General features: G+C 71.8%; 58 protein-coding genes (1 of these 58 cut by a window edge). 27 read left to right on the forward strand and 31 right to left on the reverse strand.

Features of this window, described 5'->3' with window-relative positions; translation table 11 throughout:
- The 3 genes in view from hemC to FBZ33_RS28125 are tightly spaced (each overlapping or abutting the next) and all read right to left on the reverse strand, a layout consistent with a single transcriptional unit that may run on beyond the window.
- A protein-coding gene (gene hemC / locus FBZ33_RS28115; protein WP_141911301.1) for a hydroxymethylbilane synthase crosses the window boundary here: on the reverse strand, window positions 1–846 show its 5' portion. 123 nt of this gene lie to the left of the window's left edge; only the first 846 of its 969 coding nucleotides appear in the window; the start codon lies at window positions 844–846; the stop codon falls past the left edge of the window.
- Window positions 843–2,240, reverse strand: coding sequence for a glutamyl-tRNA reductase (locus FBZ33_RS28120; RefSeq protein ID WP_141911302.1), 1,398 nt, complete (start codon window positions 2,238–2,240; stop codon window positions 843–845). The genes hemC and FBZ33_RS28120 overlap by 4 nt, the downstream gene beginning before the upstream one ends.
- Window positions 2,237–3,007: a redox-sensing transcriptional repressor Rex gene (locus tag FBZ33_RS28125; RefSeq protein ID WP_088950335.1), complete on the reverse strand. Its 771-nt coding sequence runs from the start codon at window positions 3,005–3,007 to the stop codon at window positions 2,237–2,239. The genes FBZ33_RS28120 and FBZ33_RS28125 overlap by 4 nt, the downstream gene beginning before the upstream one ends.
- Window positions 3,008–3,379: 372 nt before the next feature.
- Here FBZ33_RS28125 and FBZ33_RS28130 point away from each other — a divergent pair, with 372 nt between their 5' ends.
- Both FBZ33_RS28130 and FBZ33_RS28135 read left to right on the forward strand, forming a co-directional pair.
- Complete coding sequence (locus FBZ33_RS28130; RefSeq protein WP_141911304.1) at window positions 3,380–4,684, forward strand: sensor histidine kinase; 1,305 nt, start codon at window positions 3,380–3,382, stop codon at window positions 4,682–4,684.
- Window positions 4,685–4,737: 53 nt separating this feature from the next.
- Window positions 4,738–5,391 (forward strand): response regulator transcription factor, encoded by a 654-nt coding sequence (locus FBZ33_RS28135; RefSeq protein WP_088950337.1) that lies wholly within the window; start codon window positions 4,738–4,740, stop codon window positions 5,389–5,391.
- Here FBZ33_RS28135 and FBZ33_RS28140 read toward each other — a convergent pair.
- The 3 genes from FBZ33_RS28140 to FBZ33_RS28150 are packed head-to-tail and all read right to left on the reverse strand — an operon-like array spanning window position 5,372 to window position 6,502.
- The gene (locus tag FBZ33_RS28140) at window positions 5,372–6,034 is read right to left on the reverse strand and encodes an HAD family hydrolase (RefSeq protein WP_088950338.1); all 663 of its coding nucleotides are present in this window, start codon (window positions 6,032–6,034) and stop codon (window positions 5,372–5,374) included. The two genes, FBZ33_RS28135 and FBZ33_RS28140, sit on opposite strands and share 20 nt — an antisense overlap.
- Before the next feature lie 20 nt (window positions 6,035–6,054).
- Entirely contained in the window at window positions 6,055–6,309 is a 255-nt protein-coding gene (locus tag FBZ33_RS28145; RefSeq protein ID WP_030329740.1) for a glutaredoxin family protein, read from the reverse strand.
- Window positions 6,299–6,502, reverse strand: coding sequence for a hypothetical protein (locus tag FBZ33_RS28150; RefSeq protein WP_088950339.1), 204 nt, complete (start codon window positions 6,500–6,502; stop codon window positions 6,299–6,301). The genes FBZ33_RS28145 and FBZ33_RS28150 overlap by 11 nt, the downstream gene beginning before the upstream one ends.
- Window positions 6,503–7,073: 571 nt before the next feature.
- Here FBZ33_RS28150 and FBZ33_RS28155 point away from each other — a divergent pair.
- From FBZ33_RS28155 to FBZ33_RS28165, 3 genes are all read left to right on the forward strand, one after another.
- Entirely contained in the window at window positions 7,074–8,027 is a 954-nt protein-coding gene (locus FBZ33_RS28155) for an ECF subfamily RNA polymerase sigma factor, BldN family (RefSeq protein ID WP_141911305.1), read from the forward strand.
- A gap of 281 nt (window positions 8,028–8,308) precedes the next feature.
- Window positions 8,309–9,187, forward strand: coding sequence for a DUF5667 domain-containing protein (locus FBZ33_RS28160; RefSeq protein ID WP_370453109.1), 879 nt, complete (start codon window positions 8,309–8,311; stop codon window positions 9,185–9,187).
- A gap of 128 nt (window positions 9,188–9,315) precedes the next feature.
- Window positions 9,316–10,185: an HAD family phosphatase gene (locus FBZ33_RS28165; RefSeq protein ID WP_088950341.1), complete on the forward strand. Its 870-nt coding sequence runs from the start codon at window positions 9,316–9,318 to the stop codon at window positions 10,183–10,185.
- A gap of 1 nt (window position 10,186) precedes the next feature.
- Here FBZ33_RS28165 and FBZ33_RS28170 read toward each other — a convergent pair whose 3' ends face one another.
- The 10 genes from FBZ33_RS28170 to FBZ33_RS28215 all read right to left on the reverse strand — a co-directional run bounded on the left by FBZ33_RS28170 (window position 10,187) and on the right by FBZ33_RS28215 (window position 20,098).
- Entirely contained in the window at window positions 10,187–11,287 is a 1,101-nt protein-coding gene (locus tag FBZ33_RS28170) for a lysophospholipid acyltransferase family protein (protein ID WP_370453055.1), read from the reverse strand.
- Window positions 11,288–11,342: 55 nt separating this feature from the next.
- Complete coding sequence (locus FBZ33_RS28175) at window positions 11,343–12,416, reverse strand: NAD-dependent epimerase/dehydratase family protein (protein WP_088952039.1); 1,074 nt, start codon at window positions 12,414–12,416, stop codon at window positions 11,343–11,345.
- Between the two features lie 122 nt (window positions 12,417–12,538).
- The gene (locus FBZ33_RS28180) at window positions 12,539–12,640 is read right to left on the reverse strand and encodes a 30S ribosomal protein bS22 (RefSeq protein ID WP_007465623.1); all 102 of its coding nucleotides are present in this window, start codon (window positions 12,638–12,640) and stop codon (window positions 12,539–12,541) included.
- A 270-nt stretch (window positions 12,641–12,910) separates the two neighbouring features.
- The gene (locus tag FBZ33_RS28185; protein WP_007465625.1) at window positions 12,911–13,120 is read right to left on the reverse strand and encodes a helix-turn-helix domain-containing protein; all 210 of its coding nucleotides are present in this window, start codon (window positions 13,118–13,120) and stop codon (window positions 12,911–12,913) included.
- 212 nt (window positions 13,121–13,332) lie between these two features.
- Window positions 13,333–14,517, reverse strand: a complete 1,185-nt coding sequence (locus tag FBZ33_RS28190; RefSeq protein ID WP_088950342.1) for an ABC transporter permease — start codon at window positions 14,515–14,517, stop codon at window positions 13,333–13,335.
- Window positions 14,514–15,467, reverse strand: coding sequence for an ABC transporter ATP-binding protein (locus tag FBZ33_RS28195; protein WP_141911308.1), 954 nt, complete (start codon window positions 15,465–15,467; stop codon window positions 14,514–14,516). Before FBZ33_RS28195 ends, FBZ33_RS28190 begins: the two co-directional genes overlap by 4 nt.
- Window positions 15,464–16,855 (reverse strand): efflux RND transporter periplasmic adaptor subunit, encoded by a 1,392-nt coding sequence (locus FBZ33_RS28200; RefSeq protein ID WP_141911310.1) that lies wholly within the window; start codon window positions 16,853–16,855, stop codon window positions 15,464–15,466. Before FBZ33_RS28200 ends, FBZ33_RS28195 begins: the two co-directional genes overlap by 4 nt.
- Before the next feature lie 84 nt (window positions 16,856–16,939).
- Window positions 16,940–18,229 (reverse strand): hypothetical protein, encoded by a 1,290-nt coding sequence (locus FBZ33_RS28205; protein WP_141911311.1) that lies wholly within the window; start codon window positions 18,227–18,229, stop codon window positions 16,940–16,942.
- A gap of 44 nt (window positions 18,230–18,273) precedes the next feature.
- The gene (locus FBZ33_RS28210) at window positions 18,274–19,074 is read right to left on the reverse strand and encodes an alpha/beta fold hydrolase (protein WP_141911312.1); all 801 of its coding nucleotides are present in this window, start codon (window positions 19,072–19,074) and stop codon (window positions 18,274–18,276) included.
- 103 nt (window positions 19,075–19,177) lie between these two features.
- Complete coding sequence (locus tag FBZ33_RS28215; protein ID WP_088950347.1) at window positions 19,178–20,098, reverse strand: proline dehydrogenase family protein; 921 nt, start codon at window positions 20,096–20,098, stop codon at window positions 19,178–19,180.
- A 149-nt stretch (window positions 20,099–20,247) separates the two neighbouring features.
- On the opposite strand from FBZ33_RS28215, the gene FBZ33_RS28220 reads away from it, so the two are divergent.
- The 3 genes from FBZ33_RS28220 to FBZ33_RS28230 are packed head-to-tail and all read left to right on the forward strand — an operon-like array spanning window position 20,248 to window position 22,295.
- Complete coding sequence (locus FBZ33_RS28220; protein ID WP_231927149.1) at window positions 20,248–20,520, forward strand: hypothetical protein; 273 nt, start codon at window positions 20,248–20,250, stop codon at window positions 20,518–20,520.
- Window position 20,521: 1 nt separating this feature from the next.
- Complete coding sequence (locus FBZ33_RS28225; protein ID WP_141911314.1) at window positions 20,522–21,688, forward strand: glutathionylspermidine synthase family protein; 1,167 nt, start codon at window positions 20,522–20,524, stop codon at window positions 21,686–21,688.
- Window positions 21,689–21,707: 19 nt separating this feature from the next.
- Window positions 21,708–22,295: a CGNR zinc finger domain-containing protein gene (locus tag FBZ33_RS28230; protein ID WP_088950349.1), complete on the forward strand. Its 588-nt coding sequence runs from the start codon at window positions 21,708–21,710 to the stop codon at window positions 22,293–22,295.
- 30 nt (window positions 22,296–22,325) lie between these two features.
- Here FBZ33_RS28230 and FBZ33_RS28235 read toward each other — a convergent pair whose 3' ends face one another.
- Together FBZ33_RS28235 and FBZ33_RS28240 are read right to left on the reverse strand one after the other, a co-directional pair.
- Complete coding sequence (locus FBZ33_RS28235; RefSeq protein WP_088950350.1) at window positions 22,326–23,132, reverse strand: sugar phosphate isomerase/epimerase; 807 nt, start codon at window positions 23,130–23,132, stop codon at window positions 22,326–22,328.
- A gap of 75 nt (window positions 23,133–23,207) precedes the next feature.
- On the reverse strand, window positions 23,208–24,152 hold the full coding sequence (locus FBZ33_RS28240) for a Ppx/GppA phosphatase family protein (protein WP_141911316.1): 945 nt from the start codon (window positions 24,150–24,152) through the stop codon (window positions 23,208–23,210).
- An 80-nt stretch (window positions 24,153–24,232) separates the two neighbouring features.
- On the opposite strand from FBZ33_RS28240, the gene FBZ33_RS28245 reads away from it, so the two are divergent.
- Window positions 24,233–25,030 (forward strand): hypothetical protein, encoded by a 798-nt coding sequence (locus FBZ33_RS28245; protein WP_141912993.1) that lies wholly within the window; start codon window positions 24,233–24,235, stop codon window positions 25,028–25,030.
- 237 nt (window positions 25,031–25,267) lie between these two features.
- On the opposite strand, the gene FBZ33_RS28250 is transcribed toward FBZ33_RS28245, so the two are convergent.
- Both FBZ33_RS28250 and FBZ33_RS28255 read right to left on the reverse strand, forming a co-directional pair.
- Window positions 25,268–25,951 carry a response regulator transcription factor gene (locus FBZ33_RS28250; protein ID WP_030329696.1) on the reverse strand — a complete coding sequence of 228 codons (684 nt, stop codon included), beginning with the start codon at window positions 25,949–25,951 and terminating at the stop codon, window positions 25,268–25,270.
- Between the two features lie 23 nt (window positions 25,952–25,974).
- The gene (locus tag FBZ33_RS28255) at window positions 25,975–27,258 is read right to left on the reverse strand and encodes a cell wall metabolism sensor histidine kinase WalK (protein WP_141911318.1); all 1,284 of its coding nucleotides are present in this window, start codon (window positions 27,256–27,258) and stop codon (window positions 25,975–25,977) included.
- A gap of 204 nt (window positions 27,259–27,462) precedes the next feature.
- Between FBZ33_RS28255 and phoU the strand changes: the two genes are divergently transcribed.
- Window positions 27,463–28,116 (forward strand): phosphate signaling complex protein PhoU, encoded by a 654-nt coding sequence (gene phoU / locus FBZ33_RS28260; protein WP_088952041.1) that lies wholly within the window; start codon window positions 27,463–27,465, stop codon window positions 28,114–28,116.
- A 64-nt stretch (window positions 28,117–28,180) separates the two neighbouring features.
- Here phoU and FBZ33_RS28265 read toward each other — a convergent pair whose 3' ends face one another.
- Window positions 28,181–28,948, reverse strand: coding sequence for a phosphoglyceromutase (locus FBZ33_RS28265; RefSeq protein WP_141911319.1), 768 nt, complete (start codon window positions 28,946–28,948; stop codon window positions 28,181–28,183).
- 152 nt (window positions 28,949–29,100) lie between these two features.
- Between FBZ33_RS28265 and FBZ33_RS28270 the strand changes: the two genes are divergently transcribed.
- Together FBZ33_RS28270 and FBZ33_RS28275 are read left to right on the forward strand one after the other, a co-directional pair.
- Complete coding sequence (locus FBZ33_RS28270; protein ID WP_141911321.1) at window positions 29,101–30,387, forward strand: MFS transporter; 1,287 nt, start codon at window positions 29,101–29,103, stop codon at window positions 30,385–30,387.
- A gap of 98 nt (window positions 30,388–30,485) precedes the next feature.
- Complete coding sequence (locus FBZ33_RS28275; protein WP_141911322.1) at window positions 30,486–31,781, forward strand: MFS transporter; 1,296 nt, start codon at window positions 30,486–30,488, stop codon at window positions 31,779–31,781.
- Between the two features lie 372 nt (window positions 31,782–32,153).
- On the opposite strand, the gene FBZ33_RS33845 is transcribed toward FBZ33_RS28275, so the two are convergent.
- The 3 genes from FBZ33_RS33845 to mshA form a co-directional block, all read right to left on the reverse strand.
- Entirely contained in the window at window positions 32,154–33,020 is an 867-nt protein-coding gene (locus FBZ33_RS33845; RefSeq protein WP_370453110.1) for a hypothetical protein, read from the reverse strand.
- Between the two features lie 360 nt (window positions 33,021–33,380).
- Window positions 33,381–33,896: a YbjN domain-containing protein gene (locus tag FBZ33_RS28285; protein ID WP_141911326.1), complete on the reverse strand. Its 516-nt coding sequence runs from the start codon at window positions 33,894–33,896 to the stop codon at window positions 33,381–33,383.
- A gap of 57 nt (window positions 33,897–33,953) precedes the next feature.
- Complete coding sequence (gene mshA / locus FBZ33_RS28290; RefSeq protein ID WP_141911327.1) at window positions 33,954–35,318, reverse strand: D-inositol-3-phosphate glycosyltransferase; 1,365 nt, start codon at window positions 35,316–35,318, stop codon at window positions 33,954–33,956.
- A 203-nt stretch (window positions 35,319–35,521) separates the two neighbouring features.
- On the opposite strand from mshA, the gene FBZ33_RS28295 reads away from it, so the two are divergent.
- Together FBZ33_RS28295 and FBZ33_RS28300 are read left to right on the forward strand one after the other, a co-directional pair.
- The gene (locus tag FBZ33_RS28295) at window positions 35,522–36,289 is read left to right on the forward strand and encodes an SDR family oxidoreductase (RefSeq protein ID WP_141911329.1); all 768 of its coding nucleotides are present in this window, start codon (window positions 35,522–35,524) and stop codon (window positions 36,287–36,289) included.
- Window positions 36,290–36,370: 81 nt separating this feature from the next.
- The gene (locus tag FBZ33_RS28300; RefSeq protein WP_141911331.1) at window positions 36,371–37,171 is read left to right on the forward strand and encodes a class I SAM-dependent methyltransferase; all 801 of its coding nucleotides are present in this window, start codon (window positions 36,371–36,373) and stop codon (window positions 37,169–37,171) included.
- On the opposite strand, the gene FBZ33_RS28305 is transcribed toward FBZ33_RS28300, so the two are convergent.
- Entirely contained in the window at window positions 37,168–38,250 is a 1,083-nt protein-coding gene (locus FBZ33_RS28305) for a UDP-N-acetylmuramate dehydrogenase (protein ID WP_141911332.1), read from the reverse strand. The two genes, FBZ33_RS28300 and FBZ33_RS28305, sit on opposite strands and share 4 nt — an antisense overlap.
- A 69-nt stretch (window positions 38,251–38,319) precedes the next feature.
- On the opposite strand from FBZ33_RS28305, the gene FBZ33_RS28310 reads away from it, so the two are divergent.
- The 8 genes from FBZ33_RS28310 (at window position 38,320) to FBZ33_RS28345 (ending at window position 46,280) form a co-directional block, all read left to right on the forward strand.
- Window positions 38,320–39,078 carry a maleylpyruvate isomerase family mycothiol-dependent enzyme gene (locus FBZ33_RS28310; RefSeq protein ID WP_141911334.1) on the forward strand — a complete coding sequence of 253 codons (759 nt, stop codon included), beginning with the start codon at window positions 38,320–38,322 and terminating at the stop codon, window positions 39,076–39,078.
- A gap of 184 nt (window positions 39,079–39,262) precedes the next feature.
- Window positions 39,263–40,570, forward strand: coding sequence for an ABC transporter substrate-binding protein (locus FBZ33_RS28315; RefSeq protein ID WP_088950361.1), 1,308 nt, complete (start codon window positions 39,263–39,265; stop codon window positions 40,568–40,570).
- A 69-nt stretch (window positions 40,571–40,639) separates the two neighbouring features.
- Window positions 40,640–41,629: a carbohydrate ABC transporter permease gene (locus FBZ33_RS28320; protein WP_088950362.1), complete on the forward strand. Its 990-nt coding sequence runs from the start codon at window positions 40,640–40,642 to the stop codon at window positions 41,627–41,629.
- A complete protein-coding gene (locus FBZ33_RS28325; RefSeq protein ID WP_088950363.1) occupies window positions 41,626–42,459 on the forward strand; it encodes a carbohydrate ABC transporter permease in 834 nt (277 codons plus the stop codon). The genes FBZ33_RS28320 and FBZ33_RS28325 overlap by 4 nt, the downstream gene beginning before the upstream one ends.
- Entirely contained in the window at window positions 42,456–43,859 is a 1,404-nt protein-coding gene (locus FBZ33_RS28330; RefSeq protein WP_141911336.1) for a GH1 family beta-glucosidase, read from the forward strand. Before FBZ33_RS28325 ends, FBZ33_RS28330 begins: the two co-directional genes overlap by 4 nt.
- 20 nt (window positions 43,860–43,879) lie before the next feature.
- Window positions 43,880–44,887 (forward strand): LacI family DNA-binding transcriptional regulator, encoded by a 1,008-nt coding sequence (locus tag FBZ33_RS28335; protein ID WP_088950365.1) that lies wholly within the window; start codon window positions 43,880–43,882, stop codon window positions 44,885–44,887.
- 81 nt (window positions 44,888–44,968) lie between these two features.
- Window positions 44,969–45,382: a RidA family protein gene (locus FBZ33_RS28340; RefSeq protein ID WP_141911337.1), complete on the forward strand. Its 414-nt coding sequence runs from the start codon at window positions 44,969–44,971 to the stop codon at window positions 45,380–45,382.
- A gap of 1 nt (window position 45,383) precedes the next feature.
- Entirely contained in the window at window positions 45,384–46,280 is an 897-nt protein-coding gene (locus FBZ33_RS28345) for a GNAT family N-acetyltransferase (RefSeq protein ID WP_141911339.1), read from the forward strand.
- Window positions 46,281–46,303: 23 nt separating this feature from the next.
- On the opposite strand, the gene FBZ33_RS28350 is transcribed toward FBZ33_RS28345, so the two are convergent.
- Complete coding sequence (locus FBZ33_RS28350) at window positions 46,304–46,819, reverse strand: O-acetyl-ADP-ribose deacetylase (protein WP_141911340.1); 516 nt, start codon at window positions 46,817–46,819, stop codon at window positions 46,304–46,306.
- A gap of 1 nt (window position 46,820) precedes the next feature.
- Window positions 46,821–47,612 (reverse strand): EI24 domain-containing protein, encoded by a 792-nt coding sequence (locus tag FBZ33_RS28355; RefSeq protein WP_099848883.1) that lies wholly within the window; start codon window positions 47,610–47,612, stop codon window positions 46,821–46,823.
- 199 nt (window positions 47,613–47,811) lie between these two features.
- On the opposite strand from FBZ33_RS28355, the gene FBZ33_RS28360 reads away from it, so the two are divergent.
- From FBZ33_RS28360 to FBZ33_RS28380, 5 genes are read left to right on the forward strand one after another with little or no spacing between them, the layout of a single operon-like run.
- Window positions 47,812–48,720, forward strand: a complete 909-nt coding sequence (locus FBZ33_RS28360; protein WP_141911342.1) for an ABC transporter ATP-binding protein — start codon at window positions 47,812–47,814, stop codon at window positions 48,718–48,720.
- Between the two features lie 12 nt (window positions 48,721–48,732).
- On the forward strand, window positions 48,733–49,467 hold the full coding sequence (locus FBZ33_RS28365; RefSeq protein ID WP_141911344.1) for an ABC transporter permease: 735 nt from the start codon (window positions 48,733–48,735) through the stop codon (window positions 49,465–49,467).
- An 11-nt stretch (window positions 49,468–49,478) separates the two neighbouring features.
- Window positions 49,479–50,747 carry a sensor histidine kinase gene (locus tag FBZ33_RS28370; RefSeq protein ID WP_185755428.1) on the forward strand — a complete coding sequence of 423 codons (1,269 nt, stop codon included), beginning with the start codon at window positions 49,479–49,481 and terminating at the stop codon, window positions 50,745–50,747.
- Window positions 50,744–51,385 (forward strand): response regulator transcription factor, encoded by a 642-nt coding sequence (locus FBZ33_RS28375; RefSeq protein ID WP_141911347.1) that lies wholly within the window; start codon window positions 50,744–50,746, stop codon window positions 51,383–51,385. Before FBZ33_RS28370 ends, FBZ33_RS28375 begins: the two co-directional genes overlap by 4 nt.
- A gap of 24 nt (window positions 51,386–51,409) precedes the next feature.
- The gene (locus FBZ33_RS28380; protein WP_141911348.1) at window positions 51,410–52,378 is read left to right on the forward strand and encodes a YafY family protein; all 969 of its coding nucleotides are present in this window, start codon (window positions 51,410–51,412) and stop codon (window positions 52,376–52,378) included.
- Here FBZ33_RS28380 and FBZ33_RS28385 read toward each other — a convergent pair.
- Genes FBZ33_RS28385 through FBZ33_RS28400 form a run of 4 tightly spaced genes read right to left on the reverse strand, consistent with a single transcriptional unit; the run spans window position 52,369 to window position 55,287 of the window.
- The gene (locus FBZ33_RS28385; RefSeq protein ID WP_141911350.1) at window positions 52,369–53,283 is read right to left on the reverse strand and encodes an SDR family oxidoreductase; all 915 of its coding nucleotides are present in this window, start codon (window positions 53,281–53,283) and stop codon (window positions 52,369–52,371) included. The two genes, FBZ33_RS28380 and FBZ33_RS28385, sit on opposite strands and share 10 nt — an antisense overlap.
- A 56-nt stretch (window positions 53,284–53,339) precedes the next feature.
- Window positions 53,340–54,077: an alanyl-tRNA editing protein gene (locus FBZ33_RS28390; protein ID WP_141911352.1), complete on the reverse strand. Its 738-nt coding sequence runs from the start codon at window positions 54,075–54,077 to the stop codon at window positions 53,340–53,342.
- Between the two features lie 11 nt (window positions 54,078–54,088).
- Complete coding sequence (locus tag FBZ33_RS28395; RefSeq protein WP_141911354.1) at window positions 54,089–54,976, reverse strand: alpha/beta fold hydrolase; 888 nt, start codon at window positions 54,974–54,976, stop codon at window positions 54,089–54,091.
- The gene (locus FBZ33_RS28400; RefSeq protein ID WP_088950380.1) at window positions 54,973–55,287 is read right to left on the reverse strand and encodes a DUF2516 family protein; all 315 of its coding nucleotides are present in this window, start codon (window positions 55,285–55,287) and stop codon (window positions 54,973–54,975) included. The genes FBZ33_RS28395 and FBZ33_RS28400 overlap by 4 nt, the downstream gene beginning before the upstream one ends.
- Window positions 55,288–55,315 lie beyond the last annotated feature (28 nt).

Raw genomic sequence — 55,315 nt, forward strand, 5'->3', positions numbered from 1 at the left:
GGGCGTTCCGGTGCGGGACAGCCGGAGGTCACGAGTGCCGTCCGGGCTGATCACCGCCCCGCGCAGGTAGATCTCATCGCCGTCGTCACCTTCGGCGAGTTCGGCGTAGGCGGCGACGGGTGCACTGCACCCGGCCTCCAGTGTCGCCAGCAACGCGCGTTCCGCGGTGACCGCGGCGCGCGACGGTGCGTGGTCAAGCAGCGCGAGCAGCTCGACCAGGTCCTGGTCATCGACCCGGCACTCGACCGCCAGCGCACCCTGGGCGGGTGCGGGCAGCATGAGCATCGGGTCGAGGGTCTCGGTGATCGTGTCGGTCCGACCGATCCGGGCCAGCCCGGCCCGGGCCAGCACGACCGCGTCGAGGTCGGCCTCGGGGCCGAGCACCCGCGCCAGGCGGGTGTCGATGTTGCCGCGGATCGGGGTGACCTCCAGTTGCAGCCCGAGGGCGTGCAGCTGGGCGATGCGGCGCAGCGCGCCGGTGCCCACTGTGGCACCGGGCGGCAGCTCGGCGAGCGTCCGCCCGCCCTGGGCAATCAGCGCGTCGCGCGGGTCCTGTCGGGCCGGCACCGCCGCGATGTGCAGCCCGGCGGCGGCGGCCGTGGGCAGATCCTTGTAGGAGTGCACCGCGAAGTCGATCGTCCCGGCGGTCAGCGCGTCGCGCAGCGCGGAGACGAACACCCCGACGCCGAGCCGGTGCACCGGCGCGTTGGAGCGGTCGCCAGCGGTGATCACCTCGACCAGCTCGACCGGGCGGCCGGTGGCGGCGGTCAACGCCTCGGCGATCTGGCTGGACTGGGCCATCGCCAGGGCGCTGCCCCGGGTGCCGAGGCGCAGGGGGGCGGTCATCGCGCACCTCCGGTGGGCGGGGTCGGCTCGGTGGCGTCGGCTCCGGACACCGGGTCGGTGCCGAGCAGTGCCGCGCCGAGGTCGGGGGTCAGCACGTCCGGGACGGTGTCCACCGGAGAGGTCTGCGGGACCTCGAGGTCGAACAGCTCGCGCAGCAGGGCCGCGTACTGGTCGCCGCCGGGCTCCGCGGCCAACTGTCGCACCTTGACGGTGGGCTGGTGCAGCAGTCGCTGCACCACCCGGTGCACGGTGCGGGCCACCTCGGCCCGCAGGTCGTCGCCGAGGTCGGGGCGGCGCTGGGCGAGCCGGCGCAGCTCGGCGGTGACCACGTCGTCGGCCCGGCCGCGCAGCGCGGCGACGGTGGGTGCCACGTCGGCGCCGCGCAGCCAGGTGAGGAAGCCCTCCACCTCGGCCAGCACGATCCGTTCGACGGCGGCGGCGTCGGCAGCCGCCGGACCGTCGGCGAGCAGCGCTGCCATCCGGTCGATGTCGATCACCTCGACGCCGGGCAGCTCGGCGACACCATCCTCGACGTCGCGCGGGACGGCCAGGTCGAGCAGGACCAGCGGGCCCCGGGCCGGGTCCCGCTCGGCCAGCGCCGCGCTGACCACCGGACGGGTGAGGACCGGTTCAGTGGACGCGGTGGCGGCCACTACGATGTCCACTGTGGAAAGGGTGTCGGCCAGCTCGGTCATCGGCGCCGCACTCGCCCCGTACGACTCGGCGAGCCGGACGGCCCGGTCGGCGCCCCGGTTGCTGACGGTGAGGGGTCCGGCGCCCAGCCGGGACAGCGTGGCCACCCCGAGAGAGCCCATCGCGCCGGCACCGACCACCAGGGCCGGGTGGCCGGCGAGGTCGCCGTCGAGGTGCCCGGCGGCGAGCTCCAGCGCGGCGGTGACGACGCTCTGGCCGGCCCGGTCGATGCCGGTCTCGGCGTGGGCCCGCTTGCCGACCCGCAACGCCTGCTGCATCAGCTCGTGCAGCAGCCGGCCGGCCGAGTCGGCGCCGGTGGCCCAGTGGTACGCGTCGCGCAGCTGCCCGAGGATCTGCGCCTCACCGACGACCATCGAGTCCAGGCCGGTGGCGACCCGGAAGACATGGTCGACGGCGGCGGTGTCGTAGTGCACGTACAGGTGGCTGGCGAGCGCCGCCGGCGGGCTGCCGGCCTGCTCGGCCAGGACGGCGCAGACGTCGCCGAGCCCGCCGTGGAAACCGGACACGGCGGCGTAGACCTCCACCCGGTTGCAGGTGGAGACGATCACCGCCTCGGCCACGTACGGCTGGGCGATCAGGCGGTCCAGGGTGCGGGTCAGGTCGGCGGGGGGCACAGCCAGCTGCTCCAGCGTGGCGACCGGGGCGGTCCGATAGGACGCGCCGACGACGAGCAGTTTCACGTGCCGATCGCCTCCTGGGTGTCGGTGGCCGCGAACCCGCCCGGCAGGGCGGTGAGAGCGGACCCGCCGGTGGCGGGCAGCGCGGTCAGCGATGCCTTGCGGTGCTCGTGGAAGGACAGAATCTGCAGCTCGATGGCGAGGTCGACCTTGCGTAGGTCGACCCCCTCCGGAACCGAGAGTACGCACGGTGCGAAGTTGAGGATGCTCGTCACGCCGACGGCGACCAGTTGGTCGGCGACCTGCTGGGCGGCTGCGGCCGGGGTGGCGATCACGCCGATCGCCAGGGATTCCTCCGCGGCGACCGTCGGCAGGTCGTCGACATGCCGGACAACCAGGCCGTTGATCTCCTCACCGACCCGGGAGGGATCGGCGTCGAGCAGTGCGGCGATCCGGAAGCCCCGGCTCGCGAAGCCGTCGTAGCCGGCCAGGGCGTGACCGAGATTACCCACGCCGACCAGGGCGACCGCCCGGCGTTGAGTGAGCCCGAGCACAAACTCGATCTGCTCGATCAGCAGCGCGACGTCGTAGCCGACGCCCCGGGTGCCGTACGAGCCGAGGTGGGAGAGGTCCTTGCGGAGCTTGGCGGAGTTGACACCGGCGGCGGCGGAGAGGCCCTCGCTGGAGACAGTCTCGTGCCCGGTGTCGGCGAGGTTGTGCAGCGCGCGCAGGTACTCCGGGAGCCGAGCGACGGTCGCCTCGGGCAGATCCGGTAGCGCCGGTACGGCACCGGCGCGGCCGGGCGCGCCTGGGTGACGGTGCTGACTCATGAGACTCCGTGCGGTGCGATCCTCGGCCAACTCCGCTGGTCGGCCGCTTATGGACTCCCGCTGGCGACCGAGATTGCCGGCTGTGCTAGCAGGGCGCGTCGGAGTCACAGAGTAGGCGCTTGTGAAGACGTGCACAAATCGCGATCTTGCCGCTGCGCCACGCAACCTCACCAGCACCTCCATTCCGCAAGATCGATCCGACGGGCATCCGCTCACGCCACCCGGGCGATTATTGCTCAATCCCGACTTCTCTGACCAATCCCGCGCCGAGCCTCACAGGGACCGTCCCCCCAGGTGGTAGGGGCAGCACTACGGGGGAGAGGCAGGGCTTCGGGATGGGGACCCGAAGCCCGAATGCCTAGCCTTTTGGGCATGACCGCCGTTGCCGCCACCAGCGACCAACCGACGCTGGCACCGAGCATCCCCCGCCAACTCTTCGTCGACTCCGGGTACGTGCTGCTCGGCCTGCCCCTGGCGGTGGCCAGCTTCGTGGTCCTCATCGTCGGCACCGCGGTCGGCATCGGCCTGGTGGTGACGGTGGTCGGCCTGCCGATCCTCAGCGGCACCCTGTACGCCGCCCGTGGGCTCGCCGACATCGAGCGGCTGCGGCTGCCCGCGGTGCTCCGGCAGCCCCGGATCCGGCCGCACTACCGGCTGCCCGAGGCGGGCGCGAACGCCTGGCGACGGATCTTCGTGCCGATGCGGGACGCCCAGTCCTGGCTCGACCTGGCGCACGGCATCCTGCGGCTGATCGCGGCGGCCAGCACCTTCGTGGTGGCCCTGGTCTGGTGGGCCGGTGCGATCGCCGGCTCGCTGTACTGGGCCTACGACTGGGCCCTTCCCCGAGCCGACGGCGAGGGCGACAAGGACCTGGCCCAACTGCTCGGCCTGGGCGACTCGACCACCGCCCGGATCGGCCTGAACACCGCGATCGGGGTGTTCTTCCTGATCACCCTGCCGATCGTGATCCGGGGTTGCGCGCTTCTCCAGGCCAGCTTCGCCAAGGCCATGCTGACCGGGGTGGCCGAGATGCGCGACCGGATCACAGTGCTGGAGGAGCAGAAACGGGCCGCCGTGTCCGCCGAGGCGTCCGCGCTGCGCCGGTTGGAACGCGACATCCACGACGGCCCCCAGCAGCGCCTGGTACGCCTGGCGATGGACCTCAGCCGGGCCCGGATGCAGCTCGCGTCCGACCCGGAGGCGGCCGGCCGGACCATCGACGAGGCGGTCACCCAGACCCGGGACACGCTGGCCGAGCTGCGGGCGCTGTCCCGGGGCATCGCCCCGCCGATCCTGGTCGACCGGGGCCTGCCCAGCGCCCTGGCCGCGATCGCCGCGCGTGGGCTGATCCCGATCGAGCTCCAGGTGGATCCGCAGCTCGGCACACCGGGCGGGCGGCTCGACCCGGCGGTGGAGAACACCGCGTACTTCGTGGTGTCCGAGGCGCTGACCAACGTCGCCAAGCACGCCCGGGCCACCGAGGCCGTGGTGGCCGTCGCCCGGCAGGGCGCCCACCTCCAGGTGCGGGTGGGCGACGATGGTCAGGGCGGCGCACACCTGGCCAAGGGGCACGGGCTGGCTGGCATCGCCGACCGGGTCCGGGCCGCCGGCGGTGAACTGGTGGTGGTCAGCCCGGCCGGCGGCCCCACCGAGATCCGCGCTGAGCTCCCGCTGTGATCAGTCCCGCGCCGCGCCCCCACCACGGGCCGGACGTGGTAGACAACACAGCCATGCGCATCGTGATCGCGGACGACGCCGTCCTGCTCCGGGAGGGGCTGGTCCGGCTGCTCACCGAGAGCGGCCACCAGGTGGTGGCTGCCGTCGGCGACGGCGACGCGCTGGTCGAGGCGGTGGTGGAGCACCGCCCGGACGTGTCGATCGTTGACGTCCGGATGCCGCCGTCGCACACCGACGAGGGGCTGCGGGCAGCGGTGGAGGCACGCCGGTTGGTGCCGCGTACCCCGATCCTGGTGCTCTCCCAGTACGTCGAGGTCTCGTACGCCGATGATCTGCTCGCTACCACCGGCGGTGCCGGCGGCGGGATCGGCTACCTGCTCAAGGACCGGGTGGCCGCGATCGACGAGTTCCTGGACGCGCTGCGCAGGGTGGCGGCCGGCGGCACGGTGCTCGACCCGGAGGTGGTCGGTCAGCTCTTCGCCCGACGCCGCCGCGACGACCCGCTGAGCGAGCTGACCCCCCGCGAGCGCGAGGTGCTCGCCCTGATGGCCGAGGGCCGCTCGAACACCGCCATCGCCCGTTCCCTGGTGGTCAGCGACGGCGCGGTGGAGAAGCACGTGCGCAACATCTTCACCAAGCTCACCCTGCCGCCCGACACCGAGCAGCACCGGCGGGTGCTGGCCGTCCTCACCTACCTGCGGAACTGATCTCCCGGGCCAGGGTCACCGCGTCGGTGAGCGTGTCGGCCACCGGGTGACCGGAGTCACGCAGCCGTGCCGGGTCGGTGAACCCGCCGGTGTAGAGCACCGCACGGCCGCCCACCGCGAGGGCCGCGTCCGCGTCGTCGATGGAGTCACCGATCAGCACCACCGAGGCGCCGTCCACGCCCAGCTCGGTGAGGTGCAGCTGGAGCGACTCGGCCTTACGGCCGCCGCCGACCGTGGCCCGCAGCCCGTCGACCCGGGCGAAGTGGCCGGTCAGCCCGTACGTGTGCACGGTCGGCACCAGCTCCTCGTGGAACCACATGGAGAGCAGGCTCTGGCCGCCCGGCCAGGCGGCCATCGCGGTGCGCGCGTCGGCGGCCAGCTCACAGGTGGTCAACCCGGTGCGGTACGCGTCGTGGAAGATCCGGTCCAGTCGGCCGAACTCGTCGTCGTCGACGGCCTGGCCGAGCACCTCGGCGTAGTACTCGGCGATCGGTCGGCGGAACCGCACCCGGTGCTCGTCCAGGGTGACCGTCGGCCCGCCCAGGCTCGCGAACACGACGTTGGTGGCGGACACCACCAGGCTGAGGTCGTTGAGCAGGGTGCCGTTCCAGTCCCACACGAGGTGGGGGTGCGCAGGGGTCATCAGAGCACCTTAGGCACCGCTCAGAGCTGCGGGGTGGTCAGGTCCCGCAGCAGCCGGTCCTCCTCGACCCGCCAGTAGCCGTGCTCCTTGCCGTCGAGCATCACCACGGGCAGCCGGTCCCCGTACTCCCGCTCCAGCCCCTCGTCGCCGGTGACGTCCCACTCGACCCACTTGTCGCCGGTGACCGCCACCACCCGGTCGAGTGCGGCCTTGGCGTCGTCGCACAGGTGGCAGCCGGGTCGGGTGATCAGGGCGAGCCGGGCGTCAGTGGCCATCGGTTACCTCCGTGCGGGTGTCGGCGGGTGCGGGTGGGTCGGCTGGCGTCGCCGGCCGGAGCTGGACCTTTTTACCTTGCCGAGCACGGCGGCAGGGCGCCGGCACCACGTACGCCCGCACAGTCTCGCCGGTCCTCGGGTGCGGCACACCCCGTACCGCCGACTCGGCCACCCCGGGGTGCCCGGTGAGCACCTGATGACCGGTGACCTACGGCGAAGCGCGCCGCGGCGGCGAGCTCCACCGGCGCCGCACTTCGAAAGTCCCATGAACGGGACTCACCTGTGTGCCATCGGCGGGCCGGCCAGGTCCTGTCGATGGGACGGGCGGCACCGTCCACAGACGCCTCGGCCAAGCAGGCGCGCCACTCGACGCGGCGCCCAGCCGAACGGGCAATCAGCCCCCGACCAGGTGATCCATCCTGGAACACCGCGCCGATGCAAAGTCAAACGCACACGACGGACAACCGGTCCGCCATCGGTGCGGCGGAGGGGGAAATACTTCCGCCTTGTGTAACGGACTTGCCACGCGCGGGTGACGTTGGCCCTATCATCACTCGGGTCGGCTCACCCCATTTGCCGTGAGTCGACACCCCTCAGCCCGAGGAGGCCCCCGTGCCTGTGAGCGCATTGGACCAGCACCTCCAGGGGAATTGCCGCCCGCCGGCAACTCCCATGACCGTCCTGCCCGACCGGGATCCCGGTCGGCCCGTCCCGCTGACCTACAGACCGGCCCGTCCCGTGGCCAACGGGACGGGGGCAGCCCGGTGACCACCTTCGGTTACGCGGAACGCCCGCTCGGCCTGACAGGTCAGCCGGCCCGCTCCCACGTCAACGAGCGGCCGATGGCCCGTTCCCCGCTGGACGAATCAAACGGCACCGCCGTGCGGGGCGACGGCGCGGCGCATCGGACACGCAGCCGGCCACACCACAACGAACCGACGCCACGGCCCGCGGTGCCGGGCGGAAACGGTGGACCGCCCGGGAGTCGCGTCGCCGTACCGCCCCGGCCGCTGCCAGCGCAGGGTCGACGGGTCAGCGACACACCAGCGGTGACCACCGACCCGGCGGCGGGTGAGACAGCGGTGATCCCGGCGGTGCCGGCGACCACCGCCACCACCCCGACCGGCTTCCCGAGCCGCCCGGACCCGTCCGACCCGGCCACCGAGGTCTGGACGCTGATCGAGCGGGCCCAGGCCGGCGAGTCCGAGGCGTTCGGTCTGATCTACGACCGGTACGTGGACACCGTGTTCCGGTTCGTCTACTTCCGGGTCGGCAACCGGCAACTCGCCGAGGACCTCACCTCGGACACCTTCCTGCGCGCGCTCAAGCGGATCGGCAGCTTCACCTGGCAGGGCCGCGACCTCGGCGCCTGGCTGGTGACGATCGCCCGCAACCTGGTCGCGGACCACTTCAAGTCGGGCCGCTACCGGCTGGAGGTCACCACCGGCGACGTGCTCGACGCCGACCGGGAGGACCGGGGCCCGGAGGGCAGCCCGGAGGCCGCGGTGGTGGAGCACATCACCAACGTCGCGCTGCTCACCGCCGTGAAACAGCTCAACCCGGAGCAGCAGGAGTGCATCGTGCTCCGCTTCCTCCAGGGCTTCTCGGTCGCCGAGACGGCCCGTGCGATGGGCAAGAACGAGGGCGCCATCAAGGCCCTCCAGTACCGGGCGGTTCGCGCCCTGGCCCGCCTCCTTCCCGACGGCTTCCAGCCGTAGATTGTTTCGGCGGGGCCGATGGACGCCGATCAACGTCCTTGCAGGTCAGAGTCGGTCCCGCCCGGTGACGACGATCACTTTCTGTAATTTCCAGCCCGCCAGGCCCGTAACCCGTGCCCGGTCCGCCGCGTTTCTCCGGGTGCGACCGGTGGATGTCCTGGCAGGCCCGGGACACCGAGGTCCGACCGGCACGCCGGCGGAACCTCACCTCCGTGGTGTCACACTGCCGCCCGGTCGCTGGCAACGACCGCGGCCGACCGGCCGTGACCAGCGAGAGGGAGGTGCCTGCGGTGGACAACATCCTCTTCTCCCGCCGGCGCGCCGAGCGCTTCGCGCAGCTTCTCGACGAGGCCAACGGCGCTCGACGACACCACGTGCGATCCGGGGTGGACGGTCAACTCGCGCCGCTCGTCGCGGTGGGTCAGCAGCTCACCGTCGACCCTCCGGCTGTCGAGGTGAACCCGGACTTCCGTACCGGCCTGCGGGCAATGCTGCTCGCGACCGCCGAACGCGAAGGACTGGGCACCGCACCGGCGGCCAGCGAACCAACCACCACGACGACGACCCGGGGGCGGCTGCTGCCGGCGGTCACCGCTCGGCGGGCGCGAGCTCGGGGCGCGATCCTGATCGGCATCGCGGCCGGCGCCATCGCGGTCTCCGGCATCTCCGCCGCCAGCGAGAACGCCGTGCCCGGCGACGCGCTCTACGGCATGAAGCGCTCGACCGAACGCGCGCAACTCGCCCTGGCCAGCTCGGACATCAGCCGCGGCCAGCTCTTCCTGGACTTCGCCCGGACCCGGGTCGGTGAGGCAGCCAAGCTGCGCGGCGACCGGATCGGCTACAGCGCGGTCCTCGACGACATGGACGCCGACACCCGGCAGGGCGTACGCCTGCTGACCGCCGCCGCCGTGCAGCGGGCCGAGCCGGGCAGCCTGGACACACTCAACACCTTCGTCTCGGGGCAACGCCGGGCGGTGAGTGGCCTGCTCGACGGGGGCACCCGCGCCGACCGGGCCCGGACCCAGCGGTCGCTGGTCCTCCTGGACACCATCCGGGAACGTTCGGATGCACTGCGTGCGGCAATCGCCTGCGGCCTCCCGGCCCCGACCGCCAGCGACACCCTCGGCCCCAACCCGAGCGCCTGCCCCGGGGCGCGCTGACCCGCACCCCCTATACCGCAGGTCCGACCGGCCGCGCCACAGTTCGTTCTGTGCTCGGCCGGTCGGCCGTATCCGGCGGCTACCCTTCGCTGAAAGGCATCCGTCGTACCGGTGAGGAAGGGAGTCGCGTGGCGCGCAGCCGTAAGGTGACGGTCAGCACCGACGCCGAGGGGCACACCGCGGGCTGGGCGGAGACCGACCTGGCCCCGGCCACCGCGCCGGATTCGACGGCCGCGGCGTTCTTCGACGTGGACAACACCATGATGCAGGGCGCCTCGATCTACTGGTTCGCCCGTGGGCTCGCCTCCCGCAACTACGTCACCACCTCCGACCTGGCCCGGTTCGCCTGGCAGCAGCTCCGGTTCCGGCTGCTGGCCAGGGAGCACGCCGGTGACATGTCGCTGGCCAAGGAGGCCGCGCTGGCCTTCGTCCAGGGCTGGCGGGTCGACGAGGTGGAGCACCTCGCCGAGGAGATCTTCGACGAGATGATGGCTCCCCGGATCTGGGCGGGCACCCACCAGCTCGCCCGAGGTCACCTGGGCGCCGGCCAGCGGGTGTGGCTGGTCAGCGCGGCCCCGGTGGAGATCGGCCGGGTGATCGCCGCCCGGCTCGGCCTGACCGGTGCCATCGGCACGGTGGCCGAGATCGTCGACGGGGCGTACACCGGGAGGTTGGTGGGTGACCTGATGCACGGGCCGGCGAAGGCCGAGGCGGTCACCCAGCTCGCCGCTGTGGAAGGGCTCGACCTGACCCGCTGCGCGGCCTACAGCGACTCGGCCAACGACCTGCCGCTGCTCCGTGCGGTGGGCAGGGCGGTGGCCGTCAACCCGGACGGCAGCCTGCTGCGGCAGGCCCGCCAGCACGGCTGGGAGGTACGGGACTTCCGCACCGGCCGGCGCGCGGTCAAGATCGCCGTGCCGTCGACCGCGGCGGCCGGTCTGGTCGCCGGCGCGGTCACCGCCGGCCTGGCGTTGCAGCGCCGCCGCCGCGCCGACTGACTCAGGGACCGAACGGGTCGGGCCGTCGCTCCAGCAACGTGTGCAGGGTCTGCTGGATGGTCTCCCGCACCTGGTCGGCGAGGTTGAACACCACCAGCGGGTCGTCCGCCGAGTCGGTCAGGTGGGCCGTCGGGATGGGCGGGCAGAACTCGATCAGCCACTTGCTGGGCAGCGGCACCATGCCCAGCGGGCCGAGCCACGGGAAGGTCGGCGTGACCGGGAAGTAGGGCAGCTTGAGCAGTCGGGCCAGGGGCTTGATGTCGGCGAGCATCGGGTAGATCTCCTCGCCACCGACGATGGCGACCGGCACGATCGGGGTGCCCGTGCGCAGCGCCGCCGAGACGAAACCGCCCCGCCCGAACCGTTGCAGCTTGTACCGGTCGGCGTAGAGCTTGCCGATCCCCTTGAAGCCCTCGGGGAACACACCGACCAGGTCTCCCCCACCGAGCAGCCGCTCGGCGTCCGGGTTGCAGGCCACAGTGCCGCCGGTCTTGCGGGCGAGCTCGGACACCACCGGCATCCGGAAGACCAGGTCAGCGCCGAGCAGCCGTAGGTAGCGGTGGGCAGGGTGCTTGTCGTGCAGCGCAGCCGAGAGGATCAACGCGTCCAGCGCCACCGTCCCCGAGTGGTTGCCGACCACCAGTGCGGGCCCGTCGACCGGCACATGCTCCACCCCACTGACCTCGGTGCGGAACCAGTCCCGGTAGAGCAGCCTCAGCAGCGGGTGGAAGACCGCGTCGGTCAACTCCGGGTCGAAGCCGAACTCGTCGACCTCGTAGTCGCCGGCGAGCCGTCGGCGCAGGAACGCCAGGCCGTTGGCGACCTTGCGGTCCCAGTGGTCCCCCGGCCGGTCCGCCACGGCCGGCGGGGTGCCACCCGGCGTCGATGCGTCGACCGAGGCGTCCGCGTCCGCGCCGACGGGCTCGTCGGTGGCCGCGGTGTCGACCTCGTCGGCCGGCGTGGGCGTCGGCGTCGGGGCGACCTGCGCCGCCGGCCGATGACCGTTGCGCCGCGCCGGGTCCGCGTCCGCTGCGGGCGACTGCTGGGGTACGTCGAAGCGCCCGACCCCCTGCGGGTCACGCCCCTCTGTCGGCCCGGTCATGACGCCACCTCGGTTCGCGACTGCGCGGCTCGTACAACCGGCTGACTCCTCGCGCTCATGGCCGCTCCTGAACCGCGGAGCGGACCTGCCGGATGCCGTCCAGGACGAGTTGCTCGGCAACGGCCAGCTGACCCCGGGTGACCACCACCCCACCCTGGTGGGCGCGGATGAAGTCCTCGAACGCCTTGGCGGTGGAGCGGGGCGTGAAGCCGTACTCCTGCTCAAGCCGGCTGGTGTCGACAACCCGGCCGTGTACGAAGAGGTCGACCTGGTCCAGGCCGTAACGGCCGAAGCCCATGGAGCGGGCCAGCGCGGCGGCACCGGAGAGGCCCGGTTCCAACACCGGCACGGCCACCCGTCCGGCTCGCCGGATCGCCTGGGACAGCGACAACACCCCTGGGCCGGCGACGTTGTACGTGCCCGGGTGATCTTCCACGATCGACCGGTGCAGCACCTCCAACGCGTCGTCGAAGTGCAGGAACTGCAGACGGGGGTCACGGCCGAAGACGGTCGGCACGAAGGGCTGCGCGAAGTAGCGGGTCAACGTGGTGTCGGCGGTCGAGCCGATGAACGGCGCGAAGCGCAGCACCGTCGCGGTGACGTCGGACCGACGGCGCCGGAAACCGCGGACGTAGCCTTCAAGGTCGAGGATGTCGCGGCCGAAACCGCCGCGCGGGACCTCGCGTGGCTCGGTCTCCTCGGTGAAGACCGCCGGGTCCCGGAACGACACCCCGTACGCGGCGGTGGACGAGCGGACCACGATCTTGCGCAGCCGGGGTGCCCGTTGGCACGCGGCCAGCAGGTGCATGGTGCCGATGACGTTCTGGTCCTTCATGGCCGACCGGCCACCGTGCTGCGGGTCGGGAGAGCTGACCAGCGCGAGGTGCACCACCGCGTCGACGTCCAGGTCGGCGAGGAGCCCACCGAGCGCATCGTTGTCGACGCGGATCCGTTCGACCCGGTCGAGCAGGTCGGTGAACTCGGTGCCCGAGTCCGGTGCGTCCACGCCGATGACCCGCTCGATCCGCGGGTCGGCGGCGAGTCGGGCCGCCACGTGGGCACCCAGATAGCGGCCGACCCCGGTGACGACGACGACCCCCGGAGCACCAGAGGTGCCACCGGGGGTCATCTGACGCACCTACCCCGGCAGGATGGACCGAGCCGGGACGACCACGGCCTGATCACCTGAGCCTCCGGGGGTCGACAGTTTGGCAAGTGACGCCGAACGCCGGGCTCTGAGCCCGGCGGCGATCACTTGCCGAGACGGCGACGCTGGACGCGGGTCTTGCGCAGCAGCTTGCGGTGCTTCTTCTTAGCCATGCGCTTACGGCGCTTCTTGACCACCGAGCCCATACGACAGCCTTTCGATACAACGTTCGGGGCGGACCGGATGACACCACGCAGGTGGCGACGGCGACCGCTTGCGGACAACGGACCGGACCAGTCTGGGCGGCGGGACGCACCGGTGGGGTCTCGGTCGGGCTCCAGGGTAGCCGCAGAGCGTCAGCCGGACCAACGCGCCCCCGTCGGGGCCACCTTTCGCTCGCGACTGGGGGGCTCGCAAGCTCACTCCTCGCGCTCACCGATGCCGGTCACAAGGCACCTGGAGGGCGGAACGGTGGCTCAGGCGGTTTCCTGAAAGGCACCCCGAAGATATTCGTGCACCGCATGCTCGGGCACCCGGAATGAGCGGCCGACCCGGACGGCGGTGAGCTCACCACTGTGCACCAGTCGATAGACCGTCATCTTCGACACCCGCATGACCGTCGCCACCTCAGCGACGGTCAGGAACTTGACCTCCGACAGCCGTCCGTCGGACTGCGACCCGGCCATGGCTCACCGACCCATCCCATGCCCGGCGCGTGCCAACCCGACGGATGCTCCGGGCCGGGCCGGCGACGCGCGTGTTACCAGTACGGTAGCGGGGCGGTTGTGACCGGCGCGATCCCTTCGTACAACTGATCATGCTTCGATCGCTGGTTCACCCGATCCGTGCTCCCGGTATCTGCCCGCCTGCGACGGCCGTCCGGTTGCTCCGATCCTGCTCATTCGGCGCGCAGCGCGACCACCGGGTCGAGCCGGCCGGCGCGCTGCGCGGGTACGACCCCGAAGACGATGCCCACCACCGCCGAGACGCCGAAGGCGAGCGCCAACGACCACCAGGTGATCGCGGCGGGGATCGGCGACAGCGCGTTGACCAGCAGGGCGGTCCCCACGCCCAGCGCCATCCCGGTCAGCCCGCCGATCGTGGTGAGCAGCACCGCTTCGAGCAGGAACTGCACCCCGATGTCGCGCGGGCGCGCGCCGACGGCCTTGCGGAGCCCGATCTCCCGGGTCCGCTCCCGGACGCTGACCAGCATGATGTTGGAGACGCCGACGCCGCCGACGAGCAACGAGATGCCGGCGATGGCGGCCAGGACGCCGGTGAGGACGCCGAGGATGTCGCCGAGCACACCGAGGATCTGCTGTTGGGTGACCGCGCTGAACTCGGTGTCGGGGTGGCGGCGGTTGAGTTCGGCGACGATCCGTTCGCCCAGTTCGTCGATGCGCTCCCGGTCGGGTGCCTTCACCGCGATGCCGTCCACCCGCTGGGTGCCCCACAGTCGCTGTGCGGCGGTCACCGGTACGTGCACCTCGTCGTCCCGGTCGACACCGAGGCTCTGCCCCAGTGGCGCGAAGACGCCGATCACCCGGAACCGCACCCCGGCCAGCGCCACCTGCTGGCCGAGCGGGTCCCGGTCGGGGAAGAGCGCGCGGGCCACCGAGTCGCCGAGCACCGCCACCCGCCGACTGGTGTCCACGTCGGTGCCGGTGAGGTAGCGGCCCCGGGCCAGCGACCGGGTGAACACCGCCGGGGTGGTTTCCAGCACCCCCTGCACAGTCGTGAAGTCCGAGCGGGCGCCGGCTCGCGCTGTCGCACCGGAGGCGACGGTGACCGCCACCCGGTCCGGGTCGCCGACCACCCTGGTGACGGCGTCCACGTCCTTGAGGGTCAGCGGCGAGACCACCGGCGCGTTGCCCACCTCGATCCGGCCGGGGACGACCAGCAGCAGGTTGGAGCCGAGGCCCTCGACCTGTTGCTCGACCTTCTGCTTGGTGCCGGTGCCGATGGCCACCAGCAGGACCACCGAGGCCACCCCGATGATCACCCCGAGCATGGTCAGCGCGCTGCGCAGCCGGTTGGCCCGTAGGGCGTCCAGTGCCACCCGCCACGCCTCGGCGACCCTCACGTCGCACCTCCGGGCCGCTGGACACCGGGCTCGCCCGGGTCGGCCCCGCGCGGAAGGCGCCCGGTGGCTCCGGCGGCGCCACCGGAGCCACCGGACGGGTGCCCCGGACCGCTTCCGGACGCGGACCGGGGCTCCGCGCTGGGAGCGGGGACCAGTGTCGCAGGTCGACCGTGATCAACGGACGGCGGTCGATCATGGTCGGAGTGCGGGTCGTCGCCGTCCGCGTCTGCCGGGCGTGCGGCCGCGGCGCCGTCGGCTGCGGCGCTGTCCGCCACGACCGCGCCGTCGCGCATCGTGATCCGGCGACGCGCCCGCGCCGCCACCTCCTGATCGTGGGTGACCATCACCAGCGCCACCCCGGACTCCGCGTTCAGTCGCTCCAACAGCTCCAGCACCGCCGCGCCGGTGACGCTGTCCAGGTTGCCGGTGGGCTCGTCGGCCAACAGCACCGTCGGTTCGGTGACCAGCGCGCGGGCGATCGCGACCCGTTGCTGCTCACCGCCGGACATCTGGTTGGGCCGGTGGTCCAGCCGGTGCCCGAGGCCGACCCGGCCGAGCATCGCCGCCGCCCGCTCCCGGCGCTGGCGGGCCGACACACCCCGGTAGACCAGCGGCAGGGCCACGTTCTCCACCGCCGAGGTACGCGGCAGCAGGTGGAACGCCTGGAAGACGAACCCGATCGTCTCGTTGCGCAGGGTCGCCATCTCCGGCGGGGCCAGCGCGTTGACGTCCCGCCCGCCGATCACCAGACGGCCACCGGTCGGCCGGTCCAGCCCACCGAGGAGGTGCATGAGCGTGGACTTGCCCGAGCCGGACGGGCCGACCAGGGCCACGTAGTCCCCCGGTTGCACGACCAGCGACACCCCGCGCAACGCCTCCACGGACACCCCGTCGAGGTGGTACGTCCGGGACACGTCCACCGCCTCGATCGCCGGCGGGCCGCCGGTCACCGCACCTCCTGGCCGTCGCGCACCTGGTCGGTGCCGCGCACCACGATCCGGTCACCAGGGTGGACACCGTTGAGGATCTGCACCAGATCCGACCCCTGGACGCCCACTGTCACCGCCGCCCGGCCGGCCCTGCCGTCGCGGACCACCCAGACCGCGTCCCGGCCGTCGGCGGAGAACACCGCAGAGGCGGGAACGGTCACCGCGTCGGCTGCCTCGCGGACCCGCAGGTGGACGATCGCGTTCATGCCCGGGCGGGGCGTGGGGGCCGGCTCGTCCTCGGCGAGCTTCCCGGCGCCCAGTGCGAGGCGCACCCGGTAGCTGACCCCGCCCTGCGCGGAGCTGGTGGGCAGCACGTCGACCGAGCGGACGGTGGCGTCGTAGCTGGCGCCGGTGACGGCGTCCAGCTCGACAGTGGCCGTCACACCGGCCTTGACCAGCAGCACGTCGGTCTCGTCCACCTCGGCGAGCAGCCCCAACTGCCCGGTGTCGACCACGGTCAGCACCGGCGTGCCGGCGGTGACCCGGCCGCCGACCGCGACCGCGTCGTCCACCCCGGCCGGCGGTCCACCCTGGCTGGGAGCCAGCACCGACGGGTCGAGGCCGGCGGCCTGAGCGCCACCGGCCTGCTCCAACAGCCCGGCGAGGCCTCCGGTCGCGCCGCCGCCGGCCCGGGTGCCGCCGGGTTGCACCACACCGGCGATCGGAGTGCGCAGGGTCAGCGCGTCGACTGTCGCCTTCGCCAGGTCGTACCCCTGCTGTGCCTGGAGCCGCTGCGCCGCGGACAGCGCGCCGACGGCGGAGTTCAGCCCGCTGATCCCCCGCTGCACCGCGCGGACGGCCTGGTCGGCGCTCCGGGCGGCGGCAGCGTACTGCCGCTGGGCGGACGTCACCTGGGTCAGCAGCGCGTTCTTCAACTGCGGGTCGGCGATCTTCTCGGCGGCCTTCCGGGCGGCGTCGAACGCCTCGTTCGCGGCCTTGTCGGTGTCGCGCCGGCTGCCGGTCAGGTCACCCGTCGAGACACCCCGCCCGGCGCGCTTCGCCGCGTCCAACGCCTCCTTCGCCTGCCGCAGCCGCTGCTGGGCGGAGGGCGAGTCGACAACGGCGAGAACCTGGCCACGCTTCACCGACTGTCCCGGTTGGACACGCAGGTTGGACAGGGTGCCGTCGGCGGGAGCGGTCAGGGTGGCTGCGGCCCGGGCCGTCACCGTCGCCGGCGCGTCGATCACCTCGCTCACCGGGTTGCGGGCGGCCGAGGCGAGCGCGACAGGCGGCTGGTCGTCACCGCACGAGGCGGCGGTGGTGGCGGTGAGGACGGCGACGGCGGTCAGGGCGATGAGCAGGCGGGGCCGCGTGGTGCTGGCGGGCCGCGGCAACTGAGGGCGGCGCACCCATCGATGGTACGACCAGCCGTCCCGGCGACCGCGAGCCGCTCGGTTGCTCCCGCCCGAAGGCCCTGGACGGCGAGGTGTCGGTCAGCCGGCGGCGGCGCGGACGTACGCGACGCACTCGTCGTGCAACGTCGACCACTGCTCGCCGAACGCCTTCTCGGCGGCCACGTCGAGGGTCCTGCGATCGTGCACCACGGTCTTGAAGAAGGTGAGCAACCGCAGCGGCCCGTACCGGTCGACGAGGTGCCGGACGGCCAGGTAGCCGACGCCGTAACTGCCGCCGACGCGCTCGGCGGAGGCGTCGTCGGCGGGGTTGATGCCCTCCAACTGGCCATCCCAGCCGCCCCGGACCAGTTTCCGTACGTCGGCGATCCCCTCGTACCGGTCGACCGCCTGGCCGCCGGCGCCGGCGAACTCGGCCAGCCCTTCCACCAGCCACCAGGTGTCCTTGCCCGGGTAGCCGCGCTCCGGCAGTGTGGCCGCGTGGGTCAACTCGTGCCGGAGCAGGTCGTCGGTGCCGCTGCTGGAGAGCCCGTCGGCGTTGAGCACCACCTCGTGGTGCCCGCCGCCCACTGTCACGGCGTAACCGCCGGTCCATTCTGGCCGGTCGCCGCCGTACCAGCGTTTCCACTCGTTCCGGCCGGCGTAGAAGATCCGGTAGCGGTCCGGCGGCGAGCCGGTCACCGCGTATCCGTCGGCGACCCTGGCCGCCGCCTCGGCCTGGGCGAGCAGGCCGGGCAGCTTGCCGCGCAGCGCCGGGGTGGTGGCGACGATGGTCCGCGCGCCGATCGCCACGGCCAGGTCGCTGATCTCCCAGGGGCGGGTGCCGGTCTCCACCGACCTGGATTCCTCCATGGCGACCAACCGGGGCTGGTCGCCGTTCTCCCGCCAGCGGGTGCCGATCAGCACCGGGCTGGGCTGGCAGTTCGGTGCGACGAAGCAGTACTGGAAACGCACCAGGAGCCGCCACTCGCCCGGCTTGTCGGTGATCGGCGCGGGCAGACCGCTCGGCTCGGCCCGCCAGACGGTGACCTTCAGCCCGCGTAGGGCGGCGAAGCGGCGGCGCAGGTCACTGTGCGCGGCGGGGTCGGCGACGGCGAGGAAACCAGCGCGGTCGCCGCCGAGCAGGGCCGTGGACTGCCGTTGGAGCTGGGCGGTCATCCGGTCGGCCAGCCCTCGGGCCACCGTGGTGGCGGGATCGTCGGCCGTCGAGACGCCGGCCCGGCTGATCGTGGACCGGGTGCCGTTCTCCCGGATCACTCCGACGACGAGCAGCGCCGGCAGGCCACAGCCCAGCAGCAGGAAGACCACCACGAGCACCGTCCACAGCGGCCAGAGCCGCCGTGGTGCTGGCTGCTGCACCCCGTCAGTCACCCGCCGAAGGGTACGACCAATTGCTGAGAGGGGCGAGGCCGACCCTAGACACCGGTGCACACCGCCAGGAAGCCGAGCAGCTCCTCCGCGGTGCGCTGCGGCCGGTCGGCGTGCGGGTAGTGGCCGGACTCCTCGATCATCCGGGCCTCGGCGGTGCGGAAGAGCCGGCGGGCGGCCCGGGCCTCCGCGCCCGGGTCGGGGAAGTCCGGATCCTTGGAACCCATCAGCACCAGCACGGGTTGCCGGACCTGGGGGGCGCGGGCCGTCCAGCGCGGCTCGGCCGGCGCGATCACGCCGCGCGTCGCGGCCATCCGGCCAGGTTCACGCAGGTTGGCCACCATCGACCGGCGGTACGCGGCGTCGTCGGTGGGCCGGTGCACCGGGAAGAGCGTGTTGTGGAACCTCCCGAACAGTCGCGGGCTGCGCAGCACTGCGGCCTGCGTCAGCCGCAGCAGCGGGTTGAGCTTCGGCTGACCGACGAAAGCGCCGATCTGCACGATGCCGGAGACCAGCTCCGGGGCGTCGGTGGCGGCGAAGACCACCGCCGCTGCGCCGGACGAGCTGCCGACCAGCACGGCCGGCCCGGCATCGAGGTCGCGGACCACGGCCAACAGGTCGGCGCCGACCTCTGCCGGTGCGTACGTGGGCCAGCCGGCACTGGACTCCCCGTGCCCCCGGACGTCGACTTGGGCGACCCGGTAACCGGCTGCCACCAGCAGTGGCGTGAGGTGCCGGAAGCTCGCCCGGTTCTCCCCCATGCCGTGCACGAGGACGACCAGCGGGCCCTGCCCGCGCGCCTCGTACGCGATGTGTCCGCCGTCGCGCCGCACCTGGCCACTTGTCACAGCTCAGAAGCTAGGGCTCCTGGTCAAGGTCGTCACCCGGATCACGCGAAACGGGCCGGCGGCGACCCCGGGGGTCACCGCCGGCCCGTCGACCGATGTCGGGTTACTTCTTGGAGATCAGGGCGCGGCCGAAGAAGACCAGGTTGGCCGGGCGCTCGGCGAGCCGGCGCATCAGGTAGCCGTACCACTCGTCGCCGTACGGGACGTAGGTCCGCACTGTGTAGCCCTCGCCCGCGAGGCGCGCCTGCTCCTCGGGGCGGATGCCGTAGAGCATCTGGAACTCGAAGCGCTCCGGCCCCCGGTCGAACCACCGGGCCCGGTCCTCACCGATGGCGATCATCCGGGGGTCGTGGGTGGCCAGCATCGGGTAGCCGTCGCCGGACATCAGGATGTTCATGCAGCGCACGTACGACTTGTCCACCTCACGGGCCGACTGGTAGGCCACCGACTCCGGCTCCTTGTAGGCGCCCTTGCACAGCCGCACCCGCGACCCGGCCGAGGACAGCTCCCGGCAGTCCGACTCGGTCCGGCGCAGGTACGCCTGGAGCACCGCGCCGGTCGACGGGAAGTCCTTGCGCAGCCTGCCCAGCACCTCCAGCGTCGAGTCGGTGGTGGTGTGGTCCTCCATGTCCAGGGTGACAGTGGTGCCCGCCGCGTCGGCCGCCGCGCAGATCGCCCGCGCGTTGTCGTACGCCAACTGCTCGTCGAACATCTGGCCGAGCGCGGACAGCTTCACACTCACCTCGGCGGCCGGGGTCAGCCCCGCGGCGGCGAGCATCTTCAGCAGCTTCAGGTATTCGTCGCGGGTGGCGACGGCCTGCTCGGGGGTGACGGTGTCCTCACCGAGGTGGTCGAGGGTGACCGCGAGACCGTCGTCGACGAGCCCGCGGGTCGCGCGCAACGCGTCGTCGGTGGCAGCGCCGGCGACGAACCGGCGGACGACGTCCCGGGTGTACGGGGCAGTCGCGACGAGCCGCTCGACCTGGGATGACCGGGAGGCGGCGAGGATGACGGAACGGAGCATGAGCCGAGCGTATCGCCCCTGCCAGGGCCCCCGCCGAGGGGCGGCGGTACGGCCCGCCCGGATGCCGGGAAGGGTCCGTTCCACAACAAAATCCCTCCTGACCCAGGGGCGGGACGGCGGCGGTGGCGCCGATCGGCTACAACGATGCCGTGGACCAACGCCCCCGCCGCCGGCTCCGGTCGGCCTCCGTGCAGCTTGGCGCGCTCACCGCTCTCGCGCTCGCCCTTTCCGGCTGCAACATGACCTCGGACGACGACGATGACGACGACTGCGCCCTCGGGCCCGTCGGCGGCGGCGACACTGTCGCGCTGGCGATGCGGGTCCCCGACTCCGCCGCCGGTCGTGCCGCCCCGGAGCCGACCACCGCGGCTCTGCCCGATCGCGGCGGGTTCGGCACCCACCTCGCCTCCTGCGGCGGCTGACATGCGCCGTGTGACGGTCACACCCCGACCCGACTGGGACACCACCATCCGGGAGCAGGGGCTGGTCTACGTCGACACCGAGCTGCCGGACGGCGGGATCATGTCGTACTGGGACGAGACCGCCGCGTACGCCTTCGACCTGGACGAGGTGCTGCGCCTGGAGGAAGCCACCGAGGAGCTGCACCGGATGTCCGTGGCCGCCGCCGAGCACGTGGTGACCCACCGCCGGTACGCCGAGTTCGGCATCCCGGAGTGGGCGGCCGACGCGGTGGCCCGGTCACTGCGCGAGGCGCCACCCACCCTCTACGGGCGCTTCGACCTGGCGTACGACGGCACCTGGCCACCGAAGATGCTGGAATACAACGCGGACACCCCGACCGCGCTGGTCGAGGCGAGCATCATCCAGTGGTACTGGCTGGAGGAGACCCGGCCGGAGCTGGATCAGTGGAACAGCCTGCACGAACGGCTGGTCGGCGCCTGGGCCAAGATCGGGGCCGGGTTGCACGAGCGCCGGGTGCACGTGCTCTGGTCGAACGAGGAGGAGTCCGGCGAGGACCACATGACCGCCGGCTACCTCGCCGAGACCGCCCGACAGGCCGGCCTCGACGTCGAGCTGCTCCCCATTCAGAAGATCGGCTGGGACGGCCGGCGTTTCGTCGACGCCGACGACCTTCCGGTGACCACGTGCTTCAAGCTCTACCCGTGGGAGTGGATGCTGGCCGAGCCGTACGGGCCAGCGGCGCTGGCCCCGGGCACCCCGACCACCTGGATCGAGCCGGCCTGGAAGCTGCTGCTGTCCAACAAGGCGCTGCTCGCCGTCCTGTGGGAGCTGTACCCCGACCACGAGTACCTGCTCCCGGCGTACCTCGACTCGCCGCGCGGCATGTCCGAGTACGTGGCCAAGCCCCTGCTCGGCCGGGAGGGCGGCTCGGTGCGCATCGTCACCGCCGACGAGGAGATCACCAACCCGGGGATCTACGGCGACGAGGGCTGGTGCTACCAGGAGTTCCGGGCGCTGCCGCAGTTCGAGGGCAACCGGATGGTGCTGGGCAGTTGGATCGTCGACGGCGAATCGGCCGGGGTGGGGGTGCGGGAGAGCGCCAGCCTGATCACCGACGGCTACGCGCGGTTCCTGCCGCACTACATCGACGCGCCGCGCACCCCGTGAGTCGTCTACCGTTGGGGGCGTGAACTTCGACGCGTACGCCCGGACCGGTGTTGACCTGGTCAACGCCCGCCTGGACGACCTCGACGACCTGCGGGCCCTCTTCCCCGACGACAACGCCTGGATGCGCGACGAGGTCGCGGACCGGGACGTCGCGATCTTCCGACGGGCCCAGAAACGGTTGCGCGACGTCTTCGAGTACGGCACCTCCGGGCGTGACGGCCAGGCGGTCACCGAGCTGAACGCGCTGCTGGAGGCGTTTCCGGTGCAGCCGCGCATCTCCGGGCACGACTCCAGCGACTGGCACATGCACGTCACCAGCCGGGGCGCCTCGGTCAGTGCCGAATACCTGGCCGGCGCGGTCTGGGGGCTGTCGGTCTGGCTCTGCGAGTACGGCAGCGCCCGGTTCGGGGTCTGCGCCGACGAGCGGTGCGGCAACGTCTACCTGGACACGTCGTCCAACTGCTGCCGCCGGTTCTGCTCGGAGCGGTGCGCCACCCGCTCGCACGTGGCGGCGCACCGGGCCCGCAAGCGGGCGGCAATCGGCGAGCAGGTGACGGTCGCCGCGCAGCCGACCGCCGGCGTCGACTCGCTCTCGCCGGTCAGCTGACACCGCCACCGCCCGGTTCGGGCGGACGGGTCAGACGTCGACAGGTGACGGCGCGGTCAGGTGCTGGCGGGCGAACTCCAGCGCGGCGCGCAGGTCGGCCTCGCGCACCGCGCGGCTCTTCGCGCCCCGGGTGGCGACCTCCACCGCCACCGAGCCGGTGAAGCCACGCCCGGCCAGCGAGGAGAGCAGCTCACCGCACGGCTGGGTGCCACGACCGGGCACCAGGTGCTCGTCGCGGCCCTCACCGGTGCCGTCGCCGAGGTGCACGTGCGCCAGGCCGGCACCCATCCGGTCGGCCATCTCCAGCGGGTCGCTGTGCGAGGCCGCGCAGTGCGACAGATCCAGGGTGTACGACGGGTAGCCGGTGTCGGTGGGATCCCAACCCGGGACGTACGGGACGAACTGCCGGCCTGCCATCCGCACCGGATACATGTTCTCCACGGCGAAGCGCAGCCCGGGGAACCGGTCCCCGACGGTGGCCAAGCCCTCGGTGAAGTTGCGCGCGTAGTCCCGCTGCCAGGTGAACGGCGGGTGCACCACGACGGTCGGCGCCTCCAGCGTCTCGGCCAGCTCGGCGGCCTTGCGCAGCCGCTCCCACGGGTCCGGGCTCCACACCCGCTGGGTGACCAGCAGGCAGGGCGCGTGCACCGAGAGCACCGGCACGCCGTAGTGCTCCGAGAGGCCGCGCAGCGCGCCAACGTCCTGGCTGACCACGTCGGTCCAGACCATCACCTCGACGCCGTCGTAGCCGAGTGCAGCAGCCAGTTGGAACGCCGCCGCGGTCGGCTCGGGAAAGACCGACGAGCTGGACAGGAGCACGGGAACGCGGGAAGTCACATCAACCAGCGTAGCCCGGCAGCGCCCGGGACATCGTGACGAGCGCCGGCAAATCGACCGAAACCGGGAGCCCGCTCAGATCGGTTCGAGTTGATCCAGCCGACGGAGGATGACCCCCTCGCGCAGCGCCCACGGACAGATGTCCAGCGAGTCCAGATCCAGGCGGCGCATCACCGCCTCGGCGACCACCGCGCCGGCCAGCAACTGGTGGGCCCGACCCGCACTGACACCCTCCAGCTCCATGAGCTGCGCCGGTGGGATGTGCCGAATGAACCCGATGACCTGCCGCAACCCGGCGCGGGTCAGGCTGCGACGCATCCAGAGCCCCGAACCGGACGGTGCCGCCCCGGCCAGTCGGGCCAGGGTGCGGAACGTCTTCGAGGTGGCCACCGTCCGATCCCAGCCGACCTCGGTCATCTGGTCGACCACCTTGTCCAGCCGGCCGTCCACGTACTCGCGGAGCTTCTCGACGGCCTCCGCCGACGGCGGGGCCGCGCTGGCCGGGTCGACCCGCAGTCGCTCCCGGGTCAGCCGGCCGGCGCCGAGCGGCAGCGAGACCGCGGCGGCAGGGTCCTCGTCGATCCCGGCGGCGATCTCCAGGGAGCCACCGCCGATGTCCAGCACCAGTAGCCGACCAGCCGACCAGCCGAACCACCGCCGCACGGCCAGGAACGTCATCCGCGCCTCGTCCGCGCCGGAGAGCACCGCCAGCCGTACGCCGGTCTCGTCCCGGACCCGGGCCAGCACGTCAGCCGCGTTGGTGGCGTCGCGCACCGCGGACGTGGCGAACGCGATGAGGTCGTCGGCCTCCAGCCCGGCGGCCGCCGCCTTCGCCATGCCGACGGCCTTGACCAGCCCGTCGGCGCCCGCCTCGGTCAGCGCACCGTCGGGGCCGATCTGCTCGGCCAGCCGGAGCACCACCTTCTCGGAGTGCGCCGGCCACGGGTGCGCGCCGTGGTGCGCGTCAACCACGAGGAGGTGCACCGTGTTGGATCCAACGTCGAGGACACCCAGTCGCATGGTGAAGACCCTAGGCGCAACACGTTTGCGCGGCTCGCCGGCCTGCGGACGTCACCGCGCGTACGCTGGGCCGGGTGACGATGGAGCTCCGTGTGCTGGTGGACGACCCGGGCGATCCGCGCAGTCGCGAGGTGCCACTGGATTTTCCCCGGGAGTGGATCGAGTTCGCCGACCCGGCTGACGAGACGCACCTGATCCGGGCCGACCTGACCTGGCTGCTCTCCCGCTGGACCTGCATCTTCGGCAAGGGCTGCCACGGGATCATCGCCGGTCGGGCCTCCGACGGTTGCTGCTCGCACGGGGCGTTCTTCACCGACTCGGACGACGAGAAGCGGGTCCGCAACGCCGTCAAGCGGCTCACCCCGGAGACCTGGCAGCACTTCCGGCGCGGGTTCAAGAACTGGACCGACGAGGACACCATCGACGGCAAGAACGCGGCCCGCCGCACCGCCACCCAGGGCGCCGAGGGCCCGTGCGTGTTCCTCAACGACGCCGACTTCGCCGGCGGCGGTGGCTGCGCTCTGCACGGCCAGGCGTTGCGCGACGGCGTGCACCCGTTGGAATACAAGCCGGACGTCTGTTGGCAGTTGCCGATCCGCCGCGATCAGGACTGGGTCAAGCGCCCGGACAACTCCAAGGTGCTGGTCTCCACCCTGTCCGAGTTCGACCGGCGGGGCTGGGGAGCGGGCGGGCACGATCTGGACTGGTGGTGCACCTCCTCGACAGACGCGCACGTCGGCGCCGAGCCGATGTATTTGTCGTACGGGCCGGAGCTGACCGCGCTGATCGGCGCTGCCGCGTACGAGCGGCTGGCCGAGCTGTGCGCGGCCCGGACGAAGCAGGGCATGGTCGCCCCGCACCCCGCCGACCAACTGTGACGCGGCCACGCGACGACGACCCGGCACGGCGAGACGCCACCGACTTCGGCGGCCTCGCGGACGAGATCATCAACCGCCACGCCGCGCTGCTCGCTCGCTTGGAGAGCGACGCCACGACGGCTGCGGACGAGGAGCCCGGGGCATCGGGTGGGACGCCTTTGGAGCTGACTCGTCTACGACATCGGCGGACAGCCTGAAGGGGCCCGCGCCGAGCGCAGGCCCCTTCAGGTACGCCGATCACGGCTCGAACTTGTAGCCCAGACCCCGCACGGTGACGATGAAGCGCGGCGCGGACGGCTCCGGCTCGATCTTGGAGCGCAGCCGCTTGACGTGCACGTCCAACGTCTTGGTGTCACCGACGTAGTCGGCCCCCCAGACCCGGTCGATGAGCTGCCCACGGGTCAGCACCCGGCCCGCGTTGCGCAGCAGCAGCTCCAGCAGCTCGAACTCCTTCAACGGCAGCTGCACAGCGCCGCCGTCGACTGTCACCACGTGCCGCTCGATGTCCATCCGCACCGGCCCGGCGGCCAGCGTCGGGGCACCCGCCTCGGCCACCTCCGGGCTCTGCCGGCGCAGCACCGCCCGGATCCGGGCGACCAGTTCCCGCGGCGAGTACGGCTTGGTGACGTAGTCGTCGGCGCCGATCTCCAGCCCGACCACCTTGTCGATCTCGCTGTCCCGGGCGGTGACCATGATGATCGGCACGGCCGAGCGCTGCCGCAGTTGCCGGCAGACCTCGGTCCCCGACATCTCGGGCAACATCAGGTCGAGCAGCACGATGTCGGCGCCGGTCCGGTCGAACTCGGTGAGGGCGTCGGTTCCGGTCGCGGCGACCGAAACCTCGAAACCCTCCTTACGGAGCATGTACGACAAGGCGTCGGAGAACGACTCCTCGTCCTCGACCACGAGAACGCGGCTCAACGGGGGTTTCCTTTCCATTGCTGTCAGACCTGCCGTAGCCCAGCCGGACCGGACTCGATCCCAACCGGCGGCAGTGTCGCCAGGAGGTCGTCTGGTGGACTGGCAGGCAGCCGGAGGGTGAACGTCGATCCACCACCAAGAGTGCTCGACACCTCGACCCGTCCGCCATGGTTGCTCGCGATGTGTTTCACGATCGCCAGCCCGAGCCCGGTGCCACCGGTGGCACGCGAGCGGGCCTGGTCGGCCCGGTAGAACCGTTCGAAGATCCGGTCCACGTCGGTGGGCGCGATGCCGATGCCCTGGTCAGCGACGGCGATCTCGACGTGCTCGTCGTCGCCGCGCAGGGTGACCCGCACCGCGGTGTCCGCGCCGGAGTAGTTGATGGCGTTCTCCACAAGGTTCGCCACCGCCGTGGCGAGTTGCGAGTCGCTGCCGTACGCCGTGAGGCCCCGCTGACCGTCCACGGTCACCTCGACACCTCGGGCGGAGGCGGTGGTGCGGGTCCGATCGACCACCTCGGCGATCACCCAGTCCAGCGCGACCGGCTCCGGTGGCGGCTGCGGTTCGGCGCCCTGCAACCGGGTCAACTCCAACAACTCCTGCACCAGCCGGCCCAGCCGGGTCGACTCGTGCTGGATCCGTTCGGCGAATCGGCGGGCGGCCACCAGGTCCTCGGAGAGGTCGGGCGCCGCCGCGTCGGCCGGTTCGGTCGCGTCCAGCAGGGCCTCGGCCAGCAGTTGAAGCGCGCCGATCGGGGTCTTCAGCTCGTGGCTCACGTTGGCCACGAAGTCGCGTCGCACCCGGGTCAGCCGGTGCGACTCGGTCACGTCGACCGCCTCGACTGCGATGAAACCGTTGCCCAGACCCATCGCCCGCAGGTGCACGCCGAGCGGGTTCTCGCCCGCGCTGTCGCGACCTCGGGGCAGGTCAAGCTCGATCTCGCGCCGCACGCCGGTGCGTCGCACCTGACCGGCAAGGGTACGGATCAGCGGGTGCGCGGCTATCGAGCCGGGGCTGCTGCCGGCACGCAGAAGCCCCATCGCGCGGGCCGCCGGGTTGATCAGCACGGGCTCGTCGTCGTTGTCGAGTACCACGACACCGGCCCGGAGCGAGTCGATCGTCCGGCGGCCGAGCCCGGTCTGCTGCTCGTCGGCTATCGCGGGCCTCCCCCTGCTCCAGCGGGAGCTCGCGCTGCCCGTCGACGTGGAGCGGCCGTCCCGCGCGGGCAGGAACCGGGGCAGCAGGAAACCGGCGGCCAACCCGGCCACCAACGCCACGGCGACCACGACCGCCACTGCCCACTCCACCCGGCGATCGTAGGGTCATTGTTAACCTGGCTACCACACAGATCGGGACGAACCACCCTCACTTTGAGAACTGTTCACCCCCGCGTCTGGCGTCGTTCACCGTGGTTCATCCGGGGTCCGTCCGAGCGCCCTACCGTTGGCGTCGCACCTGCTCAACCCCCTGCGCCGGCACCCGTCGGCGGCGACCGACCACAGGACGTGATGATGCGCGACGAGTTCCGGGCCGACCTCCAGATCGTCAGCCAACTGCTGGTGGACATGGCGGAGGGCGTCCGCGCCGCCATGCGCCAGGCCACCCGGGCCCTGCTCACCGCCGACCGGCAGGCCGCCGAGACGGTCATCGAGCGGGACGCCGAGATCGACGACCTCTACCGGCACGTCGAGGAGCGGGTCTGTGACCTGCTCGCCCGACAGGCGCCGGTCGCCTCCGACCTCCGGGCGATGATCACCGCGCTGCACGTGGCCGCTGATCTCGAACGGATGGGCGACCTGGCCGAGCACGTGGCGAAGACCGCGCTGCGCCGGCACCCCTCCCCGGCCGTCCCGGCCGAGCTACGGACGGTCTTCACCGAGATGTCCGAGATCGCCGACCGGATGGCGGTGAAGATCGGCTCGGTGCTGGCGAAGCCCGACGTCGACCTCGCCAGCGAGCTGGACGGCGACGACGACGCCATGGACGAGCTGCACAAGAACCTGTTCGCGGTGCTGCTCGGCGACGACTGGCCGTACGGGGTGGAGACCGCGATCGACGCCACCCTGCTGGGTCGCTTCTACGAGCGCTTCGCCGACCACGCGGTCAACGCCGGCGAGCACGTGATCTACCTGATCACCGGGCAGAGCGCGCCCACCAGCAACTGACGTACGAGACGAGAAAGGCCCCCGGTCATCGCTTCGCGCGTGACCGGGGGCCCTTTCCGACAGTTCAGCGGCCCTGGTTGGCCACCGCCGCGGCGGCTGCCTTCGCGGCGGTCGGGTCGAGGTAGGTGCCGCCCAACGTGAGCGGGCGCAGCTGCGGGTCGAGGTCGTAGCGCAGCGGGATGCCCGTCGGGATGTTGAGCTTGGCGATCGCCTCGTCGGAGATCTGGTCGAGGTGCTTGACCAGGGCGCGCAGCGAGTTGCCGTGCGCGGCCACCAGCACCGTCCGGCCGGCCAGGATGTCCGGCACGATCGAGTCGTACCAGTAGGGCAGCATCCGGTCGACGACGTCCTTGAGGCACTCCGTACGCGGCATCAGCTCGGTCGGCAGCAGCGCGTAGCGGGGGTCACCCACCTGCGACCACTCGTCGTCGTCCGCGATCGGCGGCGGCGGCGTGTCGTACGACCGGCGCCAGAGCATGAACTGCTCCTCGCCGTACTCGTCGAGGGTCTGCTTCTTGTTCTTGCCCTGCAGGGCGCCGTAGTGCCGCTCGTTGAGCCGCCACGACCGGCGCACCGCGATCCAGTGCCGGTCGGCGGCGTTGAGCGCCAGCTCGGCGGTGCGGATCGCACGGCGCATGACGCTGGTGTGCACGACATCCGGCAGCAGGCTGTGCTCGCGCATCAGCTCACCGCCGCGCCTCGCCTCGCCCTCGCCCTTCTCGGTCAGGTCGACGTCCACCCAACCGGTGAAGAGGTTCTTGGCATTCCAGTCGCTCTCACCGTGTCGCAGCAGGACCAGCGTCCCGACGGTGGGCCCTTCGCTCGCAGTCATGCGGATCATCCTGCCTCAACCGCCGAGGGGACACGCGGGCAGCCGTCGTGACGACCACCACGTGAAAATCCGGGTGACCAGCGACTCCGCCCGCCACTAGGGTTGTAAGGCGCGACAGTCATATCGGTCATTACTTGCAAGCGGGGCGCCATATGCGGACGATGCGGAGCTGGTTCCGGGACACCACCGGCGGCCTGCCCACCACCTTCTGGTACCTGTGGTCGGGCACCCTGATCAACCGGCTCGGCTCGTTCGTCCTCGTGTTCCTCGCCATCTACCTGACCCAGGAACGCGGCTTCTCGGCCTCGCAGGCCGGGCTGGTGATCGGCCTGTGGGGCGTCGGCGGCGCGTTCGGCACCACCGCCGGCGGCACTCTCGCGGACCGGTGGGGCCGGCGACCGACGTTGCTCACCGCACACGTGGGCGCCGCCGCGATGATGCTCGGCCTCGGCCTGGCCCGGGACCTCTGGGCGGTGGCGCTGGGCGCCCTGCTGCTCGGCATGTTCGCCGAGGCGGCCCGACCCGCGTTCGGCGCGATGATGATCGACGTGGTGCCGGCGAAGGACCGGCTGCGGGCGTTCTCGCTCAACTACTGGGCGATCAACCTGGGCTTCGCCTGCGCCGCCGTCCTCGCCGGTCTCGCCGCGCAGGCGGACTACCTGCTGCTGTTCGTGGTCGACGCGGCCACCATGCTGATCACCGCGCTGATCATCTTCAGCCGGGTGCCGGAGACCCGACAGGCCCGTTCGGTCACCGCCACCGCAACCACCGCGGCTCCGCGCGGCGCCCTGCGCACGATCCTCACCGACCGGGTCTACCTCGGCTTCGTGGCACTCAACCTGTTTGCCGCGCTGGTCTTCCTCCAGCACATCTCGATGCTGCCGATCGCGATGGGCGACGACGGCCTGAGCCCGGCCACCTACGGCTCGGTGATCGCGCTGAACGGCATCCTGATCGTGGTCGGCCAGCTCTTCGTGCCCCGACTGATCCGGGGTCGGAGCCGCTCACACGTGCTCGCGCTGGCATCTGTGGTGATGGGCGTCGGGTTCGGGCTGACCGCGTTCGCCGGTACCGCCTGGTTCTACGGGCTGACCGTGCTGATCTGGACGGTGGGCGAGATGCTGAACTCGCCGTCCAACTCCACTCTGATCGCTGAGCTCTCCCCCGCCGAGCTGCGCGGCCGTTACCAGGGCGTCTTCTCCCTCTCCTGGCAGATCGCCGGGGCCAGCGCGCCGATCCTGGGCGGCCTGGTGCGTGAGCACATCGGCAACGACGCGCTCTGGTACGGCTGCGCCGTGCTCGGTGTCGTGACCGCGGTGGCCCACCTGGTGTCGGGGCCGGCCCGGGAGCGGCGTGCCGCCGCGCTGCGCCGCTCCGGCGAGGCGCTGACACCGGTCACCGCCACCCGGGGGTCCCAGCCCGCCGAGGCCGCCGTCTGACGACACGCCCGAGGTTCGGGCTTCAACTGGCGCGACGCGGCCCGGGTTTTCTACCGTGCAAATGAAACGGTTAAGAAGCTGAACTGTAGGGAGGTCGGTTGTACGCCGCGCGGCGCTGGTGGCACGACACCGCAGGCGGACTCCCCGCCACCTTCTGGTATCTCTGGGCCGGCCTGTTGATCAACCGGGCCGGCGCCTTCGCCATGCTGTTCCTCTCGCTGTACCTCACCGACGTACGCGGGGCGAGCGTCGGGCTGGCCGGCACTGTCGTCGGCGCGTACGGGGCCGGTGGAGCGGCCGGAGTGCTGCTCGGCGGGGTGCTCGCCGACCGGTGGGGTCGCCGGGCGACGCTGCTCGCCGCGCACCTGGCAACGACCGCCCTGATGGTGGCGCTCGCCTTCAGCCGACCCCTTCTCCTGATCGCGGTGCTCGCCGCGCTCGTCGGCGTGGTCCACTCGATGCCCAGCCCGGCGTTCGTCGCGGCGATCGTCGACGTGGTGCCCGCCGAACGCCGCTCACGCGCCTTCAACCTCCAGTTCTGGGCGTTCAACCTGGGCATGGCTGTCGCCTCGTTGCTCGCCGGGGTGCTGGCCGAGGCGAGCTTCACCGCGCTGTTCCTGGTCGACGCCGGTGCCACTCTGACCGCCGCCGCCGTGATCGGCTGGAAGGTGCCGGAAACCCTGCGGCTGGCGAAGCCCACAGCCGACCGTCCGCCGGCCGCTCGTCCGGCCACCAGGTCCGCCCGGCCCCGCCGGCCAGGGCTGCACACCGCGCTGACCGACCGCACGTTCCTGGTCTTCGTCGGGCTCACCTTCGTGCTGGCCGTACTCACCATGCAGACGTCGACGATCATGCCGTTGGCCATGCGGGCGGACGGCCTGGGCCCGTCGGCGTACGGGGTGGTGGTGGCGCTCGGCGGCGCGCTGATCGTGATCGGGCAACTGTTCGTGCCCCGGCTGATCGACCGGCACCGCAAGGACGTCGTGCTGGCCGCCTCCACCGCACTGCTGGCACTCGGCTTCGGGGTGCTCGCCGTCGCCGACGAACTGGCCGTCTACCTGGGCGCCGCGGTGGTCTGGACGGTCGGCTCGATGCTCGCCGCCCCGCCCAACGCGCAGATCAACGCCGACCTGGCACCGCCGCAGTTGCGCGCGCGCTACCAGTCGGTCTTCTACCTGACGTTCCCGGCAGCCGCCTTCATCGCTCCCACCCTCGGCGGAGTGAGCCTTCAGCACCTCGGCGACCTGCACTGGCTGATCGTGGGTGGGGTGGGCCTGCTGGCCGCGCTCGGACATCTGCTGGCCGGGCCATCCCGGGAACGACACGTCGCCGCGCTGCGTCAGGCCGCCCGGGCGGAATCGACGACAACCGCAGACCGCGTACCAACGGCGTAATCGGCATTCCACGGCAAAGCGCCCACCACGACCCGAAAGTCATGGTGGGCGCCCGCCGGTGGGGCCGGCGGCGGCGGGCAGACACTCACCCCCGTAAGCGTCGCCCGCTCACGCCGCCGGTCCAAACAGGTGGTCACCGTCCCCCAACGGTTGTCCACCCGTCCCCTCGCACCTCGCCTGGTGCGCGGATCTGATCGATCCGCCGCTCCCCCGAACGTTTCCAAGCGTGGTGCGGTGCAATAAAGCTAGTTCGCCCGGATTCTGGATTCAACCCAGATCGGCTGTCTCGCCCGTCACAACTGGCGAGTATCCGCTGTTCCGGCCTCGGTCATTGGCAACAGCCGCGTACCCGGCAGCCATTCCCGCAAACGCCTAACCGTCTTCCCGATCGGGTGACTCGGTCCGGAAGAAGTTGCTCTGCCGGCCGTCGCGCATCTGTTCCTGATAAATCAGGTTCAGCTTGCGCAGGTCGAAAGTATAAAACCAGTCATCCCAGGTGATTTCCCGAATCCGGCTGCTTTCCCGGTATCCGGGGATGTTGAAGGTCAACACACCCGCTCGACCATCCCGCTCGGTGCCGGCGATGGTCGCCGGCTTTGCCCCGCGTTCCCGGGCCCAGCGCTGGATCACCTCGTGATTGGCGGTGATCAGGCTCCGCCCGGGCCGCTCCGGCCGATCCGCCAACGACGAGATCACCTGTGAGCTGCGGACCGACCGTCCGGTTCCCCGTCCGGTTCGGATCCCGCCGGCTGCCGCGCCGCCACCGGCCGGCGCGGTGCGCTTGGCAGGGGCCGCACGCTTTGCCGTGGTGCGCTTGGCGGGCGCCGCCCGCTTCGCCGTCGTGCGCTTCGCCGCTGCCGTACGCTTCGCCGCCGGCCGCGCCGGTGCCTTCTTTGCCGGCGCCTTGCGGGCTGGCGCCGTACGGGCCGTCGCCGTCCTGCGCGCGGCCGTCGACGTCGCCGCCGTCGTCTTCTTGGCGGCTGTCGTCTTCTTCGCCGCGGCTGTCGTCTTCTTCGCGGCCGTCGTCCGCTTGGCCGCCGTCGACTTGCGGGCGGCGGTCGTCTTCTTCGCCGCGGCCCGCTTCGCCGGTGCGCTCTTGTTCGCCGGCGCGGCCTTCGCCCGGCTCGGTGCCGCCCTGGCCGCCGACTTCTTGGTGGCGGCGGCACGACCCGCTGACGCCCTGGTGCCGGTGGCCCGACCCGACGGGCCGGTGCTGCTCCGACCCGCGCCGGCCCCCATCGAGCGCACCAACTGTTTCACCAGGTCGGGCTTACGCATCGCGGAGATCCCGGAGACCCCGCGTTTGCGCAGTTGCCCGCGGATGTCGTCCACCCGCATCCGGGAGATCTCCGACTCGGAGACTCCCGGGGTACCCGGCGTCTGGTTGCCGGCCTCTCGCTTCGTCCTGGTCGCAGTCGCGCCGCGACCTGAGCTGTTCCGCTGAGCCATGAGATGCTCCGCTCCTTGGCACTCCGTCCTCGGCGCGCGGGGGTCCCTTGCCGCACCGCGCGGTGCGGCATACCCGTCAGGAGCAGTCCGAACCACCCTCATGTCGGGAGGCGCGGGAGGCGCGGCACCGAGCGCGGTGCCGCTGTGTGGTCAGGCCGGGTCGGGGCCGGAGCCGGAGGGCTCGAAGAGATGGGCGAACGCGGCCAGGTTGGCGGTCGACTCGCCGCGCTTGACCCGCCACTCGTACTCCCGCCGGATCGAACTGCCGAAGCCGATCTCCAGCATCGTGTCGAACGACTCGTCGGAGTAGGTGAGCACGGAACCGAGCAGCCGGTCTAACTCGTCGGCGTCCACGCCGGCCGGGTTGACCCGACCGGTCAGGTACACGTCGCCGACCGCGTCGGTGGAGAAGGAGACGCCGTACATGCGCGCGTTGCGCTGCAACAGCCAGGCCCACAGCTCCTCGCGGCGCTCGTCCGGCTGACGCATCACGAACGCCTCGATGCGCAGCGCGTGCTCGCCGACGATCAGGTTGCAGATCGTCTTGAGCTTGTGGGTGCCCGGCAGGGTCACCGCGTACGCGCCGGGGCCGGTCGACTCCCAGGCCAGGTCACGCTCGGCACAGACCGACTCGATCAGGGTCGCAAGATCGCTCTTCGGGCTCACCGGACCCACTCTACGACCGACCCGGCCGACGCACCGGTTGGCGACCGGTGTACCCGGTCACCAGGAGCAGGACAGCGCCGGATCACCGGCCAGGTCCGCCGCGAGTCGGGCGCGGTGCCCGGCGATCGCCTCGCCGTACACGCCGAGCAGGCCGGTGACCGTGCGGTCCCAGGAGAACTGCCGGGCGTGCTGCTCGGCGCCACGGGCCAGCACCGCCCGGAGTGCCCGGTCCGGCAGCAGGCGGCCCAGCGCACGTGCCCAGTCGACCGGGTCGTGGCCGTCGATCAGTACCCCGCTCACGTGATCCCGTACGGCGGTGACCAGTCCTCCGACGGCGGCGGCCAGCACCGGCGTACCGCAGGCCTGTGCCTCCAGGGCGACCAGCCCGAACGATTCGTTGTGTGACGGCACGGCGACCAGATCGGCGGCCCGGTACAACGCGGGCAGATCGTCGCCGGTGAGCGGGGGCAGGAACCGCACCCCGTCGGTGACGCCGAGCGTGCCGGCCAGCTCGATCAGGGCGGTGGGCCGGTCCAGGCCGCTGCCGCTGGGCCCGCCGCAGATCACCACTGTCACCTGGTCGGCCAGTGCCGGGTCGCGCTCGCGCAGCGCGGCGATCGCGCGGATCAGCACGTCGGGGGCCTTGAGCGGTTGGATCCGACCGACGAAGGCGACGACGTACCCCTCGGCCGGCAGCCCCAGCCGACGGCGAGCCTCGCGGGCAGCCGCGGACCGCTCGCCCGGCGCGGGCCGGAACCGCCCCAGGTCGACACCCGGCTGTACGACGGACACGCGGGCGGGGTCGGCGTCGTACCGATCGAGAAGGTCACTGGCCTCGACCCGGGTGTTGGCGACCAGCCGGTCCGCCTCGGCGACCACCTGCTCCTCGCCGATCACCCGAGCCTTCGGCTCTGGTCGGTCACCGGCAGCGAGCTGGGCGTTCTTGACCTTCGCGAGGGTGTGCGCGGTGTGCACCAGCGGCACACCCCACCGCTCCTTGGCCAGCCATCCGACCTGGCCGGAAAGCCAGTAGTGGGAGTGGATCAGGTCGTAGTGCCCGGGCGGGCGGGACGCCTCCGCGCGCAGCACCCCGGCGGTGAAGGCGCAGAGCTGGCCGGGCAGTTCCTCCTTGGTGAGGCCCTCCAGGGGCCCGGAGGTGATGTGCCGGACCTGCACGCCGGGCGCCATCTCGACAACCGGCGGGAGGTCGCCGGAGGTGGCCCGGGTGAAGATCTCCACCTCGACGTTGGCCTCGGCGAGCCGCCGGGCGACTTCGAGGATGTAGACGTTCATTCCGCCGGCGTCGCCCGTGCCGGGCTGGTGCAGGGGGGAGGTGTGTACCGACAGGGTGGCGATGCGGCGAGGCCGGGGCCACGGTTGGGCACCTCGCTGACGCCCGACACCGGTGTGCATTTCCGCCACATCCGCTCCTTTGCCACGGTTGATGCCGTCCGCACGACCGGCGCTTCTCGGTCAACCTGTACGCCGGATGTCATCTTCCCCATCGGGCTTCGGAAATTCCCGGCGCGGCCCCCACGGGTGACGGACCTCATCAACGGGACGCCGTCAATGGCTGCCCCCGCGCCCGGTCGGGGCGGGTCGTGCGGCCGGGGGACAATGTCGAAATGACCTCTGTCGCCATCGTCACCGGAGCATCCAGCGGGATCGGCGCGGCCACCGCCCGTCGGCTCGCCGCCGAGGGTTTCCACGTGCTCGCCGCCGCCCGCCGCGCCGAACGCCTCGCCGACCTGGTCGCCGAGATCACCGCCGCCGGCGGGCAGGCCACCGCGGTGACCTGCGACATCACCTCGGACGAGTCGGTGGCCGCGCTGGCCGAGGCCGCCGCCCAGGCACCCGGGCCGGTCACCCTGCTGGTCAACAACGCCGGCGGGGCACGTGGACTGGACCCGGTGGAGTCCGGCTCGGTCGCCGACTGGCAGTGGATGTACGACGTGAACGTGCTCGGCACGCTGCGGGTCACCCAGGCGCTGCTGCCCGCGCTGGAGGCCTCCGGTTCCGGCACCATCGTGGTGGTCTCCTCCACCGCCGGCCTGACCGTCTACGAAGGTGGGGGCGGCTACACGGCGGCGAAGCACGCGCAGACCGCCATCGCCGGCACCCTCCGTCTGGAGCTGTGCGGCCGGCCGCTGCGGGTGATCGAGATCGACCCGGGCATGGTGAAGACCGACGAGTTCGGGCTGGTCCGCTTCGAGGGTGACGCCGAGCGGGCGGCCGCCGTCTACGCCGGGGTGCCGGGGCCGCTGGTCGCCGAGGACGTCGCCGACTGCATCGCCTGGTGCGCCACCCGCCCGGAGCACGTCAACATCGACCGGCTGGTGGTCCGGCCACGGGCGCAGGCCGCCCAGCACAAGGTGCACCGAGTCGGCCAGTGAAGCGCGAGGAGTGAGCCGGGTTTGCGAGCCCCGCAGTCGCGAACACCAGCGGTCCAGTGAGGCGCGAGGAGTGAGCCGGGTATGAGCGGCGTGGCGCGGCGTCGGCCGCTCGGCGTGGTCACCCGGGGCACGACCAACCCGAATCGACTGCGTCGGGTGGACAACTGGATCGTCGCCACCTGTGCCGACCGGCTGTCGGCGGCGGCCGACCCCCTGGTGGTCGACCTCGGCTACGGCGCCACCCCGGTGACCGCTGTGGAGTTGCGCGCTCGGCTGGCGGCCGGGGTGCGTCCGGACGTACGGCTGGTCGGGTTGGAGATCGACCCGGCCCGGGTGGCCGCGGCGGCGTCGGCCGCCGACCCACCCGGCCTCACGTTCGCCCGGGGTGGGTTCGAGCTGGCCGGGCTCCGGCCGGTGCTGGTCCGCGCGTTCAACGTGCTCCGACAGTACGACGAGAGCGAGGTGCCGGACGCCTGGCGGACGATGACCGCCGCGCTCGCCCCGGGTGGGGCGCTCGTCGAGGGCACGTGCGACGAGTTGGGCCGCCTCGCCAGTTGGCTGCTGATCGACGCCCACGGCCCCCGGACGCTGACTCTCGCGGCGAAGCTCACCACGCTGGGCAGCCCCGCGGAGCTGGCCGAGCGGTTACCCAAGGCGCTGATCCACCGCAACGTTCCCGGTGAGCCGGTGCACGATCTGATCCGCGCGCTGGACGACGCCTGGCAGGCCGCCGCCCCGTACGCCACCTTCGGCCCCCGCCAACGCTGGCTCAGAGCGGTCAGCCGGCTCCGCGAAACCGGCTGGCCCGTCCTCGACGGCCCCAGCCGCTGGCGCCAGGGCGAGTTGACCCTCCCCTGGCCCCTCCCGGCGCGAGTCGGTTAGAGGGCGCAGTTCACCAGGACTGGTTCGGGGTGGAGGGTTACGCCGAAGCGGGCGTGGACCTGGTCGCGGATGTCGCGGGCCAGGGCCAGCAGGTCGGCGGTGTGGGCGGTGCCGCTGCGGTTGGTGAGGGCGAGCGTGTGCTTGCTGGAGATGGCCGTCCCGCCCGGGCCGGGGTGGCCCTTGGTGAAGCCGGCCTTGTCGATCAGCCAGGCCGCACTGACCTTGACCATGCCGTCGGCTCCCGGCCAGGCGGGCGGGTCACCGATGTCGGCGGCGCGTTCCCGGAGCAGCTCGTACGTCGCCCCGTCGAGCACCGGGTTGGTGAAGAAGGAGCCGACGGAGCGGGTGTCCGGGTCGGTGGCGTCGAGCACCATGCCCTTGCCGGCACGCAGCCGCAGCACCGTCGCCCGGGCGTCCGCCAGCGGCACCTGGTCGCCCACCTCGACACCGAGCGCCCTCGCGAGCTCGGCGTAGCGCACCGGCCCGGAGAGCGGGGACCGGGTGAGCCGGAAGTCGACGGAGAGCACGACCCAGCGGTCCGCGTACTTGAAGATGCTGCCTCGGTAGGCGAACCCGCAGTCGGCGGCGGGGATGATCTGGCGGGTGCCCTCGACCCGGTCGTACACCTCGACGCCGGTAATCGTCTCGGCGACCTCCTGGCCGTACGCGCCGACGTTCTGGATCGGGGTTGCCCCGGTCGAGCCGGGGATGCCGGAGAGGCATTCCAGACCGGCCCAGCCGTTGGCGACCGTGGCGGCGACCAGGTCGTCCCACGGTTCGCCGGCCTCGACCCGTACGGTGACCGACCCGGCGTCCTCCGCGACGACGCGCAGGCCCCGGGAGCGCACCAGGACGACCGTGCCGGGGAAGCCGGAATCGCCGATCACCAGGTTGCTGCCACCGGCCAGGACCAGGACCTGCTCGTCCGCGTCCCGGACCGCGCGGATGATCTCTTCGGCACTGCCGGTGGCGACGATGCGCGCGGCCGACCCACCCATCCCTAGAGTCGTGTAGCTGGCCAGTGGACCAGGGATGGCACGATCGGCTGCGGTTGTCGGCTGGGCGGAGGCGTCTGGCACGCCCTTCACCTTAGGCTGAGTAGTAGCCGTGGCACCCACTGGTCGCCCGGCACCCCCGGGAGGATGGCGATGAGCAGACTGCAGGGCAGCAAGGATTTTTGGATCGGGGCGCTCCGGGCGGAGGGTCCGGCATTCGCGGCGGCGGTGGCCGAGGCGCCGCCGGAGACACCGGTGCTGTCCTGTCCGGGCTGGACGGTCAACGACCTGACACTGCATCTCGCTGGCATCTATCACTGGGTGTCGTCGTTCGTCGGCTCCGGCGCGACCGCGCAGCCGGCCCGCCGCGAGCCGCTCGAGGCGGACCCGGGCGTGAGCCCGCTCCAGCTCTGGCAGCAGGGGTACGACCGGCTGTTGACCGTCTTCGACGGCCTCGACCCGGAGGCACCGGCGTGGAACTGGGCGCCGCAGCCGAAGAAGGCCGGCTTCTGGCCACGTCGGATGGCTCACGAGACGGCGGTGCACCGCTGGGACGCCCAGCTCGCCATCGGGGCCGGTGACCCGGTCGAGGCGAAGCTGGCGGCCGACGGGGTGAGCGAGGTTCTGGACACCTGGCTGCCGGCGGGCCGGCGGCACGTGCCGGGCGACTGGCACGGGGTGGTGCAGCTTTCCGCGACGGACGCGGCCCAGGAGTGGTATCTGCGGCTGCGCGGCGAGGGGGTGGCGCTGCTCGACACCGCGACCATCTTCGACCACGACGACCACCATGCCCGGGCGCAGGTCAGCGGCAACGCGAGCGACCTGCTGCTGGCGCTCTGGGGCCGGGTGAGCTTCGAGACGCTGGATGTCGCCGGCGACCGGGGCCTGCTGGAGGGTCTGCGCCCCGACTGAGCGGGCCTCTTCGACGAGGGCGTCACCCATTGACGGGGGGCGCCCTCGAACTCGTCGTGGGTCACGTCCGAATATCAAAGAGAGCGCTCTCTTGACAGGGCCGGACACGTCCCAGCACCCTGTCCGTGAGAGCGCTCTCTTACCCATCTGCCACCACCGACCACCTTGAGAGAGGTCGAAACCCATGGCTGTCTTCCCGCGCCGCCGGCTCGCCGCGGTAGCCCTCGCCGCGACCACCGCCCTGCTCGTCACCGCCGGCTGCGGTGGCGGCGACGAGCAGAGCGGGGACGGGCCCGTCACCCTGACCGTCGACGTCTTCGGTCAGTTCGGTTACGAGCAGCTCTACCAGGAGTACATGACCGCGAATCCCGACGTGAAGATCGTCGAGCGCGGCACCGGCACCAACCTCGACGAGTACTCACCGAAGCTCACCCAGTGGCTCGCCGCCGGCCGGGGCGCCGGCGACGTGGTGGCCATCGAGGAAGGGCTGATGGTCGAGTACAAGGCCAACCCCGGCAACTTCGTCAACCTGCTGGACCACGGCGCCGCCGACCTCAAGGGCAACTTCCTCGAATGGAAGTGGAACGCCGGCATGACCGCCGACGGCAAGCAGCTCATCGGCCTCGGCACCGACGTCGGCGGCATCGCCATGTGCTACCGCAAGGACCTCTTCGAGAAGGCCGGCCTGCCCACCGAGCGCGACGAGGTTTCCAAGCTCTGGCCCACCTGGCCGGACTACATCGCCACCGGTGAGAAGTTCGCCGCGGCCAAGACCGGGGCGTCCTTCCTCGACGCGGCCACCAACACGTTCAACACGATCCTGCTGCAGACCGCCGGCAACAGCAGCGGCTACAGCTACTACGACACCAGCGAGAAGCTGGTCGTCGACAGCAACCCGGCCGTGCGACAGGCCTACGACACCACCATGGACATCATCGACTCGGGCCTCTCCGGCAAGTACGGCTCCTGGTCGGAGGAGTGGGTGTCCGCCTTCAAGCAGTCGAAGTTCGCCACCATCGCCTGCCCCGCCTGGATGACCGGCGTCATCGAGGCCAACGCGGGCCCGACCGCCCAGGGCAAGTGGGACATCGCACGGGTGCCCGGCAACGGCGGCAACTGGGGCGGGTCGCACCTCGCCGTGCCGAAGCAGAGCAAGCACCAGGCCAAGGCGATCGAGCTGGCGAAGTTCCTCACCAGCGCCAAGGGTCAGATCGGCGCGTTCAAGGCCAAGGGCCCGCTGCCTTCGTCCCCGCAGGCGCTCGACGACCCGGCGATCACCGGCGCGACCAACACGTACTTCTCCGGGGCGCCCGTCGGCTCGATCTTCGGCACCGGCGCGAAGAGCCTCAAGCCGGTCTACATGGGCCCGAAGAACCAGGCCGTCCGCACCGAGGTGGAGAACGCCGTGCGGACCGTGGAGCTGGGCCAGCGCAGCCCCGCGCAGGGCTGGACGGACGCGGTGACCAACGCCAAGAAGGCCGCCGCCAAGTAGCCCGAGCGATCGTGCGGGCGGGCCCCGGTCCCCGGAGTCCCGCCCGCACGGCGAAAGGAGTCCCCGGGCATGACCGCCCAGCTCGAAGCCCGCCCGCCGGTCGCACCGGCACCCCCGCGTCCGACAGGTCGCTTCAGCCGGCTCGACACCCGGTTCTCGCCGTACCTCTACATCGCCCCGTTCTTCCTGATCTTCGCGATCTTCGGGGCCTACCCGCTGGCGTACACCTTCTGGGTCTCGCTGCACGACTGGGACCTGCTCGGCACCGACCACCCGTTCGTCGGCGCCGAGAACTACACGCGGCTGCTCGCCGACACCGACTTCTGGCACGCGCTGGTCAACACGCTGGGCATCTTCGTGATCTCCACCGTCCCACAGCTGCTCGCCGCGCTCTGGCTGGCCAATCTGCTCAACCGGGGCCTGCGGGCCCGTACCGGCTGGCGGATGGCGGTGCTCGTCCCCAACGTGACCTCCACCGCCGCCGTGGCGATCGTGTTCGGAGTGCTCTTCGGCCGTGAGTTCGGCATGATCAACTGGCTCCTCGACCTGGTCGGGATGGACCCCATCGGCTGGAAGTCCAACCGGTTCGCCTCCTGGGTGGCCATCTCCGCCATGGTCGACTGGCGGTGGACCGGCTACAACGCGCTGATCCTGCTGGCCGCCATGCAGGCCATCCCCAGGGACCTGTACGAGGCCGCGGCGATCGACGGCGCCAACCGGGCGCGGCAGTTCTGGTCGGTCACCGTGCCACTGCTCAAACCGACGATCATCTTCTGCACCATCATCGCCACCATCGGCGGGTTGCAGCTCTTCACCGAGCCCCGGATGTTCCACTCCGGCACCAACCCGATCCGCGGCGGGCCGCTGCGCGAGTCGCAGACCCTGACCATGTACATGTTCGAGAACGCCTTCGCCCCGCACTACAACTTCGGCTACGGCTCGGCGGTCGCCTGGCTGCTCTTCGCGCTCATCGCGATCGTCGCGGTGGTCAATGTGCTGATCCTGCGCCGCCTCGGCGGCGGATCGCGCCCCGACGCACGGAAGGGATCGGCGCGATGAGCCGGCTCTGGCGGGCCAGCCCGCTCACCTACCTGGCCCTGGTCGTCGCGGCCGGCCTGTCGATCTTCCCGATCTGGTGGATGATCGTCGTCGCCAGCCGCTCCAACGACGCGATGGGCCAACTGCCACCCCCGGTCACCCCCGGCGGCAACCTGGGCGCGAACATCTCCCGGCTGTTCGACAACACCGACGCGTACTTCGCCACCGGCCTGATCAACTCGACGATCGTGGCCACCACGGTCACCGTGTCCGTGGTGTTCTTCTCCAGCCTGGCCGGGTTCGCCTTCGCCAAGCTGCGGTTCCGCGGCCGCAACGCGCTGCTGCTGGTCATCATCGCGACGATGATGGTGCCGACCCAGCTCGGCTTGATCCCGCTTTACCTGCTGATGACCCGGCTGCAGTGGAACGACCGGCTGCCCGCGGTGATCGTCCCGGTGCTGGTCACCGGGTTCGGGGTGTTCATGATGCGGCAGTACGCCGGCCAGGCCATCAGCGACGAGCTGATCGAGGCCGCCCGGATGGACGGCTGCGGCACCGCCCGGATCTGGTGGCACGTCGTCGTGCCCGCGCTGCGCCCTGCCGCCGCCGTGCTCGGCCTGCTCACGTTCATGACCACCTGGAACGACTTCCTGTGGCCGTACGCTGTGCTGAACGACCCGGCGAATCCCACAGTGCAGCTCTCCCTGCGGGCGCTGTCGGACGGTTACTACCAGGACATGTCGCAGGTGTTCACCGGGACAGCGATCGCGACGCTGCCCCTGCTACTGGTCTTCGTGTTGTTCGGCCGGCAGATCATCGGCGGGATCATGGAAGGTGCGGTCAAGGCGTGAGCGAGCGAACCAGCAGGCACAGCGACGAACTCCGTTTTCCCGACCATTTCCTCTGGGGGGCGGCCACCGCCGCGTACCAGATCGAGGGCGCGGCCCGCGACGACGGTCGCGGTCCGTCCATCTGGGACACCTTCAGCCGTACGCCGGGCAAGGTGTACCAGGGCCACACCGGCGACGTCGCCTGCGACCACTACCACCGGTACGCCGACGACGTGGCGCTGATGGCCGAGCTGGGCCTGCGGGCGTACCGTTTCTCGGTCGCCTGGCCCCGCATCCAGCCCGACGGCACCGGCCCGGCCAACCCGCGTGGGCTGGACTTCTACGACCGCCTCACCGACGCGCTGCTCGACCGGGGAATCGACCCGATCGTCACCCTCTACCACTGGGACCTGCCGCAGGCCCTGGGCGACCGTGGTGGCTGGACCAACCGGGACACCGCCGAGCACTTCGCCACCTACGCCACCGCCGTGTACGCCCGCCTCGGCGACCGGATCGACGTGTGGACCACGCTCAACGAGCCGTGGTGCTCGGCCTACCTCGGCTACGGCAACGGGGTGCACGCCCCGGGCGAGCAGGACCCGGGAGCGGCCTTCACCGCCGTACACCATCTGCTGCTGGGCCACGGCCTGGCGGCGCGGGCGCTGCGGTCAGCCGGCGCGCGCAGCGTCGGCATCACCGTCAACCCGGCCGACGTGCGACCGGCCGACCCGGAGAGCGCGGCGGACGCCGCCGCGGTGCGCCTGGTCGACGGCCTGCACAACCGGATCTTCCTCGACCCGCTGCTGGCCGGCGGCTACCCGGACGACGTCCGCGAGCACGTGGCGCGGATCATCGAGCCGACGTTCATCCGCGACGGTGACGAGAAACTGATCGCCGCACCGATCGACCTGCTGGGGATCAACTACTACGCGCCCGGTTACGTGGCCGGCCGACCCGACGGCGCCGGCAACGACGCCTACCCGGGCACCGAGGGCGCTGTGCACTTCGTGCCACCGACCGGGCCACTGACCGACATGGGCTGGATGATCGAGCCGGCCGGGCTGACCCGGTTGCTGGAACGGATCGCCACCGACTACCCCGGCGTGCCCCTGCTGATCACCGAGAACGGTGGGGCGTTCCCTGACAAGCCGGGCGCCGACTCGCCCGACGGGCCGACGCAGGTCATGGACACCGATCGCATCGCCTACCTCGACGGGCACCTGCGCGCGGCGCACGAGGCGATCTCCCGGGGCGTGGACCTGCGCGGTTATCTCGTATGGTCATTGCTGGACAACTTCGAGTGGGCGGAGGGTTACCGCAAGCGGTTCGGGATCGTGCACGTCGACTACCTGACCCAGCGGCGCACACCGAAGGCCAGCGCCCGGTGGTACCAGGAGGTGATCTCCCGGAACGGGCTGTGACAAGCGGGGGGAAGGGCGCGATGACGACGGCGCAGCGGCCGACGCTCGAAGCGGTGGCGGCGCGGGCCGGGGTGTCCCGCGCCACCGTGTCGCGGGTGGTCAACGGCTCCACCACCGTCGCGGAGCCGATCCGGGAGGCGGTCACCCGGGCCGTCGCCGAGCTGGGGTACGTGCCCAACCTGGCCGCCCGCAGCCTGGTCACCCAGCGCACCGACTCGATCGCCCTGGTCATGCCGGAGGCGGCCACCCGGGTCTTCTCCGACGACCAGGTCTTCCCCGGCATCATCCGTGGCGTCAGCCAGGAGCTGGAGGCGGCCGACAAGCAACTGGTGCTGATGCTCGCCGGTTCGCCGGCCGGGCATCAGCGGGTCGAGCGGTACACCACCGGTCGGCACGTCGACGGGGTGCTGTTCGCCTCGCTGCACGGCGCCGACCCGTTGCCCGGCACACTGGCGCGGCTCGGCATCCCGGTGGTGGTCAGCGGTCGGCCGCTCGGCGACGTGCCTGTGCCGTACGTCGACGTGGACCACGTGGCCGGGGTGACCACAGCCGTCCGACACATGATCGACATCGGTCGGCGGCGGATCGCCACCATCGCCGGCCCACAGGACATGGTCGCCGGCATCGAGCGACTCAGCGGTTACCGCAGCGCGGTCGCCGACGCGGGGCTGCCCGAGCTGATCGCCGTCGGCGACTTCACCCGCGAGTCCGGTGCGGCGGCGATGCGTCGCCTGCTCACCGAGCACCCCGACCTGGACGGCGTCTTCGCCGCCTCCGACCTGATGGCGCACGCCGCCCTGCGGACGCTGCGCGAAGCCGGCCGGCGGGTGCCCGACGACGTCGCGGTGGTCGGCTTCGACGACATCGAGACGGCCGCGTACACCGAGCCACCGCTGACCACCGTCCGGCAGCCGATCGTGGAACTCGGCCGCCGGATGACCCGCCAACTGCTCCGGCTGGCCGCCGGGGAGGAGATCGAGCAGGCGGTCATGCTCCCCACCGAGCTGATCCGACGAGCCTCCGCCTGACCACGCCGCTCGCGGCAAGATCCGCGCAACTTCGGGGTTAATGGTTCGCCCAGGTCTGCGATCGTCGCTAGCCTCGCCGGCATGCCGGATGCTGTCGCGTTGCTGCACGTCCCCGCCCTGTCCGACGTTGCCGAGTACGCGTACGCGGCCATCGTCGAGCCGCCCGCCCGGCTGGTGTTCACCGCCGGGGCGTGCCCGCTGGACGCCGAGGGACGCACCGTCGCGCCGGGCGACCACGCCGCGCAGGCCCGGCAGGTGATGGCGAACCTGGAGACCGCCCTCGCGGCGGCCAGCGCCACGCCCACCGACGTCGTCAAGACCACCGTCTACGTGGCGTCGTCGCAGCAGAAGGATCTGGTGACCGTCTGGGAGGTGGTGCGGGACTTCTTCGGCGACCACGACCCACCCAGCACCCTGCTCGGGGTCGCCGTGCTCGGCTACACCGACCAGCTCGTCGAGGTCGAGGCCGTCGCGGCCGTACGGACGGAGGCCTGACATGCGCATCCGTGTAGCGCGACCCGACGACGCCCCGGCCGTTGTGGCCCTGCGGGCGACTGTCTACCCGTACCTGGTGCGCGGTGTCGAGTCGACCCGGAAGATGATCGCCGAACCGCCGCCCGAGGAGGACTGGACCGCGTTCGTGGCCGAGGTCGACGAGCGGGTGGTCGGTTGGGTGTCCGCCGAACGCATCGGCACCACATCGGCGGCGGACGTCGGTGGCATCAACCTGCTGCACGTGCACCCGGAACACCGGCGGCACGGCATCGGCACCGCCCTGCTGACCGCCGCGACCGACTTCCTCCGCCCGTTGGGAATCCGCCGGGTGCGTGCCATGGCGCAGCCCGACGCGCTGCCGTACGCCCGGCGGCACGGCTACGAGCCCAGCCGGGAGGTGCGCTACTCGGCGCTCGACCTGAATCCGGCACCCGCGCTGCCCGACCCGCCTCCGGGCGTGCGGCTGCTTCCGATCGCCGACCTGGACCCGCACCTCCTGTACACGGCGGACGTGGCCTCGGCGGCGGACGAACCGGGGGACGTGCCGGTCGACGCGAAGAGCTACGAGAGCTGGCAGTACGACGTGTGGGACAACCTCGGGCTGGACAAGGCGTCCAGCATCGCGGCCGAGGTCGGTGGTGAGGTGGTCGCGTTCAGCCTGGTGAAGCGGGACGGGGACCGGATGTGGTCGGACTACACCGGCAGCATCCCGACGTACCGGGGCCGAGGGCTGGCGCGGCTGGCCAAGGTGGCCGCGCTGCACCGGGCCGCCGCGAACGGCGTACGCGTCGCGTACACCTCGAACGACGAGGCGAACGCGCCGATGCTGGCGATCAACGCCCGGCTGGGCTACCGGCCGGTCACGTCCCAGTGGTCCTGCCTGGCCGACCTGACCTGACCGCGCCCACCTGGCCAGCACTGTCAGGTCGCGTCGAGGACCTGGCGTGCGGTGGCGTGGGTGTCGGGGCCGAAGAGCACCAGCCGTGCCTCGGTGACGGCGGTCGGCGTGGCCGCGCGCAGCACCGTCAGTGCCTGCCGGACCGCGTCGTCGATCGGCCAGCCGTAGATGCCGGCGGAGATCAGCGGAAAGGCCACGGTTGTCGCGCCCACCTCGTCGGCCACGCGGAGACTGTTGGCGTAGCAGTCGCGCAGCAGCGCCGACCGGTCTTCGCTGGCGGACCAGACCGGCCCGACGGTGTGGATCACCCAGCGTGCCGGCAGCTCCCCCGCGGTGGTCGCTACCGCCTGGCCAGTGGGCAGACCCCTGCCGTAACGGGATGCCCGCAGCGCCCGGCACTCGGCCAGGATGGCCGGCCCGCCACGTCGGTGGATGGCGCCATCGACCCCGCCCCCACCGAGCAGGGACGAGTTGGCGGCGTTCACGATGGCGTCGACCTGCTGGGTGGTGATGTCCCCCTCGACCAGGGTGATCTCCATGTCAGTCCTTCTCGATGGACTGGCCGAGCGATCGGCGGGCCAGCAGAGTGGCGCCGGCGACCGCCGCCGGCATGATCAACACTGCGCCGAGCGGGATGAGGAAGCAGAGGAAGACGGCCACCCCGAAGCCGAGCGCGGTGGGTCGGTCGGCCTTCAGGATCGTCCGGCGTTGCGGCAGCCGCATGCCGCGCCGGTAGAACGGCGCCCCGACCAGCTCCACGGCGAGGAACCAGCCGCCCACTGCCGCGCCGATCACCGGGACGACCGTCTGGCCGACCACGGGGATGAAGCCCGCGAGGAAGAGCGGAATCCCGACCAGCGCGGTGAGCGCCACCAGTCGTACCGAGTCGGCGAGGCTGCGCCGCAACGACGACCAGAAGGGCACGTCCACCGCGCCCGGCGTGCCGCCGTACCGCTGCTCGACCTGCTCGGAGATCTTCTCGTAGAACGGGTCGCCGATGACCAGGGTGACAGCGGTGAAGGTGAGCACGCCGAGCAGGCCGCCGAGCCCCAGGAAGGCCAGCCCGGCGATCACCCGGACCAGGCTGCGGGTGGTGCTCGACCAGTCGTCGGCGAACGGGGTGACCAGCGCGGCGAGGTCGTCCACGAAGTACACCAGGGTGGCGAGCGCGGCCAGGAAGAACGCGCCGGAGATCAACGCCGGCACGACCCCGAGCAGCATCAACCCCGGGCTGCGGACATAGAGACCCAGCCCGCGCACGAGCAGCCCCGCCCCGGCGAGGAAACGGCCGACGACTCCGGTGACCGGGCTGGCGACTCTGCTGACATCCACGATCGAGCAGCCTATCGACCGATGATCCGGTCCGCCGGGTGGAGCCGTAGCAGCGACTCTTCGCGTCCACATCAACCGGTTGGCGGACAGGAGTGATCCACCGGGAACGCCGGGGATCATCGCCGACCAGTCGATTCGCCGGCGGGTCACCCCGACAACCCTTGAGGGGGTACGAAGCCAGCGGCGGAAGGGCGGCACGATGTCGGTCATCGAGGTGACCCACCTGAGTAAGCGGTACGGCGATCTGGTGGCCGTCCAGGACGTGTCGTTCACGGTGGAGGCCGGCGAGATCTTCGGCGTGCTCGGCCCGAACGGCGCCGGCAAGACCACCACCGTCGAGTGTGTCGCCGGGCTGCGTGTCCCCGACGGGGGCGGGGTGTCGGTCCTCGGGCTCGACCCCCGCAGGGACGCCGCGCAGCTGCGGCAGCGGGTCGGGGTGCAACTCCAGGAGAGCCAACTACCGGACCGGCTGCGGGTGGCGGAGGCACTGGAGCTGTACGCCTCGTTCTACCGCAACCCGGCCGACCCGGCCGCTCTGATCGACAAGCTGGGCCTCGGCGAGAAGCGGAACACCGCGTACAAGAAGCTCTCCGGCGGTCAGAAGCAGCGGCTCTCCATCGCGTTGGCCCTGGTCGGCAACCCGGAGATCGCGATCCTCGACGAGCTGACCACCGGGCTGGACCCACAGGCGCGCCGGGACACCTGGGGTCTCATCGAACAGGTCCGGGACAGCGGAGTGACGATCGTGCTGGTCACCCACTTCATGGAGGAAGCGGAGCGGCTCTGCGACCGGGTCGCGGTGATCGACCGGGGGCGCGTCGTCGCCCTGGACAGCCCGGCGGGCCTGGTGTCGGCGGTGGCTCCGGAGCAGCGGATCCGGTTCCGGCCGTCGGCCCCGGTCGACGACCGGCTCCTCACCGACCTGCCCGAGGTTTCCGCCGTGCAGCGCACCGGCAGCCAGGTGGTGGTGACCGGCACCGGTGACCTCCTGCACGCCGTCACCTCAGTGCTCGCCCGCCACCAGATCGTCGCCGCCGACCTGCGGCTGGAGCAGTCCACCCTCGACGACGCCTTCGTCGAGCTGACCGGGCACCGGCCCGTCGACTGAAAAGGGGCAAGCATGCACGCCTTCCGTCAGATCCTGAGGATCGAGGCGCGGCTCTATCTGCGGGACCTACCGACGCTGCTCACCACGATCGGGCTGCCCACAGTGATCCTGGTGGTGCTCGGGTTGGTCCCCTCGCTCCGCAAGCCGGATCCGATCTTCGACGGGCAGACCTTCGTCAGCTACTTCGCACCGTCGCTGCTGGTGGTCACCCTCGCCATGGTCGGGGTGAACACGCTGCCCACGGTGCTGGCCACCTACCGGGAACGTGGCGTGCTGCGTCGGCTGGCGACCACTCCGGCGCATCCGGCCGCTCTGCTCGCCGCGCAACTGGTGCTGGCCCTGGCCGGGATCCTGGCCAGCGCGCTGCTGCTCATCGTCGTCGGCCGGTTGGCGTTCGGGGTGCCGTTCCCCCGGCACCCGCTCGGCTTCACCCTGGCGTTCGTCCTCGGCACGGCGGCGCTGCTGGCGCTCGGCCTGCTGGTCGCCGCCGTGGCCCGCACGACGAAGGCGGCGCAGGCCCTGGCCGTGCCGCTGTTCCTGGTCACCATGTTCTTCGGCGGGGTCTACCTGCCCCGGTTCCTGCTTCCGGACGCCGTGGCGCGGATCGGCGACTACACGCCGCCCGGGGTGCAGGCGCTCCTCGACGCCTGGACCGGCACGTCGCCGCAGCCGCTGCACCTGGCGATAATGGCGGTGATCGCCGTGGCGGCCGGCGCCAGCGCGGCGAAACTGTTCCGCTGGGAGTGAGCGGAGATGCGATGACCAGCAGCGGTGGGCACGACCGTCTGACCAGTTGGCGAGAGCGCGAGGCTGCCCTCTATCGCGTGTTCCCGTACGGCGGGCTGGCTCTGGGCACCCTGCTGGCCCTCGTCGCACCGGCACCCCGTCATCTCGGGGCGCTACCCACCCTCGCTGTCGCCGTGGCGGCCGGATGCTGGGTCGCCTGGTTCGTGACCCTGCACCCCGGCTGGCAGAGTCGGCGCAGGCCGATGGCGGTCTACTACGCCGGGCTGCTCACGTTCGCCGCCGCTCTCGTGGCCGCCAGTCCGTGGTACGGCTTCTTCGCCTGGATCGGTTACATCCACGCCTTTCCGGTGCTGCCCGGGCGTTGGCGGGTCGCCGGGATGGTGACCACGGCGACCCTCGTCGCCACGTCTCAGGGCGGTGGTGTGTCGGTGGTGGTGTCGCACTGGCTGCTCTGGCTGGTGCTGGTGCTCTTCAACCTGCTGGTGGCCGGCTCGGTGAGCTGGTTCGCGATGATCGCCGAACAGGAGGACGTCAAACGTCGGCGGTTGATGGCCGAACTCGGCGAGGCCAACCGTCAACTCACCGAGACGGTCCAGGAGAACGCCGGGCTGCACGCCCAACTGCTCACCCAGGCACGGGAGGCCGGCGTGCTGGACGAGCGGCAGCGGATGGCGCGGGAGATCCACGACACCCTGGCCCAGGGGTTGACCGGCATCATCACCCAACTGGAGGCGGCCGAGCAGACCCGCGACCGCTCCGCCGACTGGCGGCGGCACGTCGACAACGCGCTCGCACTGGCCCGGGAGAGCCTCACCGAGGCCCGCCGCTCGGTGCGGGCCGTCCGCCCGGAGACGTTGGAGACAGCCCGGCTGCCGGACGCGCTCGTCGAGCTGGGCGGGCGCTGGTCGGCTCTGAACGGGGTACGGGCCGAGGTCGCCACCACCGGTACGCCCCGCCCCCTGCACCCGGAGGTCGAGGTGACCCTGCTCCGGGCCGCCCAGGAGGCGCTGGCCAACGTGGCCCGGCACGCTGCCGCGTCACGGGTCGGGCTGACCCTGTCGTACATGACGGACGTGGTCACCCTCGATGTCCGTGACGACGGGACGGGCTTCGACGTCACCGGGCAGCCGGCGCCCCGCGAGCCGGGCGGCGGGTACGGGCTGACCGCGATGCGGCAGCGGGTGACCCGGGTGGGTGGCGAGTTGGCCGTCGAATCCGAACCGGGAGGCGGCACCGCCATTTCGGCGTCCGTCCCCGCGCTGCCGGGAGGTGCCGGTTGACCGCCCCGATACGGCTGCTGATCGTCGACGACCATCCGGTGGTGCGCGACGGGTTGCGGGGGATGTTCACCGGCGACCCCGGCTTCGAGGTGGTCGGCGAGGCCGCGGACGGCGCGGAGGCGTTGGCCCTGGTCGCGACGGTGCGGCCGGATGTGGTGCTGATGGACCTGCGGATGCCCGGAATGAACGGGGTGACCGCCATCGGCAGGCTGGCCCGCTCCGGCAGCACCGCCCGGGTGCTGGTGCTCACCACGTACGACACGGACGCCGACGTGCTGCCCGCCATCGAGGCCGGTGCCACCGGCTACCTGCTCAAGGACACGCCCCGCGAGGAACTGGTCCGCGCGGTACGGGCCGCCGCCCGGGGCGAGTCGGTGCTCGCACCGAGCGTCGCCGGGCGGTTGATGGGCCGGCTGCGTGCACCGGTCGAGGAGCCACTCAGCCAGCGTGAGCTGGAGGTGCTCACCCTTGTGGCCCGTGGTGCCTCCAACCGGGAGGCGGCGGCTCGGCTGTTCATCAGCGAGGCCACCGTCAAGACGCACCTGCTGCACGTGTACGCCAAGCTCGGGGTCAACGACCGGGCCGCCGCGGTGGCCACCGCGTACGACAGGGGGTTGCTGACCCCCGGCGGGCGGTGAGTGAGGGCCGGGCAGGATGGGCCGGTGCGCGCGTCCCGGCTGATCTCGCTGCTCCTGTTGTTGCAGGCGCGCGGGTCGATGACGGCGGGTGAGCTGGCGCGGGAGCTGGAGGTTTCCGAGCGGACCGTCTACCGGGACGTGTTGGCGCTGTCCGCCGCCGGGGTGCCGGTCTACGCCGACCGGGGCCGCGCCGGCGGGTACCGGTTGCTCGGCGGTTACCGCACCCGACTGACCGGGCTGACCCGGGACGAGGCGGAGGCGCTCTTCCTCTCCGGGCTGCCCGGCCCCGCTGGCGACATGGGGCTCGCCGACGCGGTCGCCGCCGCCGAGTTGAAGGTGCTCGCTGCCCTGCCGCCGGCCCTGCGCGACGCCCCGGCCCGTGCCGGGCAGCGGTTCCATCTGGACGTGCCGGGTTGGTTCCGGGAGACCGCGCCGCCGCCGTGGCTGACCGAGCTGGCCCGGGCGGTCTGGCGTGACCGGGTGGTGGAGCTGCGCTACCGGCGCGGTGACCGGGAGGTGACCCGGCGGGTCCAGCCGTACGGGCTGGTGCTCAAGAGTGGTGTCTGGTATCTGGTCGGCCGCGTCGACGACGACACCCGCACCTATCGGGTGGACCGGGTGACCGGGGTCGAGGTGGGCGAGGAGAGCTTCGAGCGGGATGAGGGCTTCGACCTGGCCGGGCACTGGCGCGAGCAGGCCGGGTCGTTTCTGCGGACCGTGCTGCGGGCCGAGGTCACCGTCCGGCTCAGCCCGGCGGGTCTGCGCCAGCTCCGGCACCTGGTGGATGCCCCCTTCGTGTACGACCAGCTGGTCGCCGCCGCCGGAGCACCCGACGGGCAGGGCTGGGTGGTGGGCCAACTGCCCGTCGAGTCCGTCGAGGTCGCCTACCACCAACTGCTGGGGCTCGGCCCCGAGGTGGAGGTCCTCGGCCCGCCCGAGCTGCGGCGGTTGTTCACCGACGCGGCCGACCGGCTGCGGGCGCTCTACCGGTAGCCGGTGACGTCCGAGGGCTTGCCCGCGTCGACCACCTCGACGATGTACCGGAACCCCTCCGGCTGACTGCCGTCGAGGTCGGTGAATCCGTACACCTTGGACAGTGTGCCGGCGTCCACGGACTGGCCGTTCCAGCGGGCCTTCTCCTCGTCGGCGGCGAGCGCCGCCACCGCGCGGCCGACGAAGGCCGGGGTCTCCGAGATGAGGAAGTTCGGGTCGGTGGCAGCGCCGTCGCGCCAGTTGTCCTCGGCCACTCCGAAGTGCTCCAGCATCGCCTCGGAGCGGATCCAGCCGGGGGTGAGTGCCACCGCCGTGCAGCCGTGCGGCTTCAGCTCATGCGCCTGGCTGAAGGCGAGCCGGTTGACCGACACCTTGGCCAGGTCGTAGAAGACCGAGAGCCGGTAGTTGTCGTCGTTGTACGCCTTGGTGCCGTCGCCCATCTCCACCAGCAGCCCGCCCGGCTTGCGGATCAGCAGCGGCAGGGCGAAGTGGCTGGTGATGATGTGGGTGTCGATGGCCAGTCGCAGGGTCCGGAAGCCCGCGTCCAGTGGCTGCTCCCAGACCGGCTTGTCCCAGGTGACCAGCGGGTCGCCGCCCCAGATGTCGTTGACCAGCACGTCGAGTTGGCCCTGCTCGGCGTCGATCCGGGCGACGAGGTCGCGGACCTGCTCGGGCACCAGGTGGTCGACCTGGACGGCGATGCCCGTGCCCCCGGCCTCGGTGACCAGCTCGGCGGTCTCCTCGATGGTCTCCGGCCGGTCCATCTCCGAGCGACCGGTGCGGCTGCTGCGACCGGTGGCGTACACGGTGGCGCCAGCGGCGCCGAGCTGGACGGCGATCTGCCGACCCGCGCCCCGGGTGGCACCGGCGACGAGCGCGATCTTTCCTGCGAGCGGTTGTGTCATACCTGCGAGGTTGTCAGCGATACCTGACAACCAGCGTCCGAATTCGTTACCCGGACCTAGTCCACCAACCGGACGCGGACCCGGCGGTTGGCGCGGCCCTTGCTCTCCACCTTCACGACCTGCACCTTGCCGATCTGGGCGGTGGACGCGACGTGGGTGCCGCCGTCGGCCTGCACGTCCAGGCCGACGATGTCGACGATCCGGACCTCCTGCTCATCCGGCGGGATGAGATTCGACTGGGTACGGATGATGTCCGGCAGGGCCAGCGCCTCGGTGCGCGGCAACACCCGGGTGGCGACCGAGCGGTCGGCGGCCACCTCCGCGTTGACCAGCTCCTCGATCCGACTCTTGAAGTCGGGCGGGACCTCGGGGAGGTTGAAGTCCATCCGGGCCTCGCCCGGTTCCATCGAGTTGCCTGTCACGAGCGCGCCGAAGTCGCGGAACACCACACCGCAGAGCACGTGCAGCCCGGAGTGGGTACGCATCAGCCGGGTGCGGCGCTCGTCCTCCACCGCGCCGACGACCTCGGTGCCGGCCGGGGGCAGCGGGTCACCCTCGGCGGGGATCAGGTACGGGTCGTCGCCCTTGCGGGTGCCGACGATTCGGGTCTGCACGCCCTGCCACAGCAGCACGCCGTGGTCTGGCGGTTGGCCACCGCCGCCCGGGTAGAACGCCGAGCGGTCCAGCACGATGCCCTGCTCGGCGTCGGCGTGCAGGACCGTGCACGTCCACTCACGCAGGGTCGGGTCAGCTAGGTCGAGCCGGTGCGTCCGGCCATGTTGTGTGACGCCCATGACAGGGCACGTTACTCGTCGAGGAAGCCGGCGATGCGGTCCCGCAGGTCGGCGCGTTCCGACCAGAGGACGCCGGGCCGGTCGTACACGTGCAGGGTGGCCTGGGGCAGCGCGGCGGCGAGTCGCTCGGCGACCTCGACCGGGTGCAGGTCGTCGCCCGCGTTGGCGATCACCAGCGCTGGCGCGGTCACCGCCGCGAGGGCGGTGGTGTCGCGCAACGGCGTCTGCTCGGCGAGGCCCGCCAGGCCGGCGGCCAGACCGTCGCGGAGCAGCTGGTCGAGCCGTTGCCGCAGGTACGCCCAGCCGGCGGGAGTGTTACGCACCGCAGCGGGCAGCTCCAGGGTGACGACGTCGGCGACCGCCGAGGCGTCCCCGCTCTCCACCGCCTCCAGCAGGTCCGTGATGCGTTCCTGCGCGACCGGGCCACGCGGCCGGTCGAGCACCGCGGGTAGGAAGAAGACCAGCTTCTCGAAACGGTCCGGGCTCTCCACGAGCAGCCGGCAGAGGGCACCGGCGCCGAGGCTCGCGCCGAACGCCCGACTGGCCCCGCCGAGGTCCGCGATCGCCCGTAGGTCCCGGGCGAGGTCCAGGTAGTTCCACGGCCCGTCCGGGGCCTCGGAACGGCCATGCCCACGGAACTGGAAGAACACCTTGCGGCCGGTCACCCCACTGCCGAACGGGCGGGTGGTGGCGATTCCGTTGCCCAGCCCGTGCGCGAACACGGTCACCGGGTCACCGGTGCCGGTGACCAGCCGCTCCAGCCGTACGCCGTGTGGGGTGGCGACCAGGTCGGTGTCCGGCTCCGGCAGCGCTGGGCGGCCGGTACGCGGCCCACCCGGACCGGGCCCCCAGGTGCGGGGGCCGCTGTCCGGCGGGGGTGGCCAGCGGAAACCTCTCACCAGAACCCTTTGCCGTCGCTGAGGTCGCGAAGGCCGACCCGAACGTCGAGCAGGTAGATGAGACCGGCGGCGATGCCGATCAGTCCGAAGAGGCTGATCGGCCCGAAGCCGAGGAGGGTCAGCACGAGACAGACCGCCAGGATGGCGATCCAGCCACCCTTGGGAAGTGTCCCGATGGCGGGGAAGGCGTCGGAGCGCTGGGTGATCGCGTGGACCAGGGCGACGCCCTGGACGATCAACGCGAAGACGAGCAGGATCAGCTCGATCACGTAGCGGACTTCGAACGCGAAGATCGGCGCGGCGTTGGCCATGCCGGCAAGCTTATGTCGAGGACCCCGG

Source organism: Micromonospora sp. A202 (assembly GCF_006715105.1).
In the GTDB taxonomy this organism is placed as follows: domain Bacteria; phylum Actinomycetota; class Actinomycetes; order Mycobacteriales; family Micromonosporaceae; genus Micromonospora; species Micromonospora zamorensis.

What these genes read in the sequence shown, in the direction of transcription:
- FBZ33_RS28125 (WP_088950335.1), bottom strand. Translation starts at nt 3,007, where the DNA reads ATGAGTCAGCACCGTCACCCAGGCGCGCCCGGCCGCGCCGGTGCCGTA.
- FBZ33_RS28130 (WP_141911304.1), top strand. Translation starts at nt 3,380, where the DNA reads ATGACCGCCGTTGCCGCCACCAGCGACCAACCGACGCTGGCACCGAGC.
- FBZ33_RS28135 (WP_088950337.1), top strand. Translation starts at nt 4,738, where the DNA reads ATGCGCATCGTGATCGCGGACGACGCCGTCCTGCTCCGGGAGGGGCTG.
- FBZ33_RS28140 (WP_088950338.1), bottom strand. Translation starts at nt 6,034, where the DNA reads ATGACCCCTGCGCACCCCCACCTCGTGTGGGACTGGAACGGCACCCTG.
- FBZ33_RS28145 (WP_030329740.1), bottom strand. Translation starts at nt 6,309, where the DNA reads ATGGCCACTGACGCCCGGCTCGCCCTGATCACCCGACCCGGCTGCCAC.
- FBZ33_RS28170 (WP_370453055.1), bottom strand. Translation starts at nt 11,287, where the DNA reads ATGACCGGGCCGACAGAGGGGCGTGACCCGCAGGGGGTCGGGCGCTTC.
- FBZ33_RS28175 (WP_088952039.1), bottom strand. Translation starts at nt 12,416, where the DNA reads ATGACCCCCGGTGGCACCTCTGGTGCTCCGGGGGTCGTCGTCGTCACC.
- FBZ33_RS28180 (WP_007465623.1), bottom strand. Translation starts at nt 12,640, where the DNA reads ATGGGCTCGGTGGTCAAGAAGCGCCGTAAGCGCATGGCTAAGAAGAAG.
- FBZ33_RS28185 (WP_007465625.1), bottom strand. Translation starts at nt 13,120, where the DNA reads ATGGCCGGGTCGCAGTCCGACGGACGGCTGTCGGAGGTCAAGTTCCTG.
- FBZ33_RS28215 (WP_088950347.1), bottom strand. Translation starts at nt 20,098, where the DNA reads ATGCTCCGTTCCGTCATCCTCGCCGCCTCCCGGTCATCCCAGGTCGAG.
- FBZ33_RS28225 (WP_141911314.1), top strand. Translation starts at nt 20,522, where the DNA reads ATGCGCCGTGTGACGGTCACACCCCGACCCGACTGGGACACCACCATC.
- FBZ33_RS28240 (WP_141911316.1), bottom strand. Translation starts at nt 24,152, where the DNA reads ATGCGACTGGGTGTCCTCGACGTTGGATCCAACACGGTGCACCTCCTC.
- FBZ33_RS28245 (WP_141912993.1), top strand. Translation starts at nt 24,233, where the DNA reads ATGGAGCTCCGTGTGCTGGTGGACGACCCGGGCGATCCGCGCAGTCGC.
- phoU (WP_088952041.1), top strand. Translation starts at nt 27,463, where the DNA reads ATGCGCGACGAGTTCCGGGCCGACCTCCAGATCGTCAGCCAACTGCTG.
- FBZ33_RS28265 (WP_141911319.1), bottom strand. Translation starts at nt 28,948, where the DNA reads ATGACTGCGAGCGAAGGGCCCACCGTCGGGACGCTGGTCCTGCTGCGA.
- FBZ33_RS28270 (WP_141911321.1), top strand. Translation starts at nt 29,101, where the DNA reads ATGCGGACGATGCGGAGCTGGTTCCGGGACACCACCGGCGGCCTGCCC.
- FBZ33_RS33845 (WP_370453110.1), bottom strand. Translation starts at nt 33,020, where the DNA reads ATGGGGGCCGGCGCGGGTCGGAGCAGCACCGGCCCGTCGGGTCGGGCC.
- FBZ33_RS28295 (WP_141911329.1), top strand. Translation starts at nt 35,522, where the DNA reads ATGACCTCTGTCGCCATCGTCACCGGAGCATCCAGCGGGATCGGCGCG.
- FBZ33_RS28300 (WP_141911331.1), top strand. Translation starts at nt 36,371, where the DNA reads ATGAGCGGCGTGGCGCGGCGTCGGCCGCTCGGCGTGGTCACCCGGGGC.
- FBZ33_RS28310 (WP_141911334.1), top strand. Translation starts at nt 38,320, where the DNA reads ATGAGCAGACTGCAGGGCAGCAAGGATTTTTGGATCGGGGCGCTCCGG.
- FBZ33_RS28315 (WP_088950361.1), top strand. Translation starts at nt 39,263, where the DNA reads ATGGCTGTCTTCCCGCGCCGCCGGCTCGCCGCGGTAGCCCTCGCCGCG.
- FBZ33_RS28320 (WP_088950362.1), top strand. Translation starts at nt 40,640, where the DNA reads ATGACCGCCCAGCTCGAAGCCCGCCCGCCGGTCGCACCGGCACCCCCG.
- FBZ33_RS28325 (WP_088950363.1), top strand. Translation starts at nt 41,626, where the DNA reads ATGAGCCGGCTCTGGCGGGCCAGCCCGCTCACCTACCTGGCCCTGGTC.
- FBZ33_RS28335 (WP_088950365.1), top strand. Translation starts at nt 43,880, where the DNA reads ATGACGACGGCGCAGCGGCCGACGCTCGAAGCGGTGGCGGCGCGGGCC.
- FBZ33_RS28340 (WP_141911337.1), top strand. Translation starts at nt 44,969, where the DNA reads ATGCCGGATGCTGTCGCGTTGCTGCACGTCCCCGCCCTGTCCGACGTT.
- FBZ33_RS28345 (WP_141911339.1), top strand. Translation starts at nt 45,384, where the DNA reads ATGCGCATCCGTGTAGCGCGACCCGACGACGCCCCGGCCGTTGTGGCC.
- FBZ33_RS28350 (WP_141911340.1), bottom strand. Translation starts at nt 46,819, where the DNA reads ATGGAGATCACCCTGGTCGAGGGGGACATCACCACCCAGCAGGTCGAC.
- FBZ33_RS28360 (WP_141911342.1), top strand. Translation starts at nt 47,812, where the DNA reads ATGTCGGTCATCGAGGTGACCCACCTGAGTAAGCGGTACGGCGATCTG.
- FBZ33_RS28365 (WP_141911344.1), top strand. Translation starts at nt 48,733, where the DNA reads ATGCACGCCTTCCGTCAGATCCTGAGGATCGAGGCGCGGCTCTATCTG.
- FBZ33_RS28370 (WP_185755428.1), top strand. Translation starts at nt 49,479, where the DNA reads ATGACCAGCAGCGGTGGGCACGACCGTCTGACCAGTTGGCGAGAGCGC.
- FBZ33_RS28385 (WP_141911350.1), bottom strand. Translation starts at nt 53,283, where the DNA reads ATGACACAACCGCTCGCAGGAAAGATCGCGCTCGTCGCCGGTGCCACC.
- FBZ33_RS28390 (WP_141911352.1), bottom strand. Translation starts at nt 54,077, where the DNA reads ATGGGCGTCACACAACATGGCCGGACGCACCGGCTCGACCTAGCTGAC.
- FBZ33_RS28400 (WP_088950380.1), bottom strand. Translation starts at nt 55,287, where the DNA reads ATGGCCAACGCCGCGCCGATCTTCGCGTTCGAAGTCCGCTACGTGATC.